Origin of the sequence: Microbacterium resistens NBRC 103078, from assembly GCF_001552355.1 — a bacterium.
Lineage (GTDB): Bacteria > Actinomycetota > Actinomycetes > Actinomycetales > Microbacteriaceae > Microbacterium > Microbacterium resistens.
In genome coordinates, this window is record NZ_BCRA01000035.1 from 1 (window position 1) to 44,777 (window position 44,777).

The following is a 44,777-nucleotide window of genomic DNA, read 5'->3' on the forward strand; positions in this document are numbered from 1 at the left end:
GCGTCGCCCGTCTCGGTCGCGATCCCGGGCGTGAGCGTCGCCGCGGGACGCCGTCCGTGCTCCTCGCTCCGGGCCTCGGCGGCGCCGTCGTCGACACCGATCCGATGCCACGGCGCCTGCGCGACGTCGGCGGGTGCGGCGGCCGCGAAGGCGATCGCGCCGTGCTCGACGTCGAGGGCCACGGTCAGCTTCGTCTCCCAGCGCAGGTGCTCCGGCTGGTCCTGGCGGGCACGGACGGAGATCGGCGCGTCGGGGATGCCGCCGAAGGCCAGGGCCCGCTCGCGGTCGTCCTCGATCCGGGCGAGATCGGCGGCGTCCACCAGGCAGCGGTACCGCGGCACGCTCGTCGTCTCGTACGGCGAGAACTCGCCGGCCGCCAGCTCCTCGTCCAGGAAGTGGTTCGTGTGCGCGAGGACGCCGCCGGGCGTCACGGCCAGCGCGGCCACGCCGGCGGGGGACACCTCGATCGCCGCCGCCTCCGCCCGGTCGCCGTCGAAGGCCACGACGGTGAGCACGCTGGACGCGGCGAGCGGGACGCTCCGGGCCAGGGCCTCCGCCTCGCCCACGGTGGACGCGCGGTCCAGGATCATCCGGGACAGCACGTGCACGGGGACGCCCGCCTGTGTGCCGTCGCTGCGGTGGTGAAGGATGTTGAAGTGCAGGCCGAGTCCGCGGTCGTTGACGCCGATCTTCGCCGGCTGGCCGAACTCGGAGAACGTGACGACGCGGGCGCCGCTCGCGGTCCGCAGGCGCCGCACCACGGTCTCGTTCGAGAGGGTCTCGTGCCAGTCCCACGTCTGGAGCGTGCGGGGCGGACGGGCGCCCGCGGGCACGAACACGATCGTGGAGCACTCCATCGACGGCGTCATCCGAGCCAGCACCTCGGTGCGCGCGGTGAGCAGGTGCACGTCGGCGACCTCCAGGGCGCTCCCCTCCGCGACGCCGTGGAACTCCTCGGCGATCTCGGGCGCCCACGCCTCCACCGCGGCTCGGCACTCGGCGACGACATCGTCGGCCTCCTCGCCCGTGACGCCGGACTGCGCGAACAGGCGCCGGTACGCGTCGCGGGCCTCGTGCAGCTGCGACGCCCAGCGCTCGCCGAAGCGCCGTCCTTCCTCGCGGGGGTCCGCGGTCTCCGAGGTCCACTCGTGGACGATCATCGGTCGCCTCCGATCCGCTCGACGAGCTCGGCGACGTCGCCGTAGGGGCACCCACGCGCGCGGGATGCCGCGGCGACGCGCTCGCGGACTTCCCGCGGCTTGTCCTGGCTGACCTTGAAGACGGCGCGCTGCTCCAGGACCTCGAAGCGGAACGCGACGATCCCGCCCACGATCCGCTCGAACGTCGGCAGCGAGCTCGTCATGTCCCACGCGACGGGCTCGAGGGCCTCGAGCTCCTCGACCGTGCGCGTGACGACGTGCATCCCGTCCTCGGCGCCCTCGAGGACCGTCACGCGGGCGGTCAGGTGCACGGCGGCGTAGTCCCACGTGGGGACGTTGGGGTCGTCCGCGTAGGTCGTCGGGGAGACGTAGTCGTGCGGCCCGGTGAACACGAGCAGCACGCTATCGCCGTCCGCCATCTGCTGCCACTGCGGGTTCTTCCGCGCGACGTGGCCGAGGAGCTCGCCGCCGACGAATCCGCCGTCCTCCGCCATCCGCTCCACGATCACCGGGGTGTGGGTGGCGGTCGGCGCCCCGGCGGCACCGCCGCCGTTGGAGACGATCAGGGCGAACGGGTGACGGCGGACCAGTTCGGTGACCTCGTCCTGCGAGGGCGCGCGGTACTTCTCGAACTCGTACACGATCAGCCCGCCGCGCAGAGGATCGCGTCCCAGGCCGTCTCTCCCGCGAGCGTCGCTACCGCGGTCGAGTTCAGCGAGAGGCGACCGCGGGACGTAGCCGGGTCCGCGGGGAGCGCGACCTCGTCGGTCGTCAGGGCGAACAGCGTGTCGCCGTCGAGCGGGGTGTGGAACGGCTGGATCCCGCGGTGCATCGAGCTGTGCACCTGAAGGCCGAACTGGCGCAGTTCGATGTCGGTGAGCTGCACGTTCGTCACCACCGCCGTGATGGTGGTGTTGCCCGACATCGCGTCGACCAGCCCGGACTCACCGATCGCCTCCTCGTAGTCGCGGGCGGGGTGGCGGCGCTCGCCGGTCGTCGCGTCGTAGTTGCCGCGGACGATCCGGCCCTCGCGGTCCAGGATCACGCCATAGGGGTTGAGCACGGTCACGACGAGGACCTTCACGTCGCCCACCTGTCGGAACGCCACGCCCTGGCCGGTGAACTCGACGCGGGACGGATCCACCTTGCCGGACGACGCGGACGCCCCGCCGCCCACCCGGCCCACTTCGACCACGCCCTGGCGTGCCGCGTCCAGCGCCGCTCGGCCGAGCGCGGCGTCCGGGTAGACGGAGTTGTCCCGCACGGAGTAGTCGTAGATGATCGCGCCCGACACGAGCTGCAGCTCGTCGAAGCCGGAGCGGTGCCCGACGCGGCCGAACAGCGCCTCGGACACGCCGGCGACCGCGGCGAGCCCGTAGACCGAGCCGCCCGCGAGGCAGATCGCGTGGTTGTACCCGTACAGCCCGCTCGCACCGACCGCTCCGCCGCGGCGGTCCGTGAACGTGCGTGCTCCCGCGGGAATGGAGAGCACGGTCGCCCCGGTGGGCCCCTCGGCGTACTCGGCGGTCCCGAGGAGGACCCCGGGGAAGTCGTACTCCACCTGCCCGCGGTCGGTGCCGTGGACGGGGGCGAGGGCGAAGTCGCCGTTCGAGCGCCGGGGGCCTCCGGCGGCGACGGGGGCGAGGCGAGGGGTGTCGGTCACGATGAGAGCTCCTGGAACAGTTGACGCGAATAGGGATGCTGCGGAAGGTCGTAGAAGACGTCGGTCGGCGCGATCTCGACGATCTCGCCCGCGCGCATGACGGCCACGTGGTGTGAGATGTAGCGCACGGCCGCGAGGTCGTGGGAGATGAACAGCGCGGCGAAGCCGTGCTCGTCCTGCAGATCCCGGATGAGGTTGAGGATCTGCGCCTGGACGGACACGTCGAGCGCGCTGACGGCCTCGTCGAACACGAGGAACGACGGGTGGGTCACGAGGGCGCGCGCGACGCTCACGCGCTGGAGCTGCCCGCCGGAGAGCTGGTGCGGGCGTCGAGCGGCGAACGACGAGGGCAGTCCGACCTGCTCGAGCATCGCGATCGCGCGGTCCTCGGTCTCCGTGCTGCGGCGTTCGTGCACGAGCAGCGGCTCCAGCACCGAGGAGAGCACCGTCGACCGCGGATCCAGCGCCCACCGTGGATGCTGCAGCACGGCCTGCATCCGTCCGGCGCGGGAGCGCAGGCTCCGCGCGAGGGGGGCGCCCTGGAACCGGACCTCGCCGGAGTCCGGGCACCGGAGGCCGAGCACGACGGATCCCGTCGTGGTCTTGCCCGATCCCGACTCGCCGACGAGCCCCAGCGTCTGCCCCGGCGCCACCGAGAAGCTCACCTGGGACATGGCGGTCGTCTCACGGCGGCGCGCGCCGACGCCCGAGGCGAAGGAGACGCTGACGTCGACGAGCTCGACGGCGGGGGAGACGGCGTTCATGCGCGGACCTCCTGCGTCACCGGGCGAGGTTCGCCCGGTGACGCGCCGGCCAGCTCCGCCGTACGGATGCACAGGCTGTGTCGCGGAGCCACCGGCGCCGGGCGGCTGATCTCGCACGCGTCGACGCGGAAGGCGCAGCGGGCCGCGAACGCGCAGCCCTCCGCCTCGCCGTGGAGCACCGGCGGCGCCCCGGGGATGCTCGCCAGGCGCTCGCCGCGGCGAGCGCGGGACGGATCCGTCGCGGCCAGAGCACGGGAGTACGGGTGGACGGGGCTGCCCAGCACCTCGGCGGCGCCGCCGCGTTCGACGACGCGTCCCGCGTACATCACCGCCACCTCGTCGCACCAGCGCGCGACGGCGGGGAGGTCGTGGCTCAGCCAGAGGATGGTCGTGCCCTGCTCCCGCGCCTGTGTGAACATCAGCCGGACGACCTCTTCGCGGACCTGGCTGTCCAGGGCGGCGGTCGGCTCGTCGGCGATCAGCAGGGCGGGGCGGCGGCACAGGGCCATCGCGATGGCGACTCGCTGGGCCATGCCTCCGGAGATCTGATGGGGGAACAGGCGCAGGACGCGCGGCGCGTCCGCGATCTGCATCGCCTCCAGCAGCGCGGTCCGCCGCTGCGGGGAATCGTCTTCGCCCACCGCTCGGAGCACCAGGCGCAGCTGGGCGCCGATCCGCATCGTCGGGTCGAGGGAGCCGATCGGATCCTGGGCGACGTAGGCGAGGGTGTCCCGGCGGTAGGCGCGCAGGGCCTCGGGACCGAGGCTCAGCACGTCGATGCCGTCGACGTCGACCCGTCCGCGCACGATCCGGGCGGAGCGCGGCTGGAGACGACCGACCACCGAGGCGAGGGTGGACTTCCCGGATCCGGATTCGCCGACGAGGGCGAGGGAGCTCCCGTCGTCCACCTCCAGGTCGACCCCGTCCAGGGCCCGCACGGTCGTCGTCCCGGTGAACTCCAGGGCGAGGTCGCTGATTCTCAGGGCGGTCATCGGAGGGACCTCGTCTCTCGCGGTTCGAAGCGGTCCCGCAGCCCGTCTCCGATGATGTTGATGCAGAGGATCGACACGACCAGGACGACGCCGGGGACGATGATGAGCTGCGGCGCCTGGGTCATGTAGAGCATGCCCTGCTGGATCAGCAGGCCCAGCGAGGCCTCGGGCACCTGGACGCCGAAGCCGAGGAAGCTCAGGCCGCCTTCCACGAGGATGGCGACGGAGAGCGCGTAGCTGGCCTGGACGGCGATCGTCCCGGCGATGTTCGGCAGCACCCGCCGGACGAGGATCGCGGGGGTCCGTACGCCGCTGATCCTGGCCGACACGATGAAGTCCCGCTCGGAGACGGATCGTGTCGCGAGTCGGACGACGCGGGTCATCAACGGGATCGTGATGACGACGATGCTGATGATCGCCGCGGGCCGGCCGGGGCCGAGCAGAGCGGAGACGAGGATCGCGAGCACGAGCGCGGGGAACGCGTACAGCACATCCGCGACCCGCATGACGACCTCGTTGACCGCGCCGCCGTAGTATCCGGCGACCATGCCGAGCACCGTGCTGACCACGGCCGAGCAGAGGACCGCGACGATCGAGACGACGAGCGTGGTCGCGATCCCCTGGAACAGGCGGGGAAGCAGAGAGCGGCCGAGGTTGTCGGTGCCGAGCGGCGCCGTCACGGACGGACCCTCCAGACGCCCTCCCACCGTGGCGCTCGTGGACCCGGCGAGACCGGTCAGCACCGCGATCACGGTGACCAGGACGATGAGGCTGAGCACGACGACCGCCGTGCGCAGCAGGGCGTCGCTGCGGCGCCAGGCGCCTCGGGACGCCTGGCCGGCGGCGCGGACGCGGTGCACGGCGGTGGGCGCGACGGTCATCGGCGGCTCCCTCCGGTCAGGCGCAGGCGGGGATCCAGCGCGGTGGCGACGAGGTCGACGAGCAGGCTCGCGACGATGAAGACGAGGGCGGCGAGCAGGACGGCGCTCTGCACGATCGCGTAGTCGCGTCGGCCGAGGGCGGTCTGCAGGTACGAGCCCATCCCGGGGATGTCGAAGACGAACTCGACGATCACCGTGCCTCCGAGGAGCACGGCGACGAGGGCGCCGACGATGGTGAGGATCGGGGCGGCGGCGTTGCGCAGCACGTGGTGGCGCACGATGAACGCCGGCGTCTCGCCACGGGCGACCGCCGCCTGGATGTGCGGCTCGACGAGGACGTTCATGACGGCGTCGCGGGTGTTCCGGGCGACGACCGCCACGCAGCCGACCGAGAGGACGGCCACCGGCAGGGCCAGCGAGCCGAAGAAGCGCCCGGGATCGGAGGCGAAGGGCGCGAAGCGGCCGACCGAGACGCCGAGCCCGAGGGCGGAGACGACGAACACGACGAGTCCCGCCAGCAGGAACTCCGGGATGCTGATGCCGAGGGCGCTGATCAGGCGACCGGCCGCCCCGGCGTTGCCCTCGGAGCGCAGAGCGGCCAGGAACCCGAGCGGGATGCCGACGAGCAGCGTGACCACGATGGTCAGCAGCGCGATCGTCGCGGTGACCGGAAGGCGGGCCGCGAACTCCTCCGACACCGAGACGTTGGACACGAACGAGTGCCCGAGGTCGCCGGTGAGGACGCCGACGACCCAGTGGAGATACTGCAGCACCACGGGATCGTCGAGGCCGGACTCGGCCACCGCCTGGGCCCGCTGCGCGTCGGTGGCGAGCGGACCCAGGACGAGGTCGGTGTAGTCGCCCGGCATCAGGCGGACGGACGCGAAGATCAGCACCGAGACCACCAGCAGCGTCAGCAGTGCGGCGCCGATGCGCCGGACGGACCACAGGGCGACGGCCATGTCAGCTCGCGCGGAACGCGGTGAGGTGCCGGAGGAAGTTGCCGTAACCCTCGTCGGTGGTCAGCGTCGGGGACAGCGATCGCGTGTTCCAGCCGATGGTGGACGGCCGCAGCACGAGCGGGATCATCTCGCTCTGCTCGTCCGCCAGGGCGCAGAGGCTGTCGAACGCGGCGGCGCGATCCGCGCCCGGCTCGGTGGCGTACCCGTCGGCGATGAGCGCGTCGAGCTCGTCGGACCCCTTCATGAAGACGGACGAGAACCCGGCGACCTCGGGGTTCCACCACGTCGTCACCATGGCGGGATCCGCGTAGCCGGCGAACCAGCTCAGAGCCAGGTCGAACGACGCCGGGCTTCCGTAGACCTGGTCCGAGTACGTCGCGTAGTCGACCTGCTGGATCTTCACGGTCACGCCGATCTCGGCGAGGTTCTGCTGGATCACCTGAGCGATCTGGGCGAGGACGGGTTCGTCGGTGTACACGACGAGGTCCAGATCGAGGCCGCCGACGCCGTCGATCACGCTCTTCGCCGCGGCGAGGTCCCTCGCTGCGGAGGGGAGATCCTCCGGGGCGCAGGCGTCAGGAAGGCCCGCCGGGGTCACTCCGGTGGCGGCGGTGGATCCCGCGAAGGCGAGCTCGTTGATCGCGGCGCGGTCGATCGCGGAGTTGATCGCGAAGCGCACATCCTGATCCTGCAGCGCCTCGTCGCCGGTGAGCGCGTTGATCATCAGGTAGTGGAAGTCTGTGTTCGTCTGGCCGACGACGGTGACGTCCTTCGCGTTCGCGAGCAGCTCGGCGGAGTCGATCGAGTTCAGCACCGCGAAGTCGGCGGAACCGTCGCGCAGCGCCGCGGCGCGGGTGGCCTCGTCGCCGACGATGTCGATCGTCAGGGACGAGAAGCCGAGGGTGCTCGCGTCAGGGTGGTGCGGGTTCGGGGCGAACGTCCACTCCTCGTCCTGCCGGTGCGCGGTGGCGACGAGCGGGCCGGTGCCGAGCATCTCGGTCGTGATGTCGACCGAGCCCGCCCGGATCTCCGCCATGGGCAGGATCGCGGCGGGGGTGTTGGCGAGGGCCGCGAGGAACGGCGCATAGGGCTCGGAGAGGGTGACCGTGACCTCTCGGTCCCCGGTCGCCTGCACGGAGGCGATCGGTCCGAGCTGGCCCGTCCACGTGGTGGGGTTCTCGAGCAGGCGCTGAAGGCTTCCGACCACGTCGTCGGCGGTCATCGCCCGGCCGTTCGAGAACACCGCGTCCTCGGCCAGGGTGAAGACGTACTCGGTGTCGCTCGGCGTCTCCCAGGATGTCGCCAGTCGCGGAGCCACCTCCAGGTTCTCGTCGATCGTGGTGAGGGTCTCGTAGACGAGCCCCTCGAGCATCCAGGAGCGCGCGGTCGCGGCGCCCTGGGGGTCGAGGCCGCTCGCCTCGGCGGTGTCGTAGTCCACCTGGACGACGAGGTCGCCGCCGGCGTCGAAGGACGCGTCGGCGACGGCGAGGAAGCCGGGGGCCGCCTCGTCCTTGGTCGGGGCGGCGTCCGGCGAGGCGCCGCCGGTACAACCGGTGAGGGCGAGCACGGCGACGGCGAGGATGGCCGCCCCTGCTCGGGCTGCGGTGGTCATGTGGGGTGTTCCCTTCGGGTGGTCGGACGACGCCGGCGGCGGGACGATGCGGCTCACGCCGGGTGCGGCGCCGGGGGGACGGACAGGTGGTGCGGGTGGTGCGCGGTGTCGGCGGCGTGCGCGTGATCGGGGGAGCAGGCGCACGCGGCGGGGGAGGCGGGGACGTCGAGGGTCGGGTTGCGGTCGAAGAAGTCGTGCGGAGTGAGGGTGAACCCGCACGCGTCGACGGGCATGATCGGCCAGTCCTCGGTGCGGGGGAAGTGCGTGAGGCCGAACGTGTGCCACAGAACCAGATCCGCGCCGTCGAGGGAAGCGTCGTCGGCGGCGAAGGCGGGAAGCCCCTGCTCCGGCGCGCTCTGGTTTACCACGTCGCCGGCGGGGTAGCGCTCCTCGGGGTCGTAGGCGGTGACCCACAGGTCCGAGGTGGCGAACCGCGCGCGCGACGCGATGACCGAGTCGGGATGGGCGAGCAGCACGGGCCTGCCCTCCGGCCTCAGGACGTAGGAGGTCGGGCGGCCCAGGCGGTTCCGCGCCGTCGCGCTGCTGACCCGCCACGTCCGGTCGACGGCCGCGTCGGCGCGGCGCCGTCCCTCCTTCTCGCTGCGCAGCGGCGTCCGTGTGAAGCCGATCGCCGTGCCATGGGGGTTGTCCTCGTCACGGGGAAGCGTCTGCACGTCGACCTCGTGGACGACCGCGGGGCCGTCGTCCACGGCCATGTCCAGGCGGGCGCAGAACAGGTGCTGGTGGTACGGCGCGGCGAGCCCGGGGGCGAGCTCGCTCGCGTAGCGGCTGGTGCGCTCGTCATATGCGGCGGTGAAGACGAGCCCGGTGGCCTTCGCCTCGAACGCGATCCTGCCGTCGAGGTAGAGGTACCAGTAGAAGCCGTAGTCGTAGTTGCCGACCGTGACGAAGAACGAGATGACCAGCCGTCGCTGGCGGCGGACATCGCTCGTTCCGGTGAACTGTTCCGTGTGCTTCCACAGGACCCCGGCGTCCTCCTCGTGGATGCAGACCGCCCGGGGCAGGATCTTCACGTTCCCTCGGGCGTCCGCGATCGGCACGTCCAGATAAGTGATGTCGCCGACGCAGTCGCAGCCGAGCTCCAGAGAATTCACGAGGCGGCCGAGCAGGTACTCGCCGGTGTCGAAGTAGTTTTGCCAGAACCGGACCGGGCCCGGGTCCCCGTAGGGCACGAGCATCTCCGCGATGGAGGCGCGGTGCAGGATCGGGCGGACCCGGCCGTCGTCCTCGAAGCCGACGCCGTGCAGGATCAGGCCCTCGCGCATGTCGTAACCGACGCGCACGGTCCACTTCTCCCACGTGATCACGTCCCCGTCGAACGAGAAGCTCGGCCCCTCCGGCTGCTGGATGACGATCGGCTTCTGCGTCGTGCGCTCCGGACCGAACGTGCCCGGCAGGTGATAGTCGGCGGTCTCCTGGGGGATCGGCACGGCGCCGGTGTCGATGACGTCCAGGACCACGCGGGCGCCGAGATCCACGTAGGCGACGAGGCCGTCGATGGGATGCGCCCAGGGCATGGTCTGCGGGGTCGGCTGGTGGTGGCCGAGGACGCGGGCCAGCCGTCGCCCCTGCTCGCCCTCGATCGGGAAGCGCCCGGCGGAGAGCCCCGCGAGGGCGACCGTCGCCGGGTCGTCGATCCCACGGGCGGTCAGCGCCGCGATCCAGCGCTCGTCGGCGCCGATCAGCTCGCGGATCATCGCGTGCTCCTCCTGCAGCAGCGGCACCTGGCCGTCGCGGTCCGGATCGATGTCCGTGTCCCGCGCGATCGTGCCGTCGTCGAGGTCGACGATCAGGGCCCGTGCCCGCCCGTCGTCCAGGTCGAGCAGCTGGACGCGAGCGCGCCGCGGCACGGGGGATCCTGCGGCGACGACGCGACGATCCGGCTCGTCGAGTCCGACGTATGCGATCCGGTGGGTGTCCTCCAGCGCCCCGTTCGCCCGCAGCACCTCGCTCACGCGGCGCAGCTCGTCGGCCGAGAGCGTGGCGTAGGGGGCGCCGGAGCCGTCGCCGAGCTCGCGGGAGCGCTGGACGTGGCCGGACGTGTGGCAGCTGCAGTTCATGGAATCTCCGTCGAATTCGATCTCGGAACGTCGGTGTGCCGGAACGTTCCGGCAAAAGTATGCGATAAGCGTGTTACAGCGCAAGACCCGATCTGTTTCCGACAGATGACGGTGTGCTGGGTGTGGTTAGAATCGGCCGCATGCAAGAGCCACGGCGCGCCCGTTTGATCGACGTCGCTCGGCGCGCCGGGGTCGGGAAGACCACGGCCTCCGATGCGCTGAGCGGTGTCGGGCGGGTCTCCACGGCCACGCGCGAGGCGGTCCTCGCAGCGGCCGCCGAGCTCGGCTACTCGGTCAACACCGCGGCCCGTCATCTGCGCGGCGGATCGATCGGGACCATCGGGATCGTCCTGCCGGAGGTCGTGTCGCGCTCGTCGTACTACATGGCCTTCACGTTCGGCATCGTGACCAGCGCTGCGGCGCACGACATCGACGTGACCATCGTCAGCCCCTCGGTGTCCTCGGGGCGGTCGCGGCCCATCCGTGCGGACGGGCTCATCATCGGCGACCCCCTGTCCGGAGACCCGGGCCTGCCCGCCCTCATGGAGTCCGGGATGCCGATCGTGACCCAGGAGCACCTTCCCGAGGACGTGCCGGGGACGCCGGCGGGCGTCGTCTGGTCGTCGCACGAGGCCGGGATGCGCAGGCTCTTCGCGGAGATCGACGTGACGGGCGCGCGGCACCCGGCGCTGCTGGTCGCGCCGGACGCGACGGACTGGTCGCGGCAGCTGGTGGCCGGCTTCCGTGCGGCCTGCGCGGACCGGGGGCTCGACCCGGTGCTGGCCCCGGTGTCCTTCGAGGCGCCGTGGCTCGCCGTCCGGGAGTCGACGGAGCGGCTGCTGCGGGAGCACCCGGACACCGACGTGATCATCTGCGGCCCCGACTCCAGCGCCATCGAGGTGGTGGCGGTGCTGGGACGTCAGGGGCGGACCATCGGCGAGGACATCACCGTGGTCTCCTGCGTCGATCACCCGTCGCTGCCGTTCCTCTCGCCGTCGATCACGTCCATCGACCTGCGCCCCCGAGAGTCCGGCGTCGCCTGCTCGGAGCTGCTCATCGACCTGCTGGAGGGCAGGGCCGAGCCGGGGACGGACGTCGAGTTCCCCATCTCGGTCGTCGCTCGGGACTCCACGGCCCACCCGTTGCGGGTGCGGGCGTGAGCGCGCCGCTGGACGGCATCGTCGTCGCGGACTTCTCCCGGGTCCTCGCCGGGCCCCTGGCGACCATGACGCTGGCGGACCTCGGCGCCCGCGTCATCAAGGTCGAGCGTCCCGGCACGGGCGATGACACCCGGGCGTGGGGTCCGCCGTATGCCGACTCCGGTATGACGACCTATTTCGAGTCGGCCAACCGCGGCAAGGAGTCGGTCGCCCTCGACCTCACGGACCCCGGGGACCGGGATCGAGCGCACGAGCTCATCGCCCGCAGCGACGTCGTGATCGAGAACTTCCGCCCCGGGCTGTTCGCGGCGCTCGGCTTCGACTGGGAACGCCTGTCCGAGGACCACCCCGGTCTCGTCTACGCGTCCGTCAGCGGCTTCGGACTCGGCGAAGGGGCGGCCCTTCCGGGCTACGACTTCGTCGCGCAGGCGGTGGGCGGGCTCATGCACATCACCGGCGAGGCCGGGGGCGACGCCATGAAGGCCGGCGTCGCCCTGGTGGACGTGCTCACGGGCAAGGACGCCGTCATCGGCATCCTCGCCGCGCTCCGGCGTCGAGAGCGGACCGGGCGCGGCTCGAAGATCGAGGTCAACCTCCTGTCGAGCCTCCAGGCCGCCCTGGTGAACCAGGTGTCCGCGCACCTCGGCGCGGGGGTCGAGCCCGGGCGACTCGGCAACCGCCACCCGTCGATCGCGCCGTACGAGTCGTTGCAGTGCGCGGACGCGCCGATCGCCGTGGCCTGCGGGAACGATGCGCAGTTCGCCCGGATGACGCAGGAGCTCGGCCGGCCCGAGCTCGCGGCCGACCCGCGCTTCGCCAGGAACCCGGACCGGGTCCGGCACCGCGTGGCACTGGTCCAGGAGCTGGAGTCCGCGCTGGCGGAGGGCCCGGCGGGGGTCTGGGCCGAGCGTCTGAACCGAGTGGGCGTGGCCGCGGGTGTCGTGAACACGATCGGAGAGGGGATCGCGCTGGCGGAACGGCTGGGCCTGGAGCCCGTCCAGGAGGCGCGAGGCGCGGACGGGCGGCGCTCGCGCCAGATCCGTTCGCCGCTCCGGTGGACGCCGGAGATCCCCGTCCGGCCGGCGGCACCGCCACGCCTCGGCGAGCACGATCCGGCCATCCGCGCCTGGCTGGACGCGCCCCGCTAGGGTGTTCTTCCCCGGCAGGTTGTGAACGTGTGAGATAGGCGAAGACCTCCGGGACGATGTGGGTACCACCCTCACATCGGATTCCACGGAGGTCTTCGTGACTCACGCTAACGCGCCTTTGACGCCGGAAGGGCGTCGTCGGCTCGCTTCCTCGATCGTTGATGATGGCTGGGCCGTCAGAAGAGCCGCGGAGCTGAAGAAGCTCTCCATGGCGGCATTGTCGCCTGCCGCGCCGACTCTGCCCATCGATCCGGTCATGCGGTGATGGGCGATCTCGCGCAGGAACTTCCGGCTTCGAAATTGACTGCCCCTGTCGCTGTGGACCACGCAGCCGGCGACGTCGCCGCGCAGCGCGACGGCGTTGGCCAGTGCCCGGACGGCCAAGCTCGATTTCATCCGAGAGTCGATCGAGTAGTCGACGATCTTGTTGCTGAAGACGTCCTTGATCGCGCAGAGGTAGAGCTTGCCCTCGCCGGTGCGGTGCTCGGTGATGTCGGTCAGCCAGAGCCGGTTCGGTGCGTCCGCAATGAACTCGCGTTGCACGAGGTCGTCGTGAACGGGCGGGCCGGCCTTGCGGCCCCCCCCGCGGGCGCGTTTCTTGCCGAACGCCGACCACCAGCCGTTGGCCGACGCGATCTTCCACGCGGTCCGGTCGGCCATCGGCTGTCCGGCTTCGCGGGCTTCGTCGGCCAGGAAGCGGTGTCCGAACTCGGGGTCGTCGCGGTGCGCGTCGAACAGCGCGTTCGCGCGATACGCCTCCACCAGTTCCGACTCGGTGATGGGCTGTTTGAGCCAGCGGTAGTAGGGCTGGCGGGCGAGCTTGAGGACCCGGCACGTCACCGTGACAGGGATCCCGTCACAGGCGAGCTCTTTCACGAGCGGGTAGAGCCTTTTCCCGGCAGGTGCGCTTGCGACAGATACGCCATCGCCCGGCGCAGCACCTCGACCTCCTGCTCCAGCAGCCGGTTGCGCTGACGCAGCTCGCGGACCTCGGCGTCTCGATCACCCGGCGACGGAGTACCGGTTTCGGCGGCGGTCTTCTCGGCGCGCGAGCGGGCGAGCCACTTCGTGAGCGTCATCGGGTGAACCCCAAAGTCAGCGGCGACCCGCTCGATCGTCACGCCGGGCTCCCGGTTCTCCGCGACGCGCACCACGTCGTCACGGAACTCCTTCGGATAGGGCCTAGGCACGAAGGCATCCTTCCAGGCCCACCCCCACGGGCAAGCCAGATCAGATGTCACCTACTCGTGCAGCAGTCCCAAACTCCGGGGGATAGGGACGTGGCATGGGCATGAGCCTTCCGGATCAGGCCACCAGTTAGCCACCGAAACTGGAACCCTTTCCGTGGGGCAGGTCACAAACCACACAGGCCACTCGGCGACCGCCATCAGCCATAGAACAGGATGCCCCCGGTCGGCTACCGCCAAGCTCGATGCATAGAACAGCTAGCGTCTCACCGTGGTCGAGATTGCAGCCACGGCCGCGGAGCTGGCTATGGGTTCCCACTCGGGACGGCTACGCGTGAGCATGCGAAGCGCCTTATAGCGCCTTCTGCACATGGTCGGGTAACAGGTAGGTGGCGAGTCGCAGTGTTGGGCGGCTCATTCGATTCTTGTGCTTGTCGAGGAAGTCGAGGAGGCGCTGCTGATCGATCTTGCCGACCTCCCTCAGTGCGGTTCCGAGGGGCTTGGTGACGATCTCGCTGGGGTCGTCGAGGAGCAGTTCTGCTAATGCGATCGGGTCGTCGAGGTTGCTTTGGCGGATCAGCCAGAACGATGCGGTGATCGCCGTTCGTCGCTCGATCGGGGCTTCGGATCGTGCGAGGTCGAAGAGGGGCTGGCGTGACTTGTCGAGGAGGTACCACCCGACCACCCGCGGAGCCGCACGGTCGACGAGATCCCAGATGTTGATGAACTCGTGGTGACTCATATAGGTGTCGTAGAGGCGGCGTCGTTCGTCGTCGGGTAGACCGCGCCGTCGTGTTTTGAAGTCGAGGACTGACACGCCGACCATCCGCATCTCGTACCAGGGACTGGACAGCAGTTCTGGAACGTGGTGAAGATCGAGGTCGGTCCACTCCTTCGCCGTGTCGAACACGTCCTTCATGCGCACGCCGATCGCATCTAGGCCGCTGTCGGCTGGCAAGCGTCGAACGATCTTGTCCTTCTCGGTTGCGCTCTGCAGGCCAACCAGTGCGTCATGGACCTGACGTTGAGGTCGTGTCATCGTGTTCCTTTCTTCGTAGGGATCGGGACGAGATTTGCGGGGAGCGCCAGCAGCCCGGCCTTCACCTGTCGATATCGGTGAAGCCGTACGCGTGTGCCAGGTGTCGCTCGACCAAGAACCCGTTCCCACGTTATCTTTCGAGCCGCGGATGAGCGCGACTGTGCTCGCTCGATGAAGCGTGGCGATTCGGAGATCGCCGGCATATCAGGTGACGAGCCCACGGCCGAGCAGGTGGATGGAGAGATGCGGCGCGTGCCGCTCCGCGATCCGGGCGGTGCGAATCGCATAGTCGTTCAGCCCGGTATCCTCCCGCGCGGCTGCGCCGAGTGGTCCCTCGATCCCGAGGACTTCGATATCACGCAGGTTGGCCGCCTGAAGCTCTGTTTCGAACTCCGCAGGGTCATGGTTGTACGAGACCCGGTCAAAGTCAGTGCCGTTAGGATCATTTCCCCCGCTCAGCACGGCCTCCAGATGCCGTTGGATCTCCGCATCAGCGAGCTCGCCTCGGGAGGCGCGCACTGCAGGCTTCGCCCACTTGGACATCGCCGCAGCGATCACCTGCCCGCCAGAACGACAGACTCGGGTTGCTTCGGCTAGGGCACGCTGACGGTCTTCGGCGAGCGGGAGGTGATAGAGCGGACCCATGAGCAGAACGGCGTCTACGCTGCCAGTCGCCTGCGGCAACTCGCGTGCGTCACCCGGTTCCGCGTTGATCCCCTTTGCCCGTGCCTGCTCGACATGCTTGGTCAGGAGATCGATCACGAGGACGCTATACCCGAGCGAACTGAGCCACTGCGCGTATCGACCCGACGCGCCACCTACGTCGAGGATTGTCGCAGGCGCATTCGGCAGCCAGCGACGGAGCAATTCGCAGGTGCGATCCCATTCCACGAAGTTCTGGGGCAAGACCATGCGGGCATCTTCATCACCTTCCTGATACAGGCCGCGGAGCACCTCATCGGCGTCAGTCATTGCGTCTTCGATCACTGCCATCCTTCTCGATATGCGATGACGTTCACGGTCCGGCTCTTGCTCGTGCTGCATCGACGAACTCGCTATGAATGCCGGTCCGAAGCGGTGCATGCCTGTCACAGGGGGCAATCGCACCGCTGTTCGCCAGGAAGACACCAACGTGTACAAGTTTGGTGTGTGAAGTGGGCTTGATGTCAACACTCGATATTCCGAGAGGGAATGGGCGATATGGTAACGAATTTCCAAACGCCGTGACGAATAGTAACGACCCCAGAAGAACGTCCCTGCGATCATCGGCAGCCGCGAGGCTGTAGCCGTCGCTGACCTCCGAACTGCGAGACGAGTAACGGGAGCGCGACGCCCCGCGAGGAGCAGCTCGCCGAGAAGCCGCGCACCGCTGTAGCAGGCATGGACAGTGCCGGTCCTGGCGAGAACAGGAGCGAATCGCCTACTTCGTCTTCGATCCGACAGCGCGAACCGAGTCACGGTGGTGGACATGATGGGGTCAGCGCACGCGGGCCATCCGCGGGTGGAGGCACACGACGATGGCGTGAGGACGCATCGTCACCTCTACGCGGCGAGGTACCGGTACCGCCGGGCTGCTAGGGGGAGGAACACGGCGATGAGGACGAGGGGCCAGGCGATGGCGAGGAGTGTCGCGTTCTCGGCGGCCCATGATGTCGATGTCGTGATGCCGGGATTACCGAAGAGTTCGCGCGTGGCAGTGACTGTGGCGGAAAGTGGGTTCCACTCGGCGATGACCCCGAGCCAGGCCGGCATCTGGGCAGGGAGGACGAAGACGTTGGAGATCATCGTCAGCGGGTAGATGGGCGCGAGGGCGACGCTCGCGAGGTCGGGCGACCGCAGCGCGAGGCCGAGGTAGATGCCGACCCACGCGAGCGCGTAGCGGAGAAGCAGCAGGAGCCCGATCGCCGCGAGGGTCTGCCATACGGTTCCGTTGGCGCGCCAGCCGACCAGCAGTCCGCAGGCGAGCAGGGCGATCAGTTCGAGGACGGATGCCGCAAGGTCGGCGAAGCTTCGGCCGGTGACGACGGCGGCGCCCGACATGGGAATCGTGCGAAACCTGTCCGTGATGCCCTTGGCGGTGTCGGTGGTGACGGAGATGACGGTCTGGGCCATGCCGAGCGCCATCGTCATCACGAACAGCCCTGGCATCAGGAACTCGCGGTAGTTGCCGCCGTCGGGCAGCGTGATCGCGCTCCCGAACACGTACCCGAACATGATCACCATGACGATCGGGAAGAGGAGGTTGCCAACAAGTCGTGACGGTTGCTGGCGAAAGTGGGTGAGGTATCTGCGGGCGACGATCAGGCTGTCGTGCAGAGCCCACCGCGACGGCGAGCCGGGGGCCGTTGCGGTGAGGGGGGCGAGCGAGGTCATGCTGTCTTCTCCTCCCGATCGGTGAGCTTGATGAACACGTCGTCGAGGGTCGGCTGGCGCAGGGCGACGTCTTCGGGGTCGATGCCTGCCTCGTGGAGTTGCCGCATGGTGGTGCTCAGGCTGTGGAACCGTTCGGGAGCGGGCGCGCTGACGCGGCGACGGTGGAGGTCGATGCCGGGGTCAGTGCCGGTCGCGGCAGCGACGATGCGTGCGGCCGCATTCGTCTGTTCCTCGTCGCGGAGTGCGAGTTCGATCCGGTCACCCCCGACGCTCTCTTTGAGTTCGCGGGGTGTGCCGCGCGCGATGATCGTCCCGCTGTCGATGACGGCGATCTGGTCGGCGAGGTGATCGGCCTCATCGAGATACTGAGTCGTCAGTAGAACGGTTGTTCCAGCGGACACGAGTTCTCGGATGTCGGTCCAGACCTCGGCGCGCGTGCGTGGATCGAGACCGGTGGTCGGCTCGTCGAGGAAGAGCACACGTGGCGCGAGGATGAGGCTGACAGCGAGGTCGAGGCGACGCCGCATCCCGCCGGAGTAGCCGCCTGCGGGTCGGTCGGCGGCGTCGTGGAGTGCGAACCTGTCGAGCAGTTCGTCTGTTCGCTGGCGCGCCTGTCGTCGGTCGAGGTGGTAGAGCCGGGCGAACATGTCGAGGTTCTGCCGTCCGGTCAGGATCTCGTCGACGGCCGAGAACTGTCCGGTGAATCCGATCGCGGCGCGTACTCGGCCGGAGTCTGTCGTGAGGTCGTGTCCGGCGATGCTGGCGTTGCCGGAGTCGGCTTTCAGCAGCGTGGCGAGAATGCGCACCGCCGTGGTCTTTCCCGCACCATTGGGGCCGAGCAGCCCGCATACCGTTCCTTCGTCCACGGAGAGCGTGAATCCGTCGAGCGCCCGTTTCTTTCCGTAGGTTTTGCGGAGGTCGGTGGCGCTGATCATCGCGGTCATGTCAGTTCCTTTCTTCGGGTGGTTTCGGGGCGCTCGGGCCGCTGAGCGCTCGGAGCACGGCGGCGTGTTCGGCGGTCGTGCCGGCGTCGCGGGCGTGACGGGCGTCGTCGGGTGTGAATCCGGCGACGACCCAGGCAGGGACTTCCGTTCGGGGGATGCCTGCGTCCCACCACTGCCGGAGGAGTTCGAAGCCGTCGTGGCCGGCTTCAGCGAGGGTTGATGCTTCGGAGGGGGTGAAGCCGATGCTGTGGCACACGGCGGCCTGTGCCGGGTCGAGGCCGGTTCTGGCCCAGGGCACGGCCGTTGCGGCATCGCGCCATCCGGCGTCGAGGTAAGCGCGTCCGGTCGCGACAGGAACTCCGGAGCGGAGCAGCGCCCGCATGGTCGCGGACTGTTCGCCGGTCAGCGTGTCCGACTTGCGAGGGCGGTGTCCGAGCAGGGTCCGCCACCAGCGTCGGGGGCGTGGTCGTTCTCCGGCGAGGTGTCGCTCTGCGGCCTCGGTGTGGCTGTAGCCGAGTTCGTGCCATTGCACGGCGTCGCGGGGTGTCATCCCGGCGCGCAGCAGCGGTTGCACGGTGTAGGGGGTGAGGCCGGCGGTGCGCCAGGCGTACGCGTCGCCGGGGGTGTAGACGCCGCTGTCGCGCCAGCGTTCGGCGGAGCTCAGCAGGAATCCGTTGTCGATCCAGCCGCGTGCTTCGGCCACGGTGAAGCCGCGCTCGGTCCAACGGTGGAGGTCTTCGGGCTCGGGGTCGGGATGGTCGTCGTAGGCGATGGTCATGGGTGCTCCTTATGCAGTGGCAGGGAGGGCGATGACATGTGCCCATCCAGGTGGAGGTGCCTCGGGGTGGTAGCCGGGGCCCGGTTCGACCAGGCCGATCACGACCGGCACGGGCGGGCGGTGGTCCGGCCACGGGGTTTGCCCGTCGGTGAGGACAAGGATCAGATCGGGCCGGGGTCGCAGCGTGAGCGCGGCGCTGATGCCCTCGCGCATATCCGTGCCGCCGCCGCCGAGCAGCTCGATGTCCTCTGCGCGGCGGATGGTCTGGACGGGGTGGGCGTTCAGGTCGCAGCAGATCACGTGCAGCCGCCGGCTCGGTCCGCTGGCGCGGGCGATGATCGCCGTCACTTCGGCGAGGAAGCCGGTCAGGATCGCGGGGGTGATGCTGCCGGAGGTGTCGATGACCAGCGCGATCACTGGTGCAGGAGCGACCATCGCAGGCATCACGATGCCGTCGACGGCCGGCCTGCGGGAGGGACGGCTATAGGAGAAGTCCACCCGGCCTGCCGCCTGCCGCGCTCCGCGGCGCAGCATCGCGCCGAGCTCGGCGCGCCAGTCGACGGCGGGATGCAGCCTCTCGCTGGCCCAGCGTCGCCAGCCGCCGGGAATCGTGGCTCGCGCGGCCGAGCGGGTTTCGATCTCGCGGGCGACGGCCAGTTCGAGGATGTCGCGCTCGGTCTCGCTGAGCCCGTCGCCACTGGCCGAGTCCTCGTAGTCGTGCGGGATCCCGTCCGCCGCGCTGCCGCAGTCGATCAGTTCGGCGAGCCGTCGCCCACCCTTGCTGTGGGCAGTGTCGAGAACCTCGATGAGTGACATGTACTCCTCGGCCAGTCGTCCCTCGGGCAGCCCGAGTGCGCGTGGCGAGATGATCCCGGCCGGTGAGTCGAGTCCTGCCGCTTCGAGGTCGTCGTTGACCTCGGCGTCCGCGGCCTGGTTCCACTGCCGTGCGAGGGAGTCCGGCGCACCCGCCTCGCCGGCGGCATGCGTGCTTGGAGCGCTGGCTGACATCGGGGAGCGGGTCGCGTGATGGCGGACAAGATGCCCGATGTGGTGCAGCAGCCACCAGCCGACCACCGGCGGGGCCGTCGCGAGCGTCGTGCCGGGATCGAGGTGGACGTTCCAGCGGGTGTCGGCCGGGAACGCCCGGAGGTCGTCGTCCGGGACGGGCTCGCCGGTCTCTTCGTCCACGTACGGTTCCAGCACGACCGGTCGGAGTGCGAACAGCGCACTTGCGAGGTATGGCGCCTGTGCTGCGGCCCACAGCCGCGCCTCGGCGAAGCGGGCCAGCACTTCGGGTGTGCGCGCAGGGTCGGTCGGAGCCGGGCCGGTCATGGCATGAGTCCTGCCGTGCGAAGGATCGGGGCGAGCTCGAGCATGGCCGTGGGCAGGTTCGCCCCGGCTGGCCGCTGGGAGGCGAGGGCGCGGGCGGAGGTTGCGGCTACGTCGGGCGTGGTCTTGGCAACCCGAGCGATCACGTCCCATGCGCGCTCCCATGCCGACTCGCTCGCGTCCGCGTGAACGTGGGCGACGACCGCGCCGAGCAGCGCGTGCAGGTGGTCGGGCCGGTCCGGCAGTGGCGCGTGGGGGTCGTTCAGCACCGACTCAGGGTCGGGCAGGTCGAGCGTGCGCAGCCAGGACAACGCCTCGAACCCTGCCGCCTCGCCGACTGCGCCGATCACCAGCGCGGCGATCGTCGCCTCGTCGCTGGCATTCGCAACCCCGGCGGCCAGGCCGCGCGCGGCCATCTCCCAGGTCCGAGGGCTTGGCCAGCTCCGCCCCGCCCGCTCCGGCGAATCCGGCACGGCAAGCACCAGCTCCGGCCGGATCCGCAAGAATGCACCGATCTGCGCCTTCGCTGTCGCGATCTGCCCAGACGTCGGCGCGGCGACGGAGGCAGCATCGGCGACCGCGAACCCGTGAGCGAATCCCTCAGCGACCCCGGCGGCCTCGATCTGCCAGTCCAGATGCACGAGCCGGTTTGCCAGCGGCGCGGACAGCTCCCAGCCGTCCGCGGCGACACTGGGCGGGTTCGCTGCGGCGACGACACGCACGCCCTCCGGGAGCACAAGATCGCCCACGGCGCGTTCCAGGACAACGCGGAGCATCGCGGCCTGCACCGCGGGCGGTGCCGTGGTCAGCTCGTCCAGAAACAACAACCCGGACCCCGCCGCGGCCAGTCGTTCGGCCCATCGTGGCGGCGCGAACCAGGTCCCGTCATCGCGGATGACGGGGAGACCGGAGAAGTCGCTCGGTTCGCGGATCGAGCCGACCACTACCTCGATCGGCATTTCCAGCTGCTCAGCAAGCGCCATGACGGCGGAGGTCTTGCCGGTCCCTGGCGCACCCCACAGCAGGACAGGGAGGTTCGCCCTCACTGCCAGTGAAAGGGCCGAACGCACGGTCTCGTTCTTGGTCATGAGGTCCTCCTTCATATGCGTGCGGGCAGCACGAAACCTCCCGTTTTCGGGCGTGCTGATCTACGGTGGCTGAGGCTGCTGCTCAGCCACCTGCGGTGGCGCTGGCTAGAGGTCTACTTCTGGCTGCCGAACAGACCTCTGCCGCCGTACTTCTTGTGGATGGCCTGCTTGGACACGCCCAACACATCCGCGATGTCGACCCAGGTCGCTCCCTGGTTGCGGGCACGGCGCACCAGCACTGCCTCCACACGCTCCATCTCCTTGCGAACCTGCACGGTCGCATCCAACCCGACCAGCGGGTCCTCGCTCGCCGTCGCCCGGGCTAGCGCCGTCAACTGCTCCACGTCCATGCGGTCAACCATAATTGACCGCTTGACCGAAGTCAATCTGGATTGACCGATGCGCTGGGGGTGGAGGGCTGCGCTCGGCATGGGACGGTATCGACCGGGGCGCCGACCCTCCGGAAGGTCGACGTCGAGCGCTTCTCCGACGCAAGCCCTCGCCAAGAGGGCGGCGGCCCCGACCTCAGAGCATTTCGGGTGAGGATGCCAAGTCACCACAAGGTCCAAAACCTGGACGAACGAGCATCACGTCGGCTCATCAGAGCATTGAAGGCTCAGTAGTCCACTCCATACGGTTGCTTTGAACATCACGATCGAACTGAGCACAGAAGGCAGGGTGTGGGCATGGTGGCTGACGGCAGAGGCATTGAGTCGCCCCGGCATGTCCGGAGACATGATTCCTTGGAAGGATCTGTCTCATGGGACGTCCCAGTAAGTATCCGCGCGAGCTTCGTGAGCGCGCTGTCCGCATGGTCGCCGAGCTGCGGCCCGATTATCCGAGCGAGTACGCCGCGATGACCGCGACCGCGCAGATGCTCGGCATCGGGTCGCCCGAGACGATCCGGACCTGGATCCGCCGGGGCCAGGTCGACGCCGGCGAACGCCCCGGCGTCACGACGGAGGCGTCGGAGGAGATCAAGCGACTCAAGCGGGAGAACGCCGAGTTGCGTCGCGCCAACGAGATCTTGAAGGCGGCCTCGGCTTTCTTCGCGGCCGAACTCGACCGGCCACAGAAGCGATAGTCACGTTCATCGAGGACCACAAGGACCGTCGAGACGGCGGGTTGCGGTGGGGTGTCGAGTCGATCTGCGCCGTGCTCACCCAGCACGGTGTGAAGATCGCCCCATCGACCTACTACGACGCCCGAGGCCGCGGCCCGTCGCCTCGCGAGGTGTCGGACGAACGGTGGAAGCCGATCATCCTCACGACGTGGCAGCAGCAGCGGCGTGTGCTTGGCGCCCGCAAGCTCTGGCTGAGGCTCCGTCGCGACGGGCACGACATCGCCCGCTGCACGGTCGAACGGCTGATGCGGGAGCTGGGGATCGCCGGCGTCGTACGCGGGAAACGCAAGCGCCCCGTGGACACGGCGCTGCGGGAGAGCAGGCCGGCTGACCTCGTCGACCGGCACTTCTGGCGGTTCCGCACGAACCAGCTCTGGGTCGCCGATTTCACTTACGTCTGGACGTGGTCCGGATGGGTCTACGTCGCCTTCGTGTTCGACGCGCACTCCCGCCGTATCCTCGGCTGCCGCGCCGCCACCTCGATGACGACACCGCTGGTGCTGGACTGCCTCGACATGGCGCTGTGGACCCGTCGCCGCGAGGGAGTCGCCGGGTTCGCAGGGCTGACACACCACACCGACGCGGGCAGCGTCTACACCTCGATCGCCTTCACCGACCGGCTCATCGACGAGGGCATCGACCCCTCCGTCGGGTCCGTCGGCGACGCGTACGACAACTCCCTCGCGGAATCGCAGATCGGGCTCTACAAGTCCGAACTCATCCACCACGAGGGCCCGTGGCGGGACGTCGATCACGTCGAAGCGGGAACCGCGTCCTGGGTGCTCTGGTTCAACAGCGAGCGTCCGCACGGCTCGATCGACGACCTCACGCCGCTCGAGGTCGAGCAGCTCGACTACGCTCGCAACGAACCGGTCGAACAAGCCGGCTGACACCAGCAAACAGCTCTCCGGACATGCCGAGGCGAGTCAGTCGGTCACCTCGCCGGTGCTTGCGCTGTTCGGCGGCTCCGACCCGCTCATCCCGGTCACGGAGAGTGTCGCGGCGTACGCGGAGAACCTCGCCGCGCTTGATGGCGTGAGTCACGGGCTCGCCGTGTTCCCGCGCGCGAACCACGGCCTGTTCGTCCCCGACACTGCGCCAGGCGGCAACGCTGGACAGCTGGCCGCAGGAGTTCTTCCGATGATCGCGAGTTTCCTTACCGACGCCCGCGTGCGGCAACCTTCCTCGTGACCTTGAACCCGAGCCTGGTCGGCGAGGCGGGACGTCAATCTGCGGAGGCTCGGACGGCCGCCTCATCGTGAGTGGGCTACGTGCGTCTGGTGAGCGACCGCGCGAGTAGATCGGTGATTCGGTGGCCGTGGATGAGGTCGGGATCGAGGTCGGGATCGTAGATCGTCAGGTCCAGACCGATGAAGCGCTCAGACGCGGTGAGTGGTCCCAGGATGAGTGCAAGTTGGTCAAAGCTGAGTCCTCCCGGCTCGGGACTATCGACGGCCGGCATCAGGTCTGGGTCGATGACGTCGACGTCCAGATGAACCCAGAATCCGCTGAGGCCGGGACGCTCGACGACGCTCAGGGCTTCTCGTACGGCGTTCTCGGTATCAGCCGCCGTGGTGACGGCATCGATGACCATCACCCCGTCTGCTGCCGCGTCGCCAGCGAACTCGTCGCCCGGGCGCGAGCCGATCGACACGACATCGGACGAACGCAAATACGGACCCCGGCCGTCTAGGTTCGCCAGTGCCCCGCCAAGGCCCGTCACCAGCGCGAGGCTCTCGCCGCCCGCGGATCCCACCGAGTCGCTGTTTCCCGGGTGTCGGTAGTCGAGGCCGTCTATGCTGATCAGACCGTACGGTCCGCTGCGATTTAGAGCGAGCCCAATGCCGATGAGGATGCTGCAGTCGCCGCCCAGCACGACAGGGAGGCCCCGGTTGGCAATGATCGACTCAAGCCGTTCCGCCAAACGTCGTGAATGATCGGCGATCGTCGCCTCGTTGCGTACCGCACCCGCGACGCGGCCAGGGCGATACCGTCCTGGCGTCACGACTCCGCCGTCTTGCGCGCCGAGCACGTTCAGGAGCCCCGTGTCTCGAAGCGCCCCGGGCGCCTTGTAACAGCCTGGCACAGCCCCTTCCTCGGGAGGGCGCAGTCCAAGATTCGACGGCGCGTCCACGACGACAAACCGCCGCGTGACTTCGGGCATCGGCATCCGTTCTCCTGACCTACGCATACGAGGGCTTCTCACGAGCCAGACTCGAGGACTTGTCTATGGTGCGATCCGGCATGGCTTCCACCTGATGCTATGAAAGCGACCTTTGCGGGCTTGCGAACCTGTGCGGTCGCCACCCCTGGACAGAATCACCCACGGCGCCAACTCTGCGAGCACCAGCCGCACCGCGCGTGCGCGGCACGGAGCAGGCGTCTGTGTCGGGCGTTCACAGCTGCTGGTGAGTCTTTCCCGCTGCGGAACTACCCCGACGGCGGAACAGGGGGATGATCACCGCTGCGGCCGCGACATGCATGAAAGTCAACGACAGCTTGGTCTCGGTATCCGCTTCATAGCCGAATGCTGGGAGCGTCGAAACCGCCGCCGCCGTGAGCGCGAGCACCGTCCATACGGTTCGCGCTCGCGTCGTGAAGAGTTCGAGCACGACAAGCAGAACCCATCCCGCGACGGCGGCCGAAAGCACGGAACCGATGACGGCCCAGATGGTGACGTCCATGGACGCGTGCTCGTCGCCGAACGAGACGACGAACGTCGCGCCCGCCGCATCTCCCGCAAGCCAGATGAGCGTGCAGGACAGTGTCGCGACAACGGCGCCGAGCAGGCGAGGACGCCAGTTGGCCGTCAATGTTTGGGGCAGCTTGGGTCGGCTGCTGGCCCGAGTGGTTTGAATCTCAGAGGGCATGAGGTCTCCTGACTTTGAAAGGCCATGGCGGTAATCGGCACGGCGATGATCACGCTATGTCCCTTCTGGGGCACGATCAATGCGCGAATGCACCGCCTTCATGTGTGATCGTCCTTCGGGTGCGAGTTGCCGTATAGACTCAGTTCATGGACATGATGAGCGAGGTGGTCGCGGTCCTCCGGCGAGGACGACCGCGATCTCAGCGCGTCACCTGGACGGCACCATGGGGTCAGCGTTTCGCTGCGGTCGAGGGCTCGGCCGGATTCCAGGTGATCCTCCGCGGGACGTGCTGGCTGCTCCATGATGCTGAGGAACCGATACGCTTACAGACAGGAGACGTCCTGTTCCTCCCCAGCGGGGTCGAGCATGCGCTCGCCGATCGGGTCGATGCCGAGCTCGCTGAGGCGTGCGAACCGGGCCGAGTGACCGGCAACGGCGCCGTTGATATACCGGCGAACCCGGACCATGGGATACCGGGGGAACAAACGGTCACGCTGTGCGGCGCCTACGAACTCGACCTGCGTTTCATTCACCCGTTGCTTGCCCAGCTCCCACCCGTAGTGATCTTGCGCGCGCCACTCGGTCGCGGCGAGCCTCTCAGGGACGCGGTGGAACTACTCGCGATGGAACTCGACCGACCTGGACCGGGCACCGATCACCTGGTCGCCGCACTCCTCGACGTACTGTTCATCCACATCCTCCGGGCGTGCCACGACGAGCGCGTCCTACCGGACAGCGCACATTCCTGGGTCACCGCAATCCGAGACACAGGAATCAGCTCCGCACTCGACGCCTTCCACGACAATCCCGGGCACCCCTGGACAGTCGCCGAACTCGCTCAGCGTGCGGTCATGTCCCGCACCGCCTTCGCGCGCCGATTCCATGAGCTGATCGGCGATCCACCCATGACCTACATCACCTGGTGGCGGATGAATCTCGCCGCCGCCCTGCTCACCGACACGGATCAATCGATGCGCGCGATCGCTCAGCGTGTTGGCTACAGCTCGGAGTACGCCTTCGCACACGCCTTCCGCCGGGAACGTGGAATATCGCCAGGGGCAGCACGCCGAGCCGGCAGACGCGGCGGCCTCCCGGACACCGGCAAACCACCAGAAGAAGGAGACACGGCGTGACAGACCGAAGCTCAAGCCCACCCCGCGGAATCATCGTGGACGAGTTCGGCGACCGCAATGGGACACCCGTCCTACTGCTCCATGGAGGTGGAGTCGCCGGGTGGATGTGGCGACCACTGATCGAGCAGATGGGCGCCGGATACCGATTCCTTGTCCCGGACCTGCCAGGGCACGACCGTAGCGCGCACGCAGACTATGAGTCGCACGAACGGACCATCGAAGCGCTCGTGGAAGCGCTCCAGCACCGCGAGGACCGCCCGGTCGCGGTCGTCGGCTTCTCGCTCGGCGCGCAACTCGCTGTGCTCCTCGCCGTGCGCCGCCCTGACCTGGTCTCGCACGTCGGGATCATCAGCGCCCAGGCAGAACCGTCGAGATGGCCGAGCGCGACCCTCGCACTGCTGCGAACGGCGGCGCCGCTTGCGAAGCGGGAGTGGTTCGCGCGAGCACAGGCGAAGGAACTGTTCATCCCCCCGACGCTGTTCCCCGACTACCTCAGAACCACTCAGAACCTTTCGACACGGACGCTCGTGGCGTCGGTGGGCGAGAACATACGGTTCACCATCCCGCCCACGTGGGCTTCATACGAAGGCAAGGCCCTCGTCGTGGTGGGCGAGCGAGAACGAGCGATCATGGCCCGCTCGGCGCACCACCTCACCCGTTATCGAGCCGATGGCGAGCCTGAAACCATCGCCGAGTGTGGTCACGGAGTTCCGCTCCAGAAGCCACACTGGCTGGCAGACCGACTACAGGCTTGGCTTGCCTGATTGGGTTCACGCCCGACGGCGGTGCCTGAGGCAACATCGAGTCCCTGTATTCAGGGTGATTGCGTCCCTAGCATGACGCGGAGAGCTGCCACCGCCTGAATCGGCAGGACGCCGTTTCCAAGCGCAGCGAGTTGCTGGTTGTCGGTCAGATCGTGGGACGACTCGGTGACCCAGCCAGGTTCGAGACCCATGAGCCATTCCACGAACTCTGGCGCGGGCCGCGGCCCCTTCGTCGTGCTTAGGAGGGCTGGCTTAGGGGCAGATCGCCCGGTGATGTGTTCCCATCGCGCGACGCTTGGCGTAGCGTCCCCAGCGGGGCCTGGACGCCACACGCCGACGGCGTGGACGCGGGTGGCACTGTGTTCGTCATTTTCGTGCAGCGCGTCCGAAGAGCCAGGCGGTCAGCGCCGTTGCCGCGACTCCGAGGCAGGCGAGCCAGATGGCAGCGCCGGCGATTGCGGTGGTGTCGGGTGTGCCGGTGGCGAGGCTGCGGAAGGACTCGATGACGAGGGTGACGGGTTGGTGTTCTGCGAAGCCTTGGAGGAATCCGGGGAGGCTGTCGGTGGGGATGAATGCGGTCGAGAGGTAGGGCAGGAACAGGGCGATGAAGCTGAACATGCCGGCGGAGTCGATGGACTTGGCGGCGAGGCCCCATGCGGCGGCGATGAGGGTGAACACGAGGATGTATGCGGCGAGGAGGACAGCGATTCCCAGCCATTCGAGGATGGATGCCCGGGGTCGGAAGCCGAGGGTGAGGGCGACGCCGAGCACGATGGCGGTGGAGAGGAGGTTGCGCAGGACGCTGGCGAGGACGTGACCGAAGATGACCCCGGCGGCACGGACGGGCATCGTCCGGAGTCTTTCGATGAATCCTTTCGACACGTCGGCGTGGACGGAGGTTGCGGTCAAGGCCGCCCCGAAGCCCGCGCACAGCAGCATGACCCCCGGTGTGACGTAGTCGGCGTATGCGCCCCCGACCGCAGAGCTCAGCGCGGAGCCGAAGACGGTCACGAAGAGGAGCATGATCGCGACGGGGGCCACGACGGCGGTGACGAGGCTGTCGAGGTTGCGGAGGGAGTGGATGAGGCTTCGCTTGGCGAAGACGAGCTCGGCGGGCAGTGCTGTCGAAGTCATCGGGCGGGCTCCGTGTCGGTGGTGGAGGTCGAGGCGGTGTGTCCGGTCAGGGTCAGGAAGGCGTCGTCGAGGGTGGGGGACTGGATGGTGAGCGTCTGGGGGTTACGGCCTTCGTCGTGGAGCCGGTTGAGCAGACGACGGATGCGCTCCGGGCTCCCGTCGGTCGGTTCGCGCAGGACGCTGCCGTCGTCGAGGGTGAGCTCGACGGACTCCCCGCCGACTCGTCGTTTGAGGTCTGCCGCGGTGCCCTCGGCGACGACCGTTCCGCGGTCGAGGACGGCGATCCGGTCGGCGAGGACGTCGGCTTCCTCCAGGTACTGCGTGGTGAGGAGGATCGTCTTGCCCTGGTTGGCAAGCCGACCGACGATCTCCCACAGCGCGTTGCGGCTGCGCGTGTCCATGCCCGTCGTCGGCTCGTCGAGGAAGATCAGCGGCGGGGACGAGACGAGACTGGCGGCCAGGTCCAGGCGTCGTCGCATGCCTCCCGAGTACTGGCCGACTCGTCGTGTGGCCGCGTCGGCCAGGTCGAAGTCGGTAAGAAGCTCCTCCGCCCGCACCCGGGCGGCGGTCTTGCGCATGCCCAGGAGCTGACCGATCATCACGAGGTTCTCACGCCCGGTCAGCTCTTCATCCACGGAGGCGTACTGTCCGGTCACGCTGATGAGCTCGCGCACGCGCGACCGCTCTCGAGCCAGGTCGTGACCGAGGACGCGCACCGAGCCGCCATCCGCCGGGATCAGCGTCGTGAGGATGCGGATGAGGGTCGTCTTGCCTGCTCCGTTGGGGCCCAGGAGCGCGAAGACCGTTCCGGCGGGGACGTCGAGGGTGACGTCGCGGAGCACCTCGTGCGCGCCGTAGTGCTTACGGATGCCGGAGATCGAGAGCGCTACGCCGTCCCGCGGAGGCGACGTGGACATGGTGCGGGGTGTATCGGATGCGATCATGACTACAGCGTAATAGTTACGCAGTACAAGTGCGCAAGCCTTACGCAGTAATCTGGTGTGCATGGCGCATGATGCAGACGACCCGGCCGTGCTCTCCGGGGTGCCCAGGGCCGTCCTGCTGGCGTGGGGCGCGACGCCCGAGGTCACCAAGGGTCCCAAGCCGCGCTGGAGCCTCGATCAGATCCTCGACACCGCCGTCCGCCTGGGCGACGACGAGGGCATCGAGGCGATCACGATGAGCGGTGTGGCGAAGACGCTCGGCAGCGGGACGATGTCGCTGTATCGCTATGTGGAGTCCAGGGAGGATCTGCTGGTCCTCGCGGCCGACCGCGCGCTCGGAGGCGGCGATTTCCCGGCAGAGGGGACGGTGCCGGACCGGATCCGAGGATGGGTCCGGGATCTCAGGCAGGCCTACGAGCGGCATCCCTGGCTCACGGCGATGCCCGTGGGCACCGAGCCCCTCCTGCCGTCCTATCTGCGTCGGCTGGAGGGTGGGCTGGCGTGCTTGGAGCCGTGGCGGGTCTCGGCATCCCGTGCGATCACGGTCCTGACGATGCTGTGGACGTACACGCGCGGCGACGTCGAACAGGCCCGGCAGCTCGCCGAGTTCGCCGGGAGTCAGCCGGCCGCCGAGGTCAACGATCTCCTCGCGGCGCGCCTGCGTGCGCTGACCGGCGACGCGGAGACCTCACGGGTGCTCGCTGCGCTGGAGGACGACCCCGCGCCCGGGTCCGACGCCGACGAGTTCGACGCGGCCGTCGATCTGGTGATCGACGGCCTCAGGGCTGCTCTCGACCCCGCCCCGGGTCCCGCCGGAACGGTGGTGTAGCGAACCGGGTGGAGGCCGATGGGGTCGGGCTCCGGTGGTCGAAGGTGTCGAGGGGTGCTCCGACGACGTGGAGCCAGCGATGGCGGGGCGGGGTTCAGCGGTCGCGGATGTCGTCGGTGGTGAAGCCGTCGCGTGCGGCCCGCTCTTCGAGTTTCTCCAGTTCCTGAAAGAACGTGACCTGCCAGCCTGCCGGCCCCTGGACTCGGGCGTTGAGGCTCTGGAAGGGCGTCTTCACCGGTGGGGCGATCAGGTCGGCACCGCCGTCGAGCGCGGTCGCGACGGCCTGCTCGGTGTCGTCAACCTCCAGCGCGATCCGCAGCGCTCCGGGTGTGTGCGGCGTGCCCTCGACATCGTCGATGTTCTTGGCGTGCGTCGGGGTGGCCAGCTCGATCGTCGCGATGCCCGCATGCAGGATCGCCACGCGGTCGTCGCCCTCGGTGGCGAAGGCCAGCTGCTCCGGCATCCCGAGCACATCGCGGTAGAACCGCACGGCGCTGTCGAAGTCGTCGGTCTCGATGATCAGACGGAGCTGCTTCGGGGAGGGGGTGTTCGATGTCATGTCTCTCATTCTGCAGGCCCTTCCGCGTGCGAGTACCTGCCCCGAAGGCTCACCTCGTGTCCGGTTTCGCGCGGTCAGCCGTGTGGATGGTGCTCTCCTGACGGCGGTTCGAGGGCTTCGAGGGCGCGGCTGTGCTCGATGAGCGCGTCGTAGTCGACCGCGGCGCCGCGCAGCAGCGTCTCGATGGCGTGCTCGGCTTCGGCGTCGGTGATGTGGCGGTCGCCGAACAGGGCGAGGTAGTGCACGAGGGAGCCGACCATGTCGAGCAGGAGCTCGCGGTCGACCTCTGGCCGCAGGTCGCCGCGGGCGATGGCGCGGTCGAGGGTGTGGCTGACGGCGAGCCTGGCCGGTTCGATCAGTGTGTCGAGATACCGGGTGCGCAGTTCGGGTTCGGTCGCGCAGTCGGCGAGCAGGGCGGTGAGCACGTCCGGGCGGATCTGCCGGTAGGCGGCGAGGAACACCGTGACGCTCTCGTCGAGGTCGCAGAGCGTGCAGCCGGTGTCGGGCGAACGCGGCGCGGTGAGCCTCGAGGCGATCGCCGCCAGGGCGAGCGGGGCTCGGCCCGGCCAACGCCGGTAGATCGCCGGACGTGACGTGCCGGCGCGCGTGGCGACCTCCTCGAGGCCGAGCTCGGCGTACCCGCGCTCGTCCAGGATCGCGAGAGCCGCGCTCAGGACCGCCTGGTCGATGTGCGGGTCACGGGGTCGGCCCGCGGCACCGGGGCGTTGCACGGGGGAAGGGGGGGACACGACCCCACTCTACCAGTTATGTTACGTGACATGATGGAACGATATAGAGAAGTCCCCATCCGTGACCGTGCCGCTCGCCGCGAATGGGCCGGCCTCGCGTTGCTCGTCGCCCCCATGCTGACCCTTTCCAGCGACCTGACCGCGCTGTTCTTCGCCGTCCCGACCCTGAGCGCGGAGCTCGATGCCTCGCCGACCGAGACGCTGTGGATCGTGCACGCGTACGGGTTCCTCATCGCGGGCTTCCTGATCACGATGGGCCGGGTCGCCGATCGCGTCGGCGCACGCAGGCTCCTGCTCATCGGCGGCGCGGCCTTCGCCATCCTCTCGATCGTCGCCGCCTTCGCCCCGACCGCGGAACTGCTGATCGCCGCGCGGGCCCTGCTCGGCATCGCCGGCGCGACGCTGATGCCGTCGCTGTTCAGTCTGCTGCGCGTGATGTTCCGCGACGACGACCAGCGCCGTCTCGCGATCGCGATCATGTTCAGCGCCTTCACCGTCGGCGGGGCGACCGGCCCTCTCGTTGGCGGTGTGCTGCTGGAGGCATTCTGGTGGGGCGCGATCTTCCTGATCAACGTCCCGCCGTTGGCGGTGCTGCTCCTCGCAGGCCGGACCCTCCTCCCGGAGCGGCGGGGCGGGCGCAACCGGATCGACCTGCCGAGCGTCGCGCTCTCGGTGCTCGGCATCCTCGCCATCGTCTTCGGCGTGCAAGAGCTCGCCGCCGGCGTCGGCGACGACACAGCTTCCGGCACCGCGGCGCCGAGCTGGGCGCTCGTCGGCTCCATCGTCGTCGGCGCGCTGCTCCTGCTGCTGTTCGTCCGCCGCCAGCGCACGCTGCCGGACCCGCTCCTTGACCTCGGGCTCCTGCGCGACCGGCGCGTCGGCACCTCCCTCGCGGCACTGCTGGTCACCGGCATCGGCGTGGTCGGCCTGTTCTACCTCTTCACCCAGCACCTGCAATGGGTGGGCGGCTTCACCCCGCTGGCCGCAGGGCTCCTGACGTTGCCCTACATCGCCACCGACATCGCCGGCGCACTCGCCGCTCCCGCACTCGCACGACGATGGCGCGCACGTGCCGTCGTGATCGCCGGGCTCGGCGTGGTCGTGGCCGGCGTGCTGCTCAGCGCGGCAGCCGGTGCTGTGGCGTCACTCCCGCTGCTCATCGCAGCCGTCTCGGTCATCGGCCTCGGACACGGTGCCGCGCTCGCGCTGGTGAGCGACCTGATCATCTCCAACGCACCCGAGGAGCAGACCGGCTCCGCCGCCGCGTCGCAGGAGGTCGCCGGCGAACTCGGCACCGCGCTCGGCATCGCGGCAGGCGGCACCGTCGGCGTGCTCACCTACCGGATCTCGATCGACTCGCTCCTGCCGCCCGACACGGACGCCTCGACCGCCGAGGCCGCGCGGTCGAGCCTGCACGAGGCCTTCGCGGCGGCATCCCGGCTGGCCGACGACGGCGCTCTCCTCGCCGCCGTCAGAGAGGCTGCCGCCAACGGGCTGACCGTCTACGCCGTGCTCGCGGCCGCATTGACCGCCGGCACAGCGCTCACCGTCACGGTCGGGCTCAGGCGGGCGCGATCCGAATGAGCGCCCACGCCGCGACCACTTGTTCTAAAATCAGTCCATGTGTTCTGAAACTTCCGGAGCGGCCCGACTGTCGTCCCAGGGGCCTTCCGGATCGTTCATCGAGGCGGCTCGTCGGCGGCAACTCGTCGAGGCTGCCATCGCCACGGTGAACGAGATCGGGTATCACCGTGCGTCGTTGGCGGAGATCGCCAGTCGGGCGGGGATCGTCAAGAGTGCGGTGGTGTACTACTTCGCATCCAAGGAAGGGCTGCTGCTCGACCTCGTGGGGACGGTCTTCGCCTCTCTCGGCGAGAGCGTGCTGGCCGCGGTCGACGGACTCGACGAGCCCGCCGCGCGGCTGCGCGCCTATGCAGAGGCGTACGTCGGTCACGTAGACATCCACCGGCGTGCGATCGCGGCGGCGGTGGAGATCGTGGTCTCGCATCGCACCGCTGACGGCACGCCCCTGTACCTCATCGACGACGAGGAGGACACCGCGCTGCTGCGCAGCATCGTGCGGGCAGGGATGGAGCATGGCGTGTTCCGGCGGATGCCGTTGGATGTGGCGACGGGCCTTGCCGAGAGCGTGCTGGACCGGGCGATCACGCTCGTGCAGCGGGAACCCGACATCGATCTCGGCGAGTTGCGTGCGCAGGTGGTGCCGTTCCTGTTCCGGGGCCTGGGGGTCGATGATGGCTGACCCGGTCCGCGGGATCGGCTACGACGCCGGGGTGATCTACGAGAAGGGCTTCGACAGCAACCCGTCCTTCACCGAGCACGGCGCGCGTCGCGACTTCCGGGCGATCCGTGATGACCTCGGCTGCACGGCCGTGCTCGTCATGGCGAGCGATCCGCAGCGCCTGACGACCGCAGCACGAATCGCGGCCGAGGAAGGCTTGGCCGTGTGGCTGCAGCCGCGCCCGTTCGACCGTCCCGCAGCCGAGTTGCGGGCGGCTGTGCGGTCTGCCGCCGCCGGCGCCGAACGTCTCCGCGCCTCGGGAGCCACCGTGGGGCTGGTGGTGGGCTGCGAGCTCACCCTGTCGAGGCCGGGCATGCTGCCCGGCTCGACGTTCTGGAGCCGAGGATCGCTGCTGACGCTGACGTTCCCGTTGCTCCCACTGGCGAACCGGCGGTTGCGGCGCCTGCTCGGAGAGCTGGTCCGCGACGCGCGAGCCCGTTTCGCCGGTCCCGTCTCCTACGGAGCGGGGGACTGGGAACGGCCGGATTGGTCTGTCTTCGATGTCGTCGGCGCGGACCGTTATCGGGATGCGCGCAACGCGTGGCGGTTCGAAGACGACATCCGTGCGTTGGCCGATCGCGCCCACGCACGGGGCAAGCCCTGTTACGTCTTCGAGTTCGGCTCCTGCACCTACCGGGGCGCCGCCGCCAAGGCCTCGACCGCGGCAGGGGTGCTCCGGGGTCGCACGGACCTGACCGTTCCCAGCGATCTCGTCCGTGACGAGCAGGAACAAGCCGACTACCTCACCGACCTGCTCGACGTCTTCGACCGCGCCGGAGTCGACGGGACGTTCGTGTGGGGGTTCAGCGAGCCCGCCCTGACCACCTCCGACGAGCCCGGTCGCGATCTCGACCTGGCCAGCTACGGCGTCGTCGCCGCCCGCCCGGACGGCACCTGGACGCGGAAGAGCGCATACCACACCCTCGCACAGAGACATCGAGGAACCACATGACGATCACGCCCGCACACCGTTCCCGCCGACTGGTCTCCACGGGTTGGAGGATCGGGCTCGCCCTGCTCCCGCTCGCCGCAGGCCTCACGATCGCGACGATCCTGCTGCCGGCCACGCGCGACCCCTCCGACCCTGTCACCTTGACGATCCGGATCGTGACGGGTCTCGCGATCAGCGCTCTCACCCTCGCCGTGATCGGCGCGCTGATCCGCCACGCCGATCACAAGCGGATGCGTGACGCGGGGCTGACGAGCATCCGCACGGGATGGCGGCTCGCCGTCTGGGGCGCCGCCGTCTGGACCGTGCCTGCCGCGCTCACGTTCGGGGTCCTCGCGCTCCTCGGCAACCCCCTGACGGTCACGGTACCCGCGCTCGATCTCGCCCGGACGGTGCTGCTCGTTCTCCTCGCGGTGCTGCTCACCGAGGCGATCCCGGAAGAAGCGGTCTTCCGCGGGTACATCACCACCGCGCTCGGTACCGTCGCCCGCGGGTGGTGGGTCATCACCATCCAGGCGCTGCTGTTCACCCTCTTCGCCGGAGCCCTGCGGCAGAACTGGAACCCCCTCGACCTCTCCCTCTTCCTCGCCATGGGAATCGGATTCGGCTACCTGCGCATGATCACCGGCTCGGTGTGGATGCCGATCGGCTTCCACACCGCCTTCCAGACCGGAGCCCAACTCGTCCTCACCCACGACGCCGTCGACTTCGCCGGCGACACCGGAGCCGCAATGCTCGCCCTCGGCGCCATCCCCTTCGCCACGGCCGCGATCCTCGTCAGCAGCACCGGCATCCCGCGCAACATACATCCCGGCAGGCCAGAGACGGGCTGACAGGACGGCTGTGCGGCGGCTGATTGACCCACTGTCACCGAACGGGGGCGTCGAGAGGCAAGCCCAAAGCGCGCCCCGCTAGGTGTACCGGGTACAGCTAGGCGCCGCGGTCGCGGAGCGCGATCCACAGCTCGGCGGCGACGTCCGGGTCGTCCAGGGAGGCCTCGAGGAGCCGTTCCGCCGCGACGAGGCGGGGTCGCACCGTGTTCCGGTGCACGCCGAGCTCCCGCGCCGCGCGCTCCGTCTGGTGGCGCTGGCGGAGGTACGCCATGACGGTCCTCTCGAGCGCCGGGTCCGCGTTCGCGAGCGCCTCGGCCCAGCGGGCGGCGCGCGACTCCGGTTCGACCACGAGATCATCCGGTGCCGTCGTGCGGTGCAGGGCGCGCATCCGGGCGGCCGCGGACGGCACGTCCTCCATCCCCACCGGTGCGCTCAGCACCCCGAGGGTCCCGTCCGGCATGACATCGGCGGGCACAAGCGCGACGTGAAGCCCGTCGCGAGAGGCCGAGAGCGCGTGCCCGGAGGACGCCGCCGACACCAGGACGCGTACGGACGCCGGCAGCGCCACGCCGGCGGTGCGGGCCAGGGCGCGCGCGGCGCCCGTCTCCCCGTCCAGCGCCAGTTCCGAGATCCACCGCTCCGGACCGGTCGATCCCGGGGCGAGGGCGAGACCGATCAGCGCGGAGGCGGTGAGCGCGAGCTGCTGGTCGGCCCGGGAGAGCGGGCGTCCCGTGCCGAGCGCGATCGCCCCGATCGTGTCGGCGCCGTCGGTCACGGCGTGGGCGACGACGGCGGATCCGTGCGAGACGAACGAGGCCGCCCGCGCCCCGGATCGCAGGATCGACCGCTCGACGTCGTCGCGGACCGCGGGGAGCATGCCCTCCAGGGACGCGGGATGCAGGCGCTCCGCCGTGCGGCTCTGGCGGAACGGCAGCCACGCGACCCAGCCTCCGATGGCCTGCGCGAGCTGACGCACGACCGATGCGATCGGATCCCGCCCCGCTGCGGCCTGGGCGAGACGCGTGTGCGCGTGCGCCGCGCGCGCCGCCTCGTCCCTGCCGCCCTGGCCGGCGAGCGACCAGTACGCGCGCGAGACGTCGAGGAAGGGGACGCCGTCCGGCACCGCGAACAGCGGGATGCCGTGGTCGCGGCAGGCGTCGATCAGCGCGGACGGCGCATCGTCCCACCCCTCGCCGAGCCCGATCCCGATCGCGCCGATGCCGGACGCGCGGAGCCGGTCGACGTACTCGTCGATCGACGGGGTCCGCAGCGGGATGCCGGTCGTCAGGAGGAGCTCGCCGCCGTCCAGGTAGCGTCCGGGATCGTCGAGCTCGGAGACGTGCACGCCGGTGAGCGGACGCGCGGCGTCGAACGGCGCCAGCGGGCGCAGGGCGGAACCGGCCGTGCGCACGAGCGCGCCGAGGGAGACCATCCTGTCAGTGTGCGGGATGCACACCGACACTGCAAGATCTGGGCGGACCGCATAGAACCCGCGACGAGCGGAGCCCTAGCGTCGATCCCATGACGACCGTTCCCCTCCTGCGCACCGAGATCCCCGGCCCTCGTTCCCGTGAGCTCCACGCCCGGCGTGAGGCGTCCGTGCCCCCGGGCTTCGGGATCACGCTGCCGGTCTTCGTCGCGCGTGCCGGCACGTCGACGCTCGAGGACGTGGACGGCAACACCCTCATCGACCTCGCCTCGGGGATCGCCGTCACCAGCGTGGGCGCCGCGAACCCGCGGGTCCGCGAGAGCGTCGCGGCGCAGCTCGACCTCTTCACCCACACCTGTTTCATGGTGACCGAGTACGAGGGATTCGTGCGCGTGGCCGAATGGCTCAACGAGAACGTCCCCGGCGACTTCGCGAAGCGCACCGGTCTGTTCAGCACCGGCGCGGAGGCGGTCGAGAACGCGGTGAAGATCGCCCGCGCGTACACCGGACGACCCGGTGTGCTCGTGGTCGACGAGGCCTACCACGGCCGTTCGCTGCTCACCATGGCGATGACCGCGAAGGAGCACCCGTACAAGACCTCCTTCGGGCCGTTCCCCGGCGAGGTCGTCCGGGGGCCGAACGCCAACCCGTTGCGAGGCGGCGACGCCGAGACCGCCCTGGCCGAGATCGAGCGGATCATCGCCGGGCACGGCCCCGAGCATTTCGCGGCGCTCGTGGTCGAGCCCATCCAGGGCGAGGGCGGCTTCGTCGTCCCGGCCCCCGGCTTCCTCCCGGGGCTGCGCCGCATCGCGGACGCGCACGGCATCGTGCTCGTCGTGGACGAGATCCAGACCGGACTGGGCCGCACGGGCGCGCTCTTCGCGAGCGCGCACGAGGGGGTCGTCGGTGACCTCACGCTCACCGCCAAGGCGCTCGGTGGCGGCCTCCCGCTGAGTGCCGTGACGGGACGCGCCGAGATCATGGACGCCGCGCACGCCGGCGGGCTCGGCGGCACCTATGCGGGGAACCCTCTGGCCTGCGCGGCCGCCCTCGCGGTCTTCGAGGTGCTGGAGGACCCCGGGCTGCTTCCGCGGGTCGCCCGCATCGAGCGGATCATCCGGGACCATCTGGAGCCCCTCGTCGCGGAGGCGGCGTTCGTCGCCGAGGTCCGCGGGCGCGGAGCCATGATGGCGGTGGAGCTCGCCGACCCGGGCACGCTCGCCCCGCGGCCCGACCTCGCGCAGCGGATCTCCGCCGCGTGCCATGCCGCGGGGGTCGTGACGCTCACCTGCGGCACGCAGGGGAACGTCATCCGCCTTCTGCCGCCGCTCGTCATCGACGAGTCCATCCTGGAGACGGGGCTCACGATCCTCACCGCCGCCATCCGATCCATCGCCGCCGAGGAGGCCGCCGCATGACCGCCGTTCCCGATCTGCTCGACTTCGACGAACTGCTCACCGACGACGAACGGGCGGTGCGCGACCGCGTGCGCGCCTTCGTCGACGCCCGGATCCGTCCCCACATCGCCGACTGGTACGACCGCGCGGTGTTCCCGACCGACCTCGTTCCCGAGCTCGCGGATCTGGGCGTGCTGGGGATGCACCTCACCGGCTACGGATGCGCGGGGCGCAGCGCCGTCGAGTACGGGCTCGCCGCCATGGAACTGGAGGCGGGGGATTCGGGCCTTCGCACCTTCGTGTCCGTGCAGGGGTCGCTCGCCATGAGCGCGATCCACAAGCACGGCAGTGAGGAGCAGAAGCAGCGGTGGCTGCCGCGGATGGCCCGCGGCGAGGTCATCGGGTGCTTCGGGCTCACCGAGCCGAACTCCGGGTCGGATCCGTCCAGCATGACGACGTTCGCGCGCCGCGAGGGCGACGGCTGGGTCCTGAACGGGGCCAAGCGCTGGATCGGGCTCGCCTCGATCGCGCACGTCGCCGTGATCTGGGCGCAGACCGACGACGGTGTGCGGGGCTTCCTCGTCCCCACCGACACGGAGGGCTTCGTCGCCACGCCCATCGCCCCGAAGCTGTCGATGCGCGCCTCGATCCAGTGTGACATCGCCCTGACCGACGTGCGCCTGCCGGCCGATGCCCAGCTGCCCGAGGCGCGAGGGCTGCGCGCCCCGTTCGCCTGCCTGAACGAGGCCCGCTACGGGATCGGGTGGGGCGTCGTCGGGGCGGCGCGGGACAGCTACGCGACGGCCCTCGCATACTCGCGGTCGCGGATGCAGTTCAACCAGCCCATCGGCGCCTTCCAGCTCACCCAGCAGAAGCTCGTCGACATGGCGCTGGAGATCGAGAAGGCGCAGCTGGTCGCTCTGCGCCTGGGCCGGCTGAAGGACGCCGGCCGGCTCGCCCCGCACCAGATCTCCGTCGCGAAGCTCGGCAACACGCGTGCCGCCATCGCGATCGCGCGCGAGGCGCGGACCATCCTCGGCGGCAACGGCGTCTCCGGCGACTACTCGCCGCTGCGGCATGCGGCGAACCTGGAGTCCGTTCGCACCTACGAGGGGACCGACGAGATCCACACCCTGGTGCTCGGCGCCCACATCACCGGATTCCCGGCCTTCCGTCCCGTCGCCTCCGAGGAGCTGTCATGAGCGCGTCCGAGATCCGTCACTTCGTCGACGGGCGGTGGATCGCCGGGGGCGGGGAGCCTCTCGTCGACCTGAACCCGAGTCGTCCGTCGGACGTCGTGGCTGAGGGGCGCGGGGCCTCGGCGGCCGACGTCGACACGGCCTTCCGCGCCGCCCGGGCCGCGTTCGAGGGGTGGCGGAGAACGCCCGCACGTGCTCGCGCGGCGATCCTCCTCCGGGCGGCGGACGCCATCGAGGCGCATCGCGAGGACTGGGGGCGCGAGCTCGCCCGCGAGGAGGGGAAGACGCTGGTCGAGGCGGTCGCGGAGACCGGTCACGCCGCGAACATCCTCCGGTTCCACGCTCAGGAGGTCGAGCGGCAGAGCGGCGAGGTCTTCGAATCGCCGACCCAGGGGGAGCGCATCCTGGTGATCCGTCGCCCGGTCGGGGTCGTCGGCGCGATCACGCCGTTCAACTTCCCGATCTCGATCCCGGCCTGGAAGCTCGCCCCGGCACTCGTCTGGGGGAACACCGTGGTGTGGAAGCCGGCGACCTCCGTCCCGCTCCTGGCGATGCGCTTCGCGCAGGCGCTGGAGGGCGCCGGTCTTCCCCGAGGCGTGCTGAACCTCGTCAACGGTGCCCCCGAGGTCGGCGAGGCCATCGTGGGGCATGCGGACGTCGACGCGGTCACCTTCACCGGCTCCACGCGGGTCGGCCGGATGATCGCCGCACAGCTCGCCGGACGCGGCGTCCCCTTCCAGGGCGAGCTCGGCGGGAAGAACGCCTCGCTCGTCCTGGCCGACGCGGATCTCGACGTCGCGGTCGAGCAGGTGGCCCTCGGGGCGTTCCGCGCCGCCGGCCAGAAGTGCACGGCGACCTCGCGCGTCATCGTGCACGAGGACGTCGCCGACGATTTCCTCCGTCGGCTCGCGGCCCGCACCGCGGCGATGACCGTGGGCGACGCGCTGGACGAGGGCGCGGAGGTGGGGCCGGTGGTGGACGCGGTCGCCCGCGACCGGGTCGTCGCGGCGCTCACGCGAGCACGGGCCACCGCGACGCCCGTGCTCGCTCCCGAGCCGTACACGTCAGGGCCGCTCGCGGAGGGGTACTTCGTCCCGCCGTCGGTGTTCGAGCTGGACGACGACGAGCCGGGGGAGCTCTGGACCGAAGAGCTCTTCGGACCCGTGGTCGGCGTGCGCCGCGTCTCGTCCACCGCGGAGGGGATCCGCCTGGTCAACGACAGCGAGTACGGGCTGTCCACCGCGGTGTTCACGACGAGCCTGGCCGACGCGCTCGCGGCGATCGAGGACATCCGCGTGGGGGTGGTCCATGTGAACTCCGCCTCCGCCGGCGCCGACCTCCATGTGCCGTTCGGCGGCACCGCGGCGAGCGCGCTCGGTCCCAAGGAACAGGGCGCGGCCGCCCGGGACTTCTTCACCGAGACGGCGACGGTCTACCTCCGCGGCTGATCCCGGCGGCTCCCTCCCGTCCGGTCGGGGCCTCGCTCCGACGGCGCAGCAGCGCGGCGGCGGTGAGGGCGACTCGGCGGTCCGGATCCTCCGTCCGCTCCCTCAGCAGCGCGTCCGCCTCGGGGCCGGGGATCTCCGCCAGAGCGGCGACGAGGCGGGCGCGCGCCGCCTCGTCGGCGCCGTCCAATGCGTCCCGGAGAGCGGCGACGACCGGGATCGGCTCCTCGCGGAGCGCGAGGGCGGTCAGGGCGTCGGCCGCCTCCACGTCGTCGCGCCCCTCGACGACGAGCGCGACCAGGCCGGTGATCGCGTCGACGTCGCCGCGGCGCCCTCGGGCGAGGAGGGCGCGAGCCCGGACGAACGGGTCGGGATGCGGATCGGCGGCGGCCAGCGCTTCCTGCGCGCGGGATGTGCCGAGCTTCTGCAGCGCCTCCACGGCGCGACGGCGGCGATCGGGTTCCCCGGAGCCGAGAGCATCGACGAGATCGGGGACGACGCCGTCCCCGATCTGAGCGAGCGCCCAGTCGAGGGCGCCGGCGGCGTTCGGATCGGCCTCCGCCAGCGCGGCGTCCACGACGGCAGCGGCCTCGCGCTCGTCGCCCTCCAGGCCCAGCGCGAGCCGCTGCCGTGCGGACGGGCTCTCCGCGTCCAGGCCGCGAAGCAGAGCGACCGTCCGCAACACGTCCGCCCACCCGTCCGGGGCGCTCGCCCGCACCCGGGTCAGATCGTGCAGCAGGCTCGTCTCCCTCGCCAATCGCTCGCGCGTGCGGGCGATGAGCCGGTCGACCAGCTCGGCGGGCCGGTACGACGGGTCGTCGAGGAGAGCGGCGACCTCCGCAAGTCCGAGGCCCAGCGAACGAAGTCCCTCCACATGGAAGAGGCGCGCGAGGTCCTCCTCCGCGTACCGGCGATAGCCGCCGGCGGTGCGCTGCGCGGGCGAGACCAGGCCGATCCGGTCGTAGTGGCGGAGCATCCGGGCGCTCACCCCCGAGCGCTCCGCCACCTCGCCGATCAGCATCCGGCCGTCCCCGTCCCCGTCCGGGGCGCAGCGCGGAGGGCGACCAGTCGTCGCGCCTCGGCGAGCGCGGTCTCGAACCCCTCGTCCGGGTCCGCCATGATCCGCTCCGTGGCGAGGGCGTGCAGGAGCACGTGCTCCGCGGCGTGGCGGCGCGCCGACGCGACGGCGGGGGCGGCGGGTGCGCCGAGGACGGCGAACGCGCGGCTGAGACTCCGCTGCAGCGCGAGATCGCCCCGGCCGAACTGCGTCGCGAGCGTCTCCGCCAGCGCGGTGACCCCGTCCGCGGGGACGAGGCCGGACGCGGCGCGCCAGGCCGCGCGTGCGACCTCGTCGTCCTCGTCGCGCAGCAGCTCGTCGGAGATCGCGGACCACGTGGCCGGGTCGCCGATCTTCGACAGCGTGTGCAAGGCCTGGCTCCGGGCCTGCGGGATCGGGGACGCCAGCTCCGCGAGCAGGAGCGGGACCACGATCCGCGGGTCGTGGCGGGTGAGCGCCCAGGTGAGCATGTCACGCACGAAGAAGTCCGGCTCGACCGCGCAGCGCTCCACGAGCGGCGGCACGAACGCCTCCGCGGGGCGCGTGCCCGCCGCGAGCGCGGCCTGCAGTCGGGTCGACGACGACGTCGCCTCCAGGGTGTGCCGCATCGTCGTCACCGGGTCCGTCCGGTCTGTCCGGGTCATCTCGACCACCTCCGCCCTCCAGCATCGACCTTGTCACCATGTCAAGGTCAAGGGAAGAGGGCCGACGCCGTCGGCGATCAGCGTCCGTAACGGGCGAGGAAGGTCTCGACGCCTTCGCGCGCGAGGACCGACAGGTCCTCCGGGGACAGACGCGCCGCGCCGGCCGTGAGCGTCGCCCGGTCCAGCGGCGTGCCGACGACCAGCCAGGTGAACTGACGCGCCGCCGTACGCGGGTCGGGGACGTCGAGCACGCCCCGTGCGTCCAGGTCGGCGAGCGCGTCGGCGAGGAGGGACTCGTTGCGGTCCCAGCTGCGGCGCACATAGTCACCGGCCACCGCGGGCAGCCGCTCGGCCTCGGAGATCACCAGGCTCCGCATGCGCACCACGGGGTCGCTCAGGACGCCGTTCTGCAGTGCCGCCGCGAGGTCGAGCAGGGCCGCGCGGGGATCGCCGCCCGCGAGGAGTCTCTCCCGGTGCGGCTTCATGGCGTCTCGGCCCCGGTCGACCCAGTCCGCCACGACGGCGGAGAAGAGGTCCTCCTTCGTGCCGTGCTGACGGTACAGCGTCTGCTTGGAGATCCGCGCGCCCGCGGCCACCGCGTCCATGGTGGTGGCCGCGTACCCCTCCCGGAGAAAGATGTCGCGAGCCACCGCGAGCAGCTCCGGGCCGGTCAGTCCGCCCGGACGCCCTCGGCGTCGGGGCGGCGTGGGGCGATCGATGACATCCATCCCTAAATAGTACTAGACAGTACGCATGGGGAGGTATAGCGTACGGGTAAGTACTCAAATTGGAGGGTGACATGATCGGGATCGGCATCGCCGTCGCCACGGTGGCGGCGTTCATCCTCAGCTCCGTGTATTACATGGTGCTGACGCCGTGGGAGCGGAGGGCGACCGGGGGCCGTGCCGTGGAGCGCGGGAAGCCGGGCCCGGTGCGGGTCCTGGCCGAGCTCCTGCGCACGGCCGTGCTCGCTTCCGGGTTCGGGTGGCTCGCGACGCAGGCCGGGATGACGGATCTGCCGGGCGTGCTGCTGCTCGCCGTCGTGCTGTGGATCGTCTTCCCGGTCGTGCTCCTCACGGGCTCGGTGGGGTGGGATCGTGCGCCCGTCCCCACCGCCGTGCTGCACGCCGGCGACTGGCTCCTGAAGCTCCTGCTGATCGCCGTGGCGATCGGCCTCCTGCACTGACGCGAACGAACCGGAAGGAAAAGACGATCATGGACGACACGAACACGAACATGAGCACGAAGACCGGACCGTTGGACGTCACGTTCACCGCGCCCCTCGTCACGAGCGACGCCAAGGGCGGATGGACCTACGTGCAGATGGAGGGGTCTGCGGAGTACTTCGGGACCCGCGGGCTCGTCAAGGTGAGCGGCACCGTCGACGGCGAGCCGTTCGAGAGCTCCTTCATGGCGCTCGGCGACGGCACGCACAAGCTGCCGGTCTCCGCCGCCGTCCGCCGACGCATCGGCAAGGCCACGGGGGACACGGTGACCGTGCACCTCACCGAGCGGCGCGGCTGATCCCTCGCGGGGTCAGCGGACGTTGGCCTCGAGCCAGGGGAGCGGGTCGATCGGGGCACCGTTCACGTGCACCTCGAAGTGCAGGCACGAGCCGAAGATGTAGCCCGTCGAGCCGACGTTGCCCAGGTACTGTCCGGCGGTGACGCGTTCGCCCACCTCGACGGCCCTGGTGCCGTAGTCCATGTGCCCGTACAGGGTCGAGATCGCCGAGGCTCCGCCTCCGAGATCGTGCTCGATCTGCACGGTCACGCCGTAGCCGCCGTAGCTCTCCTGGGACATCGAGACCACGCCGTCGGCCGCCGCGTAGATCGGCGTGCCGACGGAGGCGGCGTAGTCCTGGCCCATGTGACTGCGGCCGGGACGGCTCTCGCCGAAGCCGTCCGTCATCGTGTAGGAGCCGGCGGACATCGGGATGATGACCTGGCCCGGCTTCGCGATCGGAGCGATGCCGCTGCGTGCGGTGGCAGCGGCGACGGCCTGGATCTCCTCGAGCTCGTCGGGAGTGGTCGCCGTGTAGGACCCGCGGATGCTCACGTCCGGAAGGACCTCGGCGTTGGCGGTGAACGACTGGGCGCGGATGTCCGCGGCGGCCGCCGACGACGAGACCGCGGCACCGGACTGCACGAGCCCGATCGCCGGGATGGTCGTCCCGCACACGAGCGCGGTCACCGCGAGCGCGACGCCGGCGGTGCGGCTGATGCGCCGGACCCCGGGGCGGCGGGGCGCGAAGGA

Annotated in this window: 45 protein-coding genes and 2 pseudogenes; 17 read left to right on the top strand and 30 right to left on the bottom strand. The window is 70.0% G+C overall.

All coding sequences use genetic code 11. The features are described from left to right. From MR1_RS07535 to MR1_RS07575, 9 genes are all read right to left on the bottom strand, one after another. A partial coding sequence (locus MR1_RS07535) for a C45 family autoproteolytic acyltransferase/hydolase (RefSeq protein ID WP_067244623.1) occupies window positions 1-1,160 on the bottom strand: 1,160 nt, incomplete at its 3' end. After that, a complete protein-coding gene (locus MR1_RS07540) occupies window positions 1,157-1,801 on the bottom strand; it encodes an FMN-binding negative transcriptional regulator (RefSeq protein ID WP_067244625.1) in 645 nt (214 codons plus the stop codon). The genes MR1_RS07540 and MR1_RS07535, both read right to left, overlap by 4 nt. Window positions 1,802-1,803: 2 nt before the next feature. Continuing rightward, window positions 1,804-2,823 (bottom strand): P1 family peptidase, encoded by a 1,020-nt coding sequence (locus MR1_RS07545; RefSeq protein ID WP_231821073.1) that lies wholly within the window; start codon window positions 2,821-2,823, stop codon window positions 1,804-1,806. Continuing rightward, complete coding sequence (locus tag MR1_RS07550) at window positions 2,820-3,587, bottom strand: ATP-binding cassette domain-containing protein (RefSeq protein ID WP_067244627.1); 768 nt, start codon at window positions 3,585-3,587, stop codon at window positions 2,820-2,822. Before MR1_RS07550 ends, MR1_RS07545 begins: the two co-directional genes overlap by 4 nt. Next, a complete protein-coding gene (locus MR1_RS07555) occupies window positions 3,584-4,579 on the bottom strand; it encodes an ABC transporter ATP-binding protein (RefSeq protein WP_067244629.1) in 996 nt (331 codons plus the stop codon). Before MR1_RS07555 ends, MR1_RS07550 begins: the two co-directional genes overlap by 4 nt. After that, a complete protein-coding gene (locus MR1_RS07560) occupies window positions 4,576-5,460 on the bottom strand; it encodes an ABC transporter permease (RefSeq protein WP_067244631.1) in 885 nt (294 codons plus the stop codon). The genes MR1_RS07555 and MR1_RS07560 overlap by 4 nt, the downstream gene beginning before the upstream one ends. Next, window positions 5,457-6,422, bottom strand: a complete 966-nt coding sequence (locus MR1_RS07565) for an ABC transporter permease (RefSeq protein ID WP_067244633.1) — start codon at window positions 6,420-6,422, stop codon at window positions 5,457-5,459. The genes MR1_RS07560 and MR1_RS07565 overlap by 4 nt, the downstream gene beginning before the upstream one ends. A 1-nt stretch (window position 6,423) precedes the next feature. Then, window positions 6,424-8,034 (bottom strand): ABC transporter substrate-binding protein, encoded by a 1,611-nt coding sequence (locus MR1_RS07570; RefSeq protein ID WP_067244635.1) that lies wholly within the window; start codon window positions 8,032-8,034, stop codon window positions 6,424-6,426. A gap of 53 nt (window positions 8,035-8,087) precedes the next feature. Then, a complete protein-coding gene (locus MR1_RS07575; RefSeq protein ID WP_084344436.1) occupies window positions 8,088-10,115 on the bottom strand; it encodes a primary-amine oxidase in 2,028 nt (675 codons plus the stop codon). Window positions 10,116-10,255: 140 nt separating this feature from the next. Between MR1_RS07575 and MR1_RS07580 the strand changes: the two genes are divergently transcribed. The 3 genes and pseudogenes from MR1_RS07580 to MR1_RS20505 all read left to right on the top strand — a co-directional run. Next, window positions 10,256-11,275, top strand: a complete 1,020-nt coding sequence (locus MR1_RS07580) for a LacI family DNA-binding transcriptional regulator (protein WP_084344437.1) — start codon at window positions 10,256-10,258, stop codon at window positions 11,273-11,275. Further along, the gene (locus MR1_RS07585) at window positions 11,272-12,423 is read left to right on the top strand and encodes a CaiB/BaiF CoA transferase family protein (RefSeq protein WP_067244640.1); all 1,152 of its coding nucleotides are present in this window, start codon (window positions 11,272-11,274) and stop codon (window positions 12,421-12,423) included. The genes MR1_RS07580 and MR1_RS07585 overlap by 4 nt, the downstream gene beginning before the upstream one ends. Before the next feature lie 97 nt (window positions 12,424-12,520). Then, window positions 12,521-12,637, top strand: a pseudogene (locus MR1_RS20505) (IS481 family transposase); the annotation flags it as partial. A gap of 29 nt (window positions 12,638-12,666) precedes the next feature. Here MR1_RS20505 and MR1_RS07590 read toward each other — a convergent pair. The 10 genes and pseudogenes from MR1_RS07590 to MR1_RS07635 all read right to left on the bottom strand — a co-directional run. Further along, a pseudogene (locus MR1_RS07590) lies at window positions 12,667-13,299 on the bottom strand (DDE-type integrase/transposase/recombinase); the annotation flags it as partial. After that, window positions 13,296-13,664, bottom strand: a complete 369-nt coding sequence (locus tag MR1_RS20425) for a transposase (RefSeq protein WP_157517948.1) — start codon at window positions 13,662-13,664, stop codon at window positions 13,296-13,298. The gene MR1_RS20425 and the pseudogene MR1_RS07590, both read right to left, overlap by 4 nt. Window positions 13,665-13,962: 298 nt before the next feature. Next, window positions 13,963-14,649, bottom strand: coding sequence for a DNA alkylation repair protein (locus MR1_RS07600; protein WP_067244644.1), 687 nt, complete (start codon window positions 14,647-14,649; stop codon window positions 13,963-13,965). Between the two features lie 204 nt (window positions 14,650-14,853). Further along, on the bottom strand, window positions 14,854-15,636 hold the full coding sequence (locus MR1_RS20040; RefSeq protein WP_067244646.1) for a class I SAM-dependent methyltransferase: 783 nt from the start codon (window positions 15,634-15,636) through the stop codon (window positions 14,854-14,856). 555 nt (window positions 15,637-16,191) lie between these two features. Next, window positions 16,192-17,022, bottom strand: a complete 831-nt coding sequence (locus MR1_RS07610; protein ID WP_067244648.1) for an ABC transporter permease — start codon at window positions 17,020-17,022, stop codon at window positions 16,192-16,194. Continuing rightward, on the bottom strand, window positions 17,019-17,966 hold the full coding sequence (locus MR1_RS07615) for an ATP-binding cassette domain-containing protein (protein WP_067244650.1): 948 nt from the start codon (window positions 17,964-17,966) through the stop codon (window positions 17,019-17,021). The genes MR1_RS07610 and MR1_RS07615 overlap by 4 nt, the downstream gene beginning before the upstream one ends. Window position 17,967: 1 nt before the next feature. Beyond that, window positions 17,968-18,744: a hypothetical protein gene (locus tag MR1_RS07620; RefSeq protein WP_067244652.1), complete on the bottom strand. Its 777-nt coding sequence runs from the start codon at window positions 18,742-18,744 to the stop codon at window positions 17,968-17,970. A 9-nt stretch (window positions 18,745-18,753) separates the two neighbouring features. Further along, window positions 18,754-20,076 (bottom strand): vWA domain-containing protein, encoded by a 1,323-nt coding sequence (locus MR1_RS07625; protein ID WP_067244654.1) that lies wholly within the window; start codon window positions 20,074-20,076, stop codon window positions 18,754-18,756. Further along, a complete protein-coding gene (locus MR1_RS07630; RefSeq protein ID WP_255218112.1) occupies window positions 20,073-21,221 on the bottom strand; it encodes an ATP-binding protein in 1,149 nt (382 codons plus the stop codon). The genes MR1_RS07625 and MR1_RS07630 overlap by 4 nt, the downstream gene beginning before the upstream one ends. 53 nt (window positions 21,222-21,274) lie before the next feature. Further along, on the bottom strand, window positions 21,275-21,511 hold the full coding sequence (locus tag MR1_RS07635; protein WP_067244714.1) for a hypothetical protein: 237 nt from the start codon (window positions 21,509-21,511) through the stop codon (window positions 21,275-21,277). Between the two features lie 410 nt (window positions 21,512-21,921). Here MR1_RS07635 and MR1_RS07645 point away from each other — a divergent pair. Together MR1_RS07645 and MR1_RS07650 are read left to right on the top strand one after the other, a co-directional pair. After that, window positions 21,922-23,174 (top strand): IS3 family transposase gene (locus MR1_RS07645; RefSeq protein WP_157517950.1). Its coding sequence is split into 2 segments (ribosomal slippage): window positions 21,922-22,204 and window positions 22,204-23,174, totalling 1,254 coding nucleotides; the frame shifts between segments, so codons are not numbered across the junction. Between the two features lie 55 nt (window positions 23,175-23,229). Next, window positions 23,230-23,475: a dienelactone hydrolase family protein gene (locus MR1_RS07650; protein WP_067244663.1), complete on the top strand. Its 246-nt coding sequence runs from the start codon at window positions 23,230-23,232 to the stop codon at window positions 23,473-23,475. A gap of 76 nt (window positions 23,476-23,551) precedes the next feature. On the opposite strand, the gene MR1_RS07655 is transcribed toward MR1_RS07650, so the two are convergent. After that, window positions 23,552-24,454: an arginase family protein gene (locus tag MR1_RS07655; RefSeq protein WP_217996199.1), complete on the bottom strand. Its 903-nt coding sequence runs from the start codon at window positions 24,452-24,454 to the stop codon at window positions 23,552-23,554. A 226-nt stretch (window positions 24,455-24,680) separates the two neighbouring features. Continuing rightward, on the bottom strand, window positions 24,681-25,154 hold the full coding sequence (locus MR1_RS07660) for a DUF6069 family protein (RefSeq protein ID WP_067244665.1): 474 nt from the start codon (window positions 25,152-25,154) through the stop codon (window positions 24,681-24,683). Window positions 25,155-25,300: 146 nt separating this feature from the next. Between MR1_RS07660 and MR1_RS07665 the strand changes: the two genes are divergently transcribed. Beyond that, window positions 25,301-26,287, top strand: coding sequence for an AraC family transcriptional regulator (locus tag MR1_RS07665; RefSeq protein WP_084344440.1), 987 nt, complete (start codon window positions 25,301-25,303; stop codon window positions 26,285-26,287). 35 nt (window positions 26,288-26,322) lie between these two features. After that, entirely contained in the window at window positions 26,323-27,051 is a 729-nt protein-coding gene (locus MR1_RS07670; protein ID WP_157517952.1) for an alpha/beta fold hydrolase, read from the top strand. A 366-nt stretch (window positions 27,052-27,417) separates the two neighbouring features. Here the strand turns inward: MR1_RS07670 and MR1_RS07675 are convergent, their stop codons facing one another. Next, complete coding sequence (locus tag MR1_RS07675) at window positions 27,418-28,185, bottom strand: ABC transporter permease (protein WP_067244671.1); 768 nt, start codon at window positions 28,183-28,185, stop codon at window positions 27,418-27,420. Further along, window positions 28,182-29,129 (bottom strand): ATP-binding cassette domain-containing protein, encoded by a 948-nt coding sequence (locus tag MR1_RS07680; protein WP_255218111.1) that lies wholly within the window; start codon window positions 29,127-29,129, stop codon window positions 28,182-28,184. Before MR1_RS07680 ends, MR1_RS07675 begins: the two co-directional genes overlap by 4 nt. Window positions 29,130-29,190: 61 nt before the next feature. Here MR1_RS07680 and MR1_RS07685 point away from each other — a divergent pair, with 61 nt between their 5' ends. Then, a complete protein-coding gene (locus MR1_RS07685) occupies window positions 29,191-29,958 on the top strand; it encodes a TetR/AcrR family transcriptional regulator (protein WP_084344441.1) in 768 nt (255 codons plus the stop codon). 94 nt (window positions 29,959-30,052) lie between these two features. On the opposite strand, the gene MR1_RS07690 is transcribed toward MR1_RS07685, so the two are convergent. Beyond that, complete coding sequence (locus MR1_RS07690; RefSeq protein WP_067244679.1) at window positions 30,053-30,517, bottom strand: VOC family protein; 465 nt, start codon at window positions 30,515-30,517, stop codon at window positions 30,053-30,055. 74 nt (window positions 30,518-30,591) lie between these two features. Next, window positions 30,592-31,266: a TetR/AcrR family transcriptional regulator gene (locus tag MR1_RS07695; protein ID WP_084344442.1), complete on the bottom strand. Its 675-nt coding sequence runs from the start codon at window positions 31,264-31,266 to the stop codon at window positions 30,592-30,594. A 30-nt stretch (window positions 31,267-31,296) separates the two neighbouring features. Between MR1_RS07695 and MR1_RS07700 the strand changes: the two genes are divergently transcribed. Genes MR1_RS07700 through MR1_RS07715 form a run of 4 tightly spaced genes read left to right on the top strand, consistent with a single transcriptional unit; the run spans window position 31,297 to window position 35,350 of the window. Continuing rightward, complete coding sequence (locus MR1_RS07700; RefSeq protein WP_217996201.1) at window positions 31,297-32,850, top strand: MFS transporter; 1,554 nt, start codon at window positions 31,297-31,299, stop codon at window positions 32,848-32,850. A gap of 37 nt (window positions 32,851-32,887) precedes the next feature. Continuing rightward, the gene (locus MR1_RS07705; protein WP_084344443.1) at window positions 32,888-33,529 is read left to right on the top strand and encodes a TetR/AcrR family transcriptional regulator; all 642 of its coding nucleotides are present in this window, start codon (window positions 32,888-32,890) and stop codon (window positions 33,527-33,529) included. After that, on the top strand, window positions 33,522-34,520 hold the full coding sequence (locus MR1_RS07710; RefSeq protein ID WP_067244687.1) for a hypothetical protein: 999 nt from the start codon (window positions 33,522-33,524) through the stop codon (window positions 34,518-34,520). The genes MR1_RS07705 and MR1_RS07710 overlap by 8 nt, the downstream gene beginning before the upstream one ends. Beyond that, a complete protein-coding gene (locus MR1_RS07715; RefSeq protein WP_067244689.1) occupies window positions 34,517-35,350 on the top strand; it encodes a CPBP family intramembrane glutamic endopeptidase in 834 nt (277 codons plus the stop codon). The genes MR1_RS07710 and MR1_RS07715 overlap by 4 nt, the downstream gene beginning before the upstream one ends. A gap of 97 nt (window positions 35,351-35,447) precedes the next feature. Here MR1_RS07715 and MR1_RS07720 read toward each other — a convergent pair whose 3' ends face one another. Next, on the bottom strand, window positions 35,448-36,782 hold the full coding sequence (locus tag MR1_RS07720) for a PucR family transcriptional regulator (protein ID WP_067244691.1): 1,335 nt from the start codon (window positions 36,780-36,782) through the stop codon (window positions 35,448-35,450). 89 nt (window positions 36,783-36,871) lie between these two features. On the opposite strand from MR1_RS07720, the gene gabT reads away from it, so the two are divergent. Genes gabT through MR1_RS07735 form a run of 3 tightly spaced genes read left to right on the top strand, consistent with a single transcriptional unit; the run spans window position 36,872 to window position 40,823 of the window. Continuing rightward, window positions 36,872-38,197 (top strand): 4-aminobutyrate--2-oxoglutarate transaminase, encoded by a 1,326-nt coding sequence (gabT, locus tag MR1_RS07725; RefSeq protein WP_067244694.1) that lies wholly within the window; start codon window positions 36,872-36,874, stop codon window positions 38,195-38,197. Continuing rightward, a complete protein-coding gene (locus MR1_RS07730; RefSeq protein ID WP_067244696.1) occupies window positions 38,194-39,378 on the top strand; it encodes an acyl-CoA dehydrogenase family protein in 1,185 nt (394 codons plus the stop codon). The genes gabT and MR1_RS07730 overlap by 4 nt, the downstream gene beginning before the upstream one ends. Beyond that, complete coding sequence (locus tag MR1_RS07735) at window positions 39,375-40,823, top strand: aldehyde dehydrogenase family protein (protein ID WP_067244698.1); 1,449 nt, start codon at window positions 39,375-39,377, stop codon at window positions 40,821-40,823. The genes MR1_RS07730 and MR1_RS07735 overlap by 4 nt, the downstream gene beginning before the upstream one ends. Here the strand turns inward: MR1_RS07735 and MR1_RS07740 are convergent. The 3 genes from MR1_RS07740 to MR1_RS07750 all read right to left on the bottom strand — a co-directional run bounded on the left by MR1_RS07740 (window position 40,789) and on the right by MR1_RS07750 (window position 43,249). Further along, window positions 40,789-41,841: a MerR family DNA-binding transcriptional regulator gene (locus MR1_RS07740; protein WP_067244700.1), complete on the bottom strand. Its 1,053-nt coding sequence runs from the start codon at window positions 41,839-41,841 to the stop codon at window positions 40,789-40,791. The genes MR1_RS07735 and MR1_RS07740 overlap by 35 nt on opposite strands. Continuing rightward, the gene (locus MR1_RS07745; protein WP_067244718.1) at window positions 41,835-42,521 is read right to left on the bottom strand and encodes a HEAT repeat domain-containing protein; all 687 of its coding nucleotides are present in this window, start codon (window positions 42,519-42,521) and stop codon (window positions 41,835-41,837) included. Before MR1_RS07745 ends, MR1_RS07740 begins: the two co-directional genes overlap by 7 nt. Before the next feature lie 77 nt (window positions 42,522-42,598). After that, window positions 42,599-43,249, bottom strand: coding sequence for a TetR/AcrR family transcriptional regulator (locus tag MR1_RS07750; protein WP_067244704.1), 651 nt, complete (start codon window positions 43,247-43,249; stop codon window positions 42,599-42,601). Window positions 43,250-43,320: 71 nt separating this feature from the next. Here MR1_RS07750 and MR1_RS07755 point away from each other — a divergent pair, with 71 nt between their 5' ends. Continuing rightward, window positions 43,321-43,707, top strand: a complete 387-nt coding sequence (locus MR1_RS07755) for a DUF1761 domain-containing protein (protein ID WP_067244706.1) — start codon at window positions 43,321-43,323, stop codon at window positions 43,705-43,707. Window positions 43,708-43,736: 29 nt separating this feature from the next. After that, window positions 43,737-44,045 (top strand): DUF1905 domain-containing protein, encoded by a 309-nt coding sequence (locus MR1_RS07760; protein ID WP_231821059.1) that lies wholly within the window; start codon window positions 43,737-43,739, stop codon window positions 44,043-44,045. 12 nt (window positions 44,046-44,057) lie between these two features. On the opposite strand, the gene MR1_RS07765 is transcribed toward MR1_RS07760, so the two are convergent. Further along, window positions 44,058-44,777: M23 family metallopeptidase (locus MR1_RS07765; protein ID WP_306304925.1), on the bottom strand; the 720-nt coding region annotated here is incomplete at its 5' end.

What these genes read in the sequence shown, in the direction of transcription:
- MR1_RS07550 (WP_067244627.1), bottom strand. Translation starts at nt 3,587, where the DNA reads ATGAACGCCGTCTCCCCCGCCGTCGAGCTCGTCGACGTCAGCGTCTCC.
- MR1_RS07555 (WP_067244629.1), bottom strand. Translation starts at nt 4,579, where the DNA reads ATGACCGCCCTGAGAATCAGCGACCTCGCCCTGGAGTTCACCGGGACG.
- MR1_RS07560 (WP_067244631.1), bottom strand. Translation starts at nt 5,460, where the DNA reads ATGACCGTCGCGCCCACCGCCGTGCACCGCGTCCGCGCCGCCGGCCAG.
- MR1_RS07565 (WP_067244633.1), bottom strand. Translation starts at nt 6,422, where the DNA reads ATGGCCGTCGCCCTGTGGTCCGTCCGGCGCATCGGCGCCGCACTGCTG.
- MR1_RS07570 (WP_067244635.1), bottom strand. Translation starts at nt 8,034, where the DNA reads ATGACCACCGCAGCCCGAGCAGGGGCGGCCATCCTCGCCGTCGCCGTG.
- MR1_RS07575 (WP_084344436.1), bottom strand. Translation starts at nt 10,115, where the DNA reads ATGAACTGCAGCTGCCACACGTCCGGCCACGTCCAGCGCTCCCGCGAG.
- MR1_RS07580 (WP_084344437.1), top strand. Translation starts at nt 10,256, where the DNA reads ATGCAAGAGCCACGGCGCGCCCGTTTGATCGACGTCGCTCGGCGCGCC.
- MR1_RS07600 (WP_067244644.1), bottom strand. Translation starts at nt 14,649, where the DNA reads ATGACACGACCTCAACGTCAGGTCCATGACGCACTGGTTGGCCTGCAG.
- MR1_RS07610 (WP_067244648.1), bottom strand. Translation starts at nt 17,022, where the DNA reads ATGACCTCGCTCGCCCCCCTCACCGCAACGGCCCCCGGCTCGCCGTCG.
- MR1_RS07615 (WP_067244650.1), bottom strand. Translation starts at nt 17,966, where the DNA reads ATGACCGCGATGATCAGCGCCACCGACCTCCGCAAAACCTACGGAAAG.
- MR1_RS07620 (WP_067244652.1), bottom strand. Translation starts at nt 18,744, where the DNA reads ATGACCATCGCCTACGACGACCATCCCGACCCCGAGCCCGAAGACCTC.
- MR1_RS07625 (WP_067244654.1), bottom strand. Translation starts at nt 20,076, where the DNA reads ATGACCGGCCCGGCTCCGACCGACCCTGCGCGCACACCCGAAGTGCTG.
- MR1_RS07635 (WP_067244714.1), bottom strand. Translation starts at nt 21,511, where the DNA reads ATGGACGTGGAGCAGTTGACGGCGCTAGCCCGGGCGACGGCGAGCGAG.
- MR1_RS07655 (WP_217996199.1), bottom strand. Translation starts at nt 24,454, where the DNA reads ATGCCGATGCCCGAAGTCACGCGGCGGTTTGTCGTCGTGGACGCGCCG.
- MR1_RS07660 (WP_067244665.1), bottom strand. Translation starts at nt 25,154, where the DNA reads ATGCCCTCTGAGATTCAAACCACTCGGGCCAGCAGCCGACCCAAGCTG.
- MR1_RS07665 (WP_084344440.1), top strand. Translation starts at nt 25,301, where the DNA reads ATGGACATGATGAGCGAGGTGGTCGCGGTCCTCCGGCGAGGACGACCG.
- MR1_RS07675 (WP_067244671.1), bottom strand. Translation starts at nt 28,185, where the DNA reads ATGACTTCGACAGCACTGCCCGCCGAGCTCGTCTTCGCCAAGCGAAGC.
- MR1_RS07680 (WP_255218111.1), bottom strand. Translation starts at nt 29,129, where the DNA reads ATGATCGCATCCGATACACCCCGCACCATGTCCACGTCGCCTCCGCGG.
- MR1_RS07685 (WP_084344441.1), top strand. Translation starts at nt 29,191, where the DNA reads ATGGCGCATGATGCAGACGACCCGGCCGTGCTCTCCGGGGTGCCCAGG.
- MR1_RS07690 (WP_067244679.1), bottom strand. Translation starts at nt 30,517, where the DNA reads ATGACATCGAACACCCCCTCCCCGAAGCAGCTCCGTCTGATCATCGAG.
- MR1_RS07700 (WP_217996201.1), top strand. Translation starts at nt 31,297, where the DNA reads ATGATGGAACGATATAGAGAAGTCCCCATCCGTGACCGTGCCGCTCGC.
- MR1_RS07705 (WP_084344443.1), top strand. Translation starts at nt 32,888, where the DNA reads ATGTGTTCTGAAACTTCCGGAGCGGCCCGACTGTCGTCCCAGGGGCCT.
- MR1_RS07710 (WP_067244687.1), top strand. Translation starts at nt 33,522, where the DNA reads ATGGCTGACCCGGTCCGCGGGATCGGCTACGACGCCGGGGTGATCTAC.
- MR1_RS07715 (WP_067244689.1), top strand. Translation starts at nt 34,517, where the DNA reads ATGACGATCACGCCCGCACACCGTTCCCGCCGACTGGTCTCCACGGGT.
- MR1_RS07720 (WP_067244691.1), bottom strand. Translation starts at nt 36,782, where the DNA reads ATGGTCTCCCTCGGCGCGCTCGTGCGCACGGCCGGTTCCGCCCTGCGC.
- gabT (WP_067244694.1), top strand. Translation starts at nt 36,872, where the DNA reads ATGACGACCGTTCCCCTCCTGCGCACCGAGATCCCCGGCCCTCGTTCC.
- MR1_RS07730 (WP_067244696.1), top strand. Translation starts at nt 38,194, where the DNA reads ATGACCGCCGTTCCCGATCTGCTCGACTTCGACGAACTGCTCACCGAC.
- MR1_RS07735 (WP_067244698.1), top strand. Translation starts at nt 39,375, where the DNA reads ATGAGCGCGTCCGAGATCCGTCACTTCGTCGACGGGCGGTGGATCGCC.
- MR1_RS07740 (WP_067244700.1), bottom strand. Translation starts at nt 41,841, where the DNA reads ATGCTGATCGGCGAGGTGGCGGAGCGCTCGGGGGTGAGCGCCCGGATG.
- MR1_RS07745 (WP_067244718.1), bottom strand. Translation starts at nt 42,521, where the DNA reads ATGACCCGGACAGACCGGACGGACCCGGTGACGACGATGCGGCACACC.
- MR1_RS07750 (WP_067244704.1), bottom strand. Translation starts at nt 43,249, where the DNA reads ATGGATGTCATCGATCGCCCCACGCCGCCCCGACGCCGAGGGCGTCCG.
- MR1_RS07755 (WP_067244706.1), top strand. Translation starts at nt 43,321, where the DNA reads ATGATCGGGATCGGCATCGCCGTCGCCACGGTGGCGGCGTTCATCCTC.
- MR1_RS07760 (WP_231821059.1), top strand. Translation starts at nt 43,737, where the DNA reads ATGGACGACACGAACACGAACATGAGCACGAAGACCGGACCGTTGGAC.